Source organism: uncultured Slackia sp. (assembly GCF_959608125.1).
In the GTDB taxonomy this organism is placed as follows: Bacteria; Actinomycetota; Coriobacteriia; order Coriobacteriales; family Eggerthellaceae; genus Slackia.
This window is the reverse complement of record NZ_CAUHPG010000012.1, coordinates 1-54384: the sequence shown is the minus strand read 5'-3', so window position 1 is coordinate 54384 and position 54384 is coordinate 1. Positions and strand designations below refer to the sequence as shown.

The 54384-nt window shown below is 62.8% G+C and carries 63 protein-coding genes and 2 tRNA genes; 11 read left to right on the top strand and 54 right to left on the bottom strand.

Going from position 1 to position 54384, the window contains the following annotated elements; translation table 11 throughout:
• The first annotated feature begins 31 nt into the window (after window positions 1-31).
• Window positions 32-1948 (top strand): lipopolysaccharide biosynthesis protein, encoded by a 1917-nt coding sequence (locus tag Q6E04_RS05335; protein ID WP_303249772.1) that lies wholly within the window; start codon window positions 32-34, stop codon window positions 1946-1948.
• A 54-nt stretch (window positions 1949-2002) separates the two neighbouring features.
• On the opposite strand, the gene Q6E04_RS05330 is transcribed toward Q6E04_RS05335, so the two are convergent.
• From Q6E04_RS05330 to Q6E04_RS05285, 10 genes are all read right to left on the bottom strand, one after another.
• Window positions 2003-3472: a sensor histidine kinase KdpD gene (locus tag Q6E04_RS05330; protein ID WP_303249771.1), complete on the bottom strand. Its 1470-nt coding sequence runs from the start codon at window positions 3470-3472 to the stop codon at window positions 2003-2005.
• Window positions 3460-4122 (bottom strand): response regulator transcription factor, encoded by a 663-nt coding sequence (locus tag Q6E04_RS05325; RefSeq protein ID WP_303249770.1) that lies wholly within the window; start codon window positions 4120-4122, stop codon window positions 3460-3462. The genes Q6E04_RS05330 and Q6E04_RS05325 overlap by 13 nt, the downstream gene beginning before the upstream one ends.
• A complete protein-coding gene (locus Q6E04_RS05320; protein WP_303249769.1) occupies window positions 4059-4556 on the bottom strand; it encodes a hypothetical protein in 498 nt (165 codons plus the stop codon). The genes Q6E04_RS05325 and Q6E04_RS05320 overlap by 64 nt, the downstream gene beginning before the upstream one ends.
• Window positions 4557-4559: 3 nt before the next feature.
• Window positions 4560-5417: an ABC transporter permease gene (locus Q6E04_RS05315; RefSeq protein WP_303249768.1), complete on the bottom strand. Its 858-nt coding sequence runs from the start codon at window positions 5415-5417 to the stop codon at window positions 4560-4562.
• Window positions 5417-6226 carry a hypothetical protein gene (locus Q6E04_RS05310; protein WP_303249767.1) on the bottom strand — a complete coding sequence of 270 codons (810 nt, stop codon included), beginning with the start codon at window positions 6224-6226 and terminating at the stop codon, window positions 5417-5419. The genes Q6E04_RS05315 and Q6E04_RS05310 overlap by 1 nt, the downstream gene beginning before the upstream one ends.
• Window positions 6223-6963: a lantibiotic protection ABC transporter ATP-binding protein gene (locus Q6E04_RS05305; protein ID WP_303249766.1), complete on the bottom strand. Its 741-nt coding sequence runs from the start codon at window positions 6961-6963 to the stop codon at window positions 6223-6225. The genes Q6E04_RS05310 and Q6E04_RS05305 overlap by 4 nt, the downstream gene beginning before the upstream one ends.
• Window positions 6964-7169: 206 nt before the next feature.
• Window positions 7170-7667: an HPP family protein gene (locus Q6E04_RS05300; protein WP_303249765.1), complete on the bottom strand. Its 498-nt coding sequence runs from the start codon at window positions 7665-7667 to the stop codon at window positions 7170-7172.
• 4 nt (window positions 7668-7671) lie between these two features.
• Entirely contained in the window at window positions 7672-9090 is a 1419-nt protein-coding gene (locus Q6E04_RS05295; RefSeq protein WP_303249764.1) for an MDR family MFS transporter, read from the bottom strand.
• Between the two features lie 552 nt (window positions 9091-9642).
• Entirely contained in the window at window positions 9643-11244 is a 1602-nt protein-coding gene (locus Q6E04_RS05290; protein WP_303249763.1) for a GNAT family N-acetyltransferase, read from the bottom strand.
• Window positions 11245-11452: 208 nt separating this feature from the next.
• A complete protein-coding gene (locus Q6E04_RS05285) occupies window positions 11453-12217 on the bottom strand; it encodes a sporulation protein (RefSeq protein WP_303249762.1) in 765 nt (254 codons plus the stop codon).
• 313 nt (window positions 12218-12530) lie between these two features.
• On the opposite strand from Q6E04_RS05285, the gene Q6E04_RS05280 reads away from it, so the two are divergent.
• Window positions 12531-12938, top strand: a complete 408-nt coding sequence (locus Q6E04_RS05280) for a rhodanese-like domain-containing protein (RefSeq protein WP_303249761.1) — start codon at window positions 12531-12533, stop codon at window positions 12936-12938.
• Window positions 12939-13317: 379 nt separating this feature from the next.
• Here the strand turns inward: Q6E04_RS05280 and Q6E04_RS05275 are convergent, their stop codons facing one another.
• Window positions 13318-13791 carry a GNAT family N-acetyltransferase gene (locus Q6E04_RS05275; protein WP_303249760.1) on the bottom strand — a complete coding sequence of 158 codons (474 nt, stop codon included), beginning with the start codon at window positions 13789-13791 and terminating at the stop codon, window positions 13318-13320.
• Between the two features lie 252 nt (window positions 13792-14043).
• Window positions 14044-14346, bottom strand: a complete 303-nt coding sequence (locus Q6E04_RS05270; protein WP_303249759.1) for a hypothetical protein — start codon at window positions 14344-14346, stop codon at window positions 14044-14046.
• A gap of 218 nt (window positions 14347-14564) precedes the next feature.
• On the opposite strand from Q6E04_RS05270, the gene dinB reads away from it, so the two are divergent.
• On the top strand, window positions 14565-15869 hold the full coding sequence (gene dinB, locus Q6E04_RS05265; protein ID WP_303249758.1) for a DNA polymerase IV: 1305 nt from the start codon (window positions 14565-14567) through the stop codon (window positions 15867-15869).
• A gap of 114 nt (window positions 15870-15983) precedes the next feature.
• Here dinB and Q6E04_RS05260 read toward each other — a convergent pair whose 3' ends face one another.
• Complete coding sequence (locus Q6E04_RS05260) at window positions 15984-17018, bottom strand: glycosyltransferase family 2 protein (protein WP_303249757.1); 1035 nt, start codon at window positions 17016-17018, stop codon at window positions 15984-15986.
• A 319-nt stretch (window positions 17019-17337) separates the two neighbouring features.
• On the opposite strand from Q6E04_RS05260, the gene pta reads away from it, so the two are divergent.
• Window positions 17338-18327, top strand: coding sequence for a phosphate acetyltransferase (gene pta / locus Q6E04_RS05255; RefSeq protein WP_303249756.1), 990 nt, complete (start codon window positions 17338-17340; stop codon window positions 18325-18327).
• Between the two features lie 167 nt (window positions 18328-18494).
• Here pta and Q6E04_RS05250 read toward each other — a convergent pair whose 3' ends face one another.
• The 8 genes from Q6E04_RS05250 to Q6E04_RS05215 form a co-directional block, all read right to left on the bottom strand.
• The gene (locus Q6E04_RS05250; protein ID WP_303249755.1) at window positions 18495-19697 is read right to left on the bottom strand and encodes an acetate/propionate family kinase; all 1203 of its coding nucleotides are present in this window, start codon (window positions 19695-19697) and stop codon (window positions 18495-18497) included.
• 21 nt (window positions 19698-19718) lie between these two features.
• Window positions 19719-20063 carry a histidine triad nucleotide-binding protein gene (locus tag Q6E04_RS05245; protein ID WP_303249754.1) on the bottom strand — a complete coding sequence of 115 codons (345 nt, stop codon included), beginning with the start codon at window positions 20061-20063 and terminating at the stop codon, window positions 19719-19721.
• A gap of 75 nt (window positions 20064-20138) precedes the next feature.
• Window positions 20139-20393 (bottom strand): exodeoxyribonuclease VII small subunit, encoded by a 255-nt coding sequence (gene xseB, locus Q6E04_RS05240; protein ID WP_303249753.1) that lies wholly within the window; start codon window positions 20391-20393, stop codon window positions 20139-20141.
• A gap of 9 nt (window positions 20394-20402) precedes the next feature.
• Window positions 20403-21722, bottom strand: coding sequence for an exodeoxyribonuclease VII large subunit (gene xseA, locus Q6E04_RS05235; RefSeq protein WP_303249752.1), 1320 nt, complete (start codon window positions 21720-21722; stop codon window positions 20403-20405).
• A gap of 2 nt (window positions 21723-21724) precedes the next feature.
• Window positions 21725-22420, bottom strand: a complete 696-nt coding sequence (locus tag Q6E04_RS05230) for a zinc metallopeptidase (protein WP_303249751.1) — start codon at window positions 22418-22420, stop codon at window positions 21725-21727.
• Between the two features lie 465 nt (window positions 22421-22885).
• Window positions 22886-23311, bottom strand: coding sequence for a hypothetical protein (locus Q6E04_RS05225; RefSeq protein WP_303249750.1), 426 nt, complete (start codon window positions 23309-23311; stop codon window positions 22886-22888).
• Window positions 23312-23430: 119 nt separating this feature from the next.
• A tRNA-Lys gene (locus Q6E04_RS05220) sits at window positions 23431-23505 on the bottom strand.
• Window positions 23506-23514: 9 nt separating this feature from the next.
• Window positions 23515-23721, bottom strand: a complete 207-nt coding sequence (locus tag Q6E04_RS05215) for a hypothetical protein (RefSeq protein WP_303249749.1) — start codon at window positions 23719-23721, stop codon at window positions 23515-23517.
• A 55-nt stretch (window positions 23722-23776) separates the two neighbouring features.
• Between Q6E04_RS05215 and Q6E04_RS05210 the strand changes: the two genes are divergently transcribed.
• Complete coding sequence (locus Q6E04_RS05210; RefSeq protein WP_303249748.1) at window positions 23777-24253, top strand: hypothetical protein; 477 nt, start codon at window positions 23777-23779, stop codon at window positions 24251-24253.
• 224 nt (window positions 24254-24477) lie between these two features.
• On the opposite strand, the gene Q6E04_RS05205 is transcribed toward Q6E04_RS05210, so the two are convergent.
• From Q6E04_RS05205 to rnd, 3 genes are all read right to left on the bottom strand, one after another.
• A complete protein-coding gene (locus Q6E04_RS05205) occupies window positions 24478-26007 on the bottom strand; it encodes a hypothetical protein (RefSeq protein ID WP_303249747.1) in 1530 nt (509 codons plus the stop codon).
• Window position 26008: 1 nt separating this feature from the next.
• Entirely contained in the window at window positions 26009-26347 is a 339-nt protein-coding gene (locus Q6E04_RS05200; protein ID WP_303249746.1) for a hypothetical protein, read from the bottom strand.
• 284 nt (window positions 26348-26631) lie between these two features.
• Window positions 26632-27780 (bottom strand): ribonuclease D, encoded by a 1149-nt coding sequence (gene rnd, locus Q6E04_RS05195; protein WP_303249745.1) that lies wholly within the window; start codon window positions 27778-27780, stop codon window positions 26632-26634.
• Between the two features lie 84 nt (window positions 27781-27864).
• Between rnd and Q6E04_RS05190 the strand changes: the two genes are divergently transcribed.
• Window positions 27865-28770 carry a diacylglycerol kinase family protein gene (locus Q6E04_RS05190; protein ID WP_303249744.1) on the top strand — a complete coding sequence of 302 codons (906 nt, stop codon included), beginning with the start codon at window positions 27865-27867 and terminating at the stop codon, window positions 28768-28770.
• Between the two features lie 88 nt (window positions 28771-28858).
• Here Q6E04_RS05190 and Q6E04_RS05185 read toward each other — a convergent pair whose 3' ends face one another.
• Entirely contained in the window at window positions 28859-29944 is a 1086-nt protein-coding gene (locus Q6E04_RS05185; protein ID WP_303249743.1) for a TerC family protein, read from the bottom strand.
• Between the two features lie 536 nt (window positions 29945-30480).
• Here Q6E04_RS05185 and Q6E04_RS05180 point away from each other — a divergent pair.
• The 4 genes from Q6E04_RS05180 to Q6E04_RS05165 all read left to right on the top strand — a co-directional run bounded on the left by Q6E04_RS05180 (window position 30481) and on the right by Q6E04_RS05165 (window position 32576).
• Window positions 30481-30936, top strand: coding sequence for a Panacea domain-containing protein (locus tag Q6E04_RS05180; protein WP_303249742.1), 456 nt, complete (start codon window positions 30481-30483; stop codon window positions 30934-30936).
• Window positions 30933-31910 (top strand): RelA/SpoT domain-containing protein, encoded by a 978-nt coding sequence (locus tag Q6E04_RS05175; protein WP_303249741.1) that lies wholly within the window; start codon window positions 30933-30935, stop codon window positions 31908-31910. Before Q6E04_RS05180 ends, Q6E04_RS05175 begins: the two co-directional genes overlap by 4 nt.
• 190 nt (window positions 31911-32100) lie before the next feature.
• Window positions 32101-32235, top strand: a complete 135-nt coding sequence (locus Q6E04_RS05170; protein ID WP_303249740.1) for a hypothetical protein — start codon at window positions 32101-32103, stop codon at window positions 32233-32235.
• Between the two features lie 158 nt (window positions 32236-32393).
• Window positions 32394-32576, top strand: coding sequence for a hypothetical protein (locus Q6E04_RS05165; RefSeq protein ID WP_303249739.1), 183 nt, complete (start codon window positions 32394-32396; stop codon window positions 32574-32576).
• Window positions 32577-32665: 89 nt separating this feature from the next.
• Here Q6E04_RS05165 and Q6E04_RS05160 read toward each other — a convergent pair whose 3' ends face one another.
• Both Q6E04_RS05160 and Q6E04_RS05155 read right to left on the bottom strand, forming a co-directional pair.
• Window positions 32666-33988 (bottom strand): radical SAM peptide maturase, CXXX-repeat target family, encoded by a 1323-nt coding sequence (locus tag Q6E04_RS05160; protein ID WP_303249738.1) that lies wholly within the window; start codon window positions 33986-33988, stop codon window positions 32666-32668.
• Between the two features lies 1 nt (window position 33989).
• A complete protein-coding gene (locus Q6E04_RS05155) occupies window positions 33990-34274 on the bottom strand; it encodes a hypothetical protein (protein WP_303249737.1) in 285 nt (94 codons plus the stop codon).
• Window positions 34275-34351: 77 nt separating this feature from the next.
• Here Q6E04_RS05155 and Q6E04_RS05150 point away from each other — a divergent pair, with 77 nt between their 5' ends.
• A complete protein-coding gene (locus Q6E04_RS05150; protein ID WP_303249736.1) occupies window positions 34352-35140 on the top strand; it encodes a hypothetical protein in 789 nt (262 codons plus the stop codon).
• On the opposite strand, the gene Q6E04_RS05145 is transcribed toward Q6E04_RS05150, so the two are convergent.
• The 27 genes from Q6E04_RS05145 to Q6E04_RS05015 form a co-directional block, all read right to left on the bottom strand.
• The gene (locus tag Q6E04_RS05145) at window positions 35137-35550 is read right to left on the bottom strand and encodes a hypothetical protein (protein WP_303249735.1); all 414 of its coding nucleotides are present in this window, start codon (window positions 35548-35550) and stop codon (window positions 35137-35139) included. The two genes, Q6E04_RS05150 and Q6E04_RS05145, sit on opposite strands and share 4 nt — an antisense overlap.
• 4 nt (window positions 35551-35554) lie before the next feature.
• The gene (locus Q6E04_RS05140) at window positions 35555-36181 is read right to left on the bottom strand and encodes a hypothetical protein (protein ID WP_303249734.1); all 627 of its coding nucleotides are present in this window, start codon (window positions 36179-36181) and stop codon (window positions 35555-35557) included.
• Between the two features lie 4 nt (window positions 36182-36185).
• On the bottom strand, window positions 36186-36692 hold the full coding sequence (locus Q6E04_RS05135; RefSeq protein WP_303249733.1) for a hypothetical protein: 507 nt from the start codon (window positions 36690-36692) through the stop codon (window positions 36186-36188).
• 14 nt (window positions 36693-36706) lie between these two features.
• Window positions 36707-37462 (bottom strand): N-acetylmuramoyl-L-alanine amidase, encoded by a 756-nt coding sequence (locus tag Q6E04_RS05130; protein ID WP_303249732.1) that lies wholly within the window; start codon window positions 37460-37462, stop codon window positions 36707-36709.
• Window positions 37455-37697 (bottom strand): phage holin, encoded by a 243-nt coding sequence (locus Q6E04_RS05125; protein ID WP_303249731.1) that lies wholly within the window; start codon window positions 37695-37697, stop codon window positions 37455-37457. The genes Q6E04_RS05130 and Q6E04_RS05125 overlap by 8 nt, the downstream gene beginning before the upstream one ends.
• A gap of 8 nt (window positions 37698-37705) precedes the next feature.
• Window positions 37706-38152, bottom strand: coding sequence for a hypothetical protein (locus Q6E04_RS05120; RefSeq protein WP_303249730.1), 447 nt, complete (start codon window positions 38150-38152; stop codon window positions 37706-37708).
• Window positions 38149-38436, bottom strand: a complete 288-nt coding sequence (locus Q6E04_RS05115; RefSeq protein ID WP_303249729.1) for a hypothetical protein — start codon at window positions 38434-38436, stop codon at window positions 38149-38151. The genes Q6E04_RS05120 and Q6E04_RS05115 overlap by 4 nt, the downstream gene beginning before the upstream one ends.
• A 9-nt stretch (window positions 38437-38445) precedes the next feature.
• Window positions 38446-39849 carry a hypothetical protein gene (locus Q6E04_RS05110; RefSeq protein ID WP_303249728.1) on the bottom strand — a complete coding sequence of 468 codons (1404 nt, stop codon included), beginning with the start codon at window positions 39847-39849 and terminating at the stop codon, window positions 38446-38448.
• Window positions 39846-40919 carry a hypothetical protein gene (locus tag Q6E04_RS05105; protein WP_303249727.1) on the bottom strand — a complete coding sequence of 358 codons (1074 nt, stop codon included), beginning with the start codon at window positions 40917-40919 and terminating at the stop codon, window positions 39846-39848. Before Q6E04_RS05105 ends, Q6E04_RS05110 begins: the two co-directional genes overlap by 4 nt.
• Window positions 40919-42349, bottom strand: coding sequence for a hypothetical protein (locus tag Q6E04_RS05100; protein ID WP_303249726.1), 1431 nt, complete (start codon window positions 42347-42349; stop codon window positions 40919-40921). The genes Q6E04_RS05105 and Q6E04_RS05100 overlap by 1 nt, the downstream gene beginning before the upstream one ends.
• 1 nt (window position 42350) lies before the next feature.
• The gene (locus Q6E04_RS05095) at window positions 42351-44831 is read right to left on the bottom strand and encodes a tape measure protein (protein ID WP_303249725.1); all 2481 of its coding nucleotides are present in this window, start codon (window positions 44829-44831) and stop codon (window positions 42351-42353) included.
• A 1-nt stretch (window position 44832) separates the two neighbouring features.
• Window positions 44833-45198 (bottom strand): DUF5361 domain-containing protein, encoded by a 366-nt coding sequence (locus tag Q6E04_RS05090; protein WP_303249724.1) that lies wholly within the window; start codon window positions 45196-45198, stop codon window positions 44833-44835.
• Between the two features lie 17 nt (window positions 45199-45215).
• Window positions 45216-45503: a hypothetical protein gene (locus tag Q6E04_RS05085; protein WP_303249723.1), complete on the bottom strand. Its 288-nt coding sequence runs from the start codon at window positions 45501-45503 to the stop codon at window positions 45216-45218.
• Window positions 45503-46084, bottom strand: coding sequence for a hypothetical protein (locus Q6E04_RS05080; protein ID WP_303249722.1), 582 nt, complete (start codon window positions 46082-46084; stop codon window positions 45503-45505). Before Q6E04_RS05080 ends, Q6E04_RS05085 begins: the two co-directional genes overlap by 1 nt.
• 46 nt (window positions 46085-46130) lie before the next feature.
• Entirely contained in the window at window positions 46131-46478 is a 348-nt protein-coding gene (locus Q6E04_RS05075) for a hypothetical protein (RefSeq protein ID WP_303249721.1), read from the bottom strand.
• Between the two features lie 3 nt (window positions 46479-46481).
• Window positions 46482-46748: a hypothetical protein gene (locus Q6E04_RS05070; protein ID WP_303249720.1), complete on the bottom strand. Its 267-nt coding sequence runs from the start codon at window positions 46746-46748 to the stop codon at window positions 46482-46484.
• Entirely contained in the window at window positions 46741-47076 is a 336-nt protein-coding gene (locus Q6E04_RS05065) for a hypothetical protein (RefSeq protein WP_303249719.1), read from the bottom strand. The genes Q6E04_RS05070 and Q6E04_RS05065 overlap by 8 nt, the downstream gene beginning before the upstream one ends.
• Entirely contained in the window at window positions 47073-47441 is a 369-nt protein-coding gene (locus Q6E04_RS05060) for a Gp19/Gp15/Gp42 family protein (RefSeq protein ID WP_303249718.1), read from the bottom strand. Before Q6E04_RS05060 ends, Q6E04_RS05065 begins: the two co-directional genes overlap by 4 nt.
• Before the next feature lie 8 nt (window positions 47442-47449).
• Window positions 47450-48376 carry a hypothetical protein gene (locus Q6E04_RS05055; protein WP_303249717.1) on the bottom strand — a complete coding sequence of 309 codons (927 nt, stop codon included), beginning with the start codon at window positions 48374-48376 and terminating at the stop codon, window positions 47450-47452.
• Window positions 48377-48384: 8 nt separating this feature from the next.
• Complete coding sequence (locus Q6E04_RS05050) at window positions 48385-48897, bottom strand: DUF4355 domain-containing protein (protein ID WP_303249716.1); 513 nt, start codon at window positions 48895-48897, stop codon at window positions 48385-48387.
• 117 nt (window positions 48898-49014) lie between these two features.
• A tRNA-Leu gene (locus Q6E04_RS05045) sits at window positions 49015-49099 on the bottom strand.
• Between the two features lie 93 nt (window positions 49100-49192).
• The gene (locus tag Q6E04_RS05040) at window positions 49193-50338 is read right to left on the bottom strand and encodes a hypothetical protein (protein ID WP_303249715.1); all 1146 of its coding nucleotides are present in this window, start codon (window positions 50336-50338) and stop codon (window positions 49193-49195) included.
• A gap of 3 nt (window positions 50339-50341) precedes the next feature.
• On the bottom strand, window positions 50342-51952 hold the full coding sequence (locus Q6E04_RS05035) for a phage portal protein (protein WP_303249714.1): 1611 nt from the start codon (window positions 51950-51952) through the stop codon (window positions 50342-50344).
• Window positions 51946-53415: a hypothetical protein gene (locus Q6E04_RS05030; RefSeq protein ID WP_303249713.1), complete on the bottom strand. Its 1470-nt coding sequence runs from the start codon at window positions 53413-53415 to the stop codon at window positions 51946-51948. Before Q6E04_RS05030 ends, Q6E04_RS05035 begins: the two co-directional genes overlap by 7 nt.
• Window positions 53408-53671 (bottom strand): hypothetical protein, encoded by a 264-nt coding sequence (locus tag Q6E04_RS05025; protein WP_303249712.1) that lies wholly within the window; start codon window positions 53669-53671, stop codon window positions 53408-53410. The genes Q6E04_RS05030 and Q6E04_RS05025 overlap by 8 nt, the downstream gene beginning before the upstream one ends.
• Before the next feature lie 116 nt (window positions 53672-53787).
• On the bottom strand, window positions 53788-54189 hold the full coding sequence (locus Q6E04_RS05020; protein ID WP_303249711.1) for a hypothetical protein: 402 nt from the start codon (window positions 54187-54189) through the stop codon (window positions 53788-53790).
• A gap of 2 nt (window positions 54190-54191) precedes the next feature.
• Window positions 54192-54384, bottom strand: a 193-nt coding sequence (locus tag Q6E04_RS05015; RefSeq protein WP_303249710.1) for a hypothetical protein, incomplete at its 5' end; no start/stop codon positions are given.

The window sequence follows — 54384 nt, the reverse complement described above, 5'->3', positions numbered from 1 at the left end:
ACCGAACCGGCTCTAAGGAGGCATCCACCATATGGCGCGCAAGCAAAACTTCATCGTGCGCATCACGAACGAATGGTGGAACCGCTTACTGGGGGCGGTATCCGAAGGCTCGCTGAGCGACCAGGAAGAACAGTACGCATCGCATCGCACCCGCCGCGACTTCGTCTGCACGACGCTTGGCGTGGGGGCATGGGGCATGGTATTCCCGCTTCTCACGATCGTCGTGACTCAGCTCGTCGGCGCCGAGCAGGCGGGCATGTTCTCGATGGCCTTCATCACGGGCCTCGTGCTCATGTTCCTCGGCAACTACGGAGTGCGCACCTTTCAGGTATCCGACCTGAACGAACGCTATTCGTTTTCCGATTACCAGGTCAATCGCGTCGTGACCTGCGTCATCATGCTGTTCATAGGAGCGCTCTATTGCTTCGCGCGCGGTTACGACGGACACATGCTCACCATCTGCATGGGCGTTTACTTCTACAAGATGGTCGACGCCCTTGCAGACGTCTACGAGGGGCGTCTGCAGCAGGCGGACAAAATGTATCTGGCAGGGCTTTCCCAGGCGGTCCGCTCGGTGGCGGTCGTCATCGTCTTCTCGCTCCTGCTCCTGGTCACACGCAATCTCGCCATCGCTTCAGTTGCCATGGCTATCGTATCGCTGCTGTCGTTTTTCGTGCTCACGTTTCCTCTGGCGCTTTTCGAGACGCCTAAATCGCGCCGCTGGAGTCCTGCAGCTGTCGTCGAGCTGCTCAAGCAATGCTTTCCGCTGTTCGTCGCGCTGTTCCTGTTCAATTTGATCGAGAACATGCCGAAGTTCGTCATGGAAGGTATGCTTCCCTACGACAACCAGCTCTATTTCAATGCACTCTATTTCCCCGCGCAGGGCATCCTGCTCACCATCAGCATGATCTATAAGCCGCTGCTGATTCGCCTTGCGGAAGTATGGGCCGACCCCGCACGCCGTAAACGCTTCGACCTGGCCATCCTGGCGATCGTCGCGATCACGTTGGTGTTGACAGGCGGCGTCATGGCCGTCATGGGCTGGATCGGCATTCCGATTATGAGCTTCCTCTACGGCATCGATTTCGAACCGTTCCGCGGCCTTGCTTTCGTCATGATCGCCGCCGGCGGCGTGACGGCCGTGATCGACTTTCTGTACCAGGCGATCACCGTGCTTCGCCGTCAAAAGGACGTCACCAAGCTCTACCTACTCACGTTCGGCTTCTCTATCTTCGTGCCGCTTCTGCTGATCGGGTTCACGGGTCTTGCCGGCGCGGTGCTTTCGTACCTGATCGTGATGTGCATTCTGCTTTCGCTCCTGGTCATGGAATACGTTTCCATCAGGATGGACCTGCGCCGCCGCTTCATGGCCATGCGTGCGGAAGGAGAGGGCGCCCGCGAACGCGCCTCAATGCAGACGCCTTCCGCAGCCGCCACGCAAGAGGTTCCCGTCGCGCAGACGACGGAATACGCCGAAACCGCCGCGCACGCCGGCACAGCGGCCCCGATGGAAACCATGCAGACCGTCCGTTTCGACGGAGCAGACGGCGGCCGCGTCCACGGTGCCGCGCACGACCCGGCCGCAACGGCGGCGATGTCCGCCCCTCGCAACGCTGCGAATGCGCCCGCACATGAAACGACGCGCATCAAAGGGGTCGTTCCCGTGGACGGCAAGCCCGTGGCGAAGCTGTCGGATTCGCGCCAGGCTGCAGCGCGTTCGATAACCCGCATGCAACGCTCCCGCCGCAGCGGTGCGGCTGGCAAGCATGCGGGAAGCCATGCTCACGATACCGAGCGTATGCAGCGCCAAGAGCAGACCCTAGAGACGCGAGAGCGCGAACGCCTTGAGCAGGAACGTGATTTCTTACGCGGCGGTACACAAGACCTGGGCGAAATGCACACCAGACCGCTTCATCAGGATGATGCGAAGCGTCGCCCACGCCCCTAAAACGAACGACGCCCTTCGCAGATTCCGAATCCGCAAAGGGCGTTTTTTTCGCTCCTACGAAAGCTCGAAGTCGGCGAAGCATGGCAAAGCGATCGTCGCTCGTGCGCCGCACTTCGTGTTCTCTAGGACCAAGGTTCCGCCGCAGGCGCGAACACGTTCCGACGCGATGGCAAGACCGAGCCCATGATGTCCATCACGCGTACGCGCGGTATCGTCTCGATAGAAACGTTCAGACGCATGGGCGAGTGCCGCTTCGGAAAACCCCGGGCCCTCGTCTTCGACCGATATCTCAAGACAACCCGCATGCTCGCCCGAATCTCCCACGCTGCACTCTGATTCATAGCGGCAGCGCATCACCACAGGAGATGCGCCGTATTCGAATGCGTTATCAACGAGATTCGATACGGCCTGCACGATATCGGCATCGACCCGAACGAAGGCATCCGCAGGAACGCCGTCAATCGCCGCATCGAAGGAAAACCCTCGCGCGGATGCCAGGGCATTCGCTTCGCGAACGACCTTTTCACAAAGGTCCTGCGCGCACGATATGCGACGATTCCTAGAATGCATGCCGCTCGTCGAGCGCGTGACATCGATGATGCGACCGATGAAGTCTTCCATATCGCAAGCCGCCTCGCCGATAAAGCGCGCGCAAGCCTTCTGCTCTTCGTCGAGATGCGATTCGATCATCAGGTCGGCGTTGCCGCGCACGATAGTGAGCGGAGTCTTCAAATCATGCGCAAGCGACGAGAGCGCCTCGCGCTGCGCCTGCTCGGCCGACCATTGCGCTTCAAGCGATGCCTTGAGGGATTCCCGCATGTCATCAATCGCATCCAACACGTCGTTTGCCTCGCGCACATTACCATGAGCGACCTCGAAATCAAGCTCGCGTTCGCCGATACGATGGGCTGCGTCGACAAGAGGAGAAAGGGCGCGGCGCATCATCTTTGATGCCCGCATTGCAACGAGCGCGACCATCGCCACGAACAGGCAGGCACCGACTGCCAACATGAAACCCTGCGGATCGGGCAGACGGTCGCGCAGCGTCTTCGAAGTGAAATCGGGATTGAAATCGTAAATAAGAACGCATACGGAGCCATCCGCAAGCATCGCGCGTGCCGCATAGACGGGGGAGGCGAACGGCGATGAATAGACAACGGAATCTATGCCCCCATCCTTCAGAAATTCCTCTGCGAAACTTTTGGAGCGCGAATCGAAATCGCCGTCGACAAGCCGGCCTGAATCATCGAAAACGCCCCAGCGGTAACATGAAGGTATGTCGTCGGCGACCGCCGCACCGCGCTCCTCGATAGCACCGACCATCGCATCGCGATTGATGCTCGCGTAATTGCCGGGATGCAACGCGCCCGAATCGACGGCGGCTATAAGAAGCGATACCACCGCACCTGCCACGAACATCGCCCCGAACAGAACGTAGATGAAGTATCTGATAACGAATAAAGAGAACGGGATGCCGCGCCGCCGCTCGTCTCCTCGCTTCCCGAATGCTTTCAGCCGACCCATTTGTATCCAATCCCCCAGATGGTTTCAATCGGAGCGACGCCCGCCGACTTCAGCTTCGCGCGGGCATTGCCTACATGCACGGCCACGGTGGAAACATCGCTTTGTGCATCCCATCCCGCCACGACCTCGAGAATCTGCGCCTTTGAAAACACCTGGCCGGGATGTTTGGCCAAGTGCTCGCATATCGCATATTCCCACTTCGTCAGCTTGATCGGTGCATCGTGCACGTACAGCTGCTTTGCCGCCAAATCGATTCTTATGCCGTCGAAGGCCAGCGCCGCATGGCGCTCCCGCTTCTCACGACGCAGATGGGCGGCCACCTTCGCGCGCAACTCGGCCGCTCCGAAGGGCTTGCGCACGTAATCGTCGGCGCCGACGGAAAGGCCCGTGACCGCATCGTTTTCCTCGCTTTTCGCGGTCAGGAACACGATGGGGCAGTCGACGCGCTCGCGCACGGAAGTTACGAATTCGAAGCCGTCGGTGCCAGGCATCATAACGTCGCACAGAATCAGGTTGAAACGCGCGAAATCGAGCCCGAGCGCCTTGTCGGCGCTTTCTATAGCGACCACTTCGTGTCCATCTTTCTTTAGAATAGCGACGAGCAGGGAAAGGACGGCAGGCTCGTCGTCGATTGCAAGGATCCTTGCCATGTTCGATTCGTTCCTTTCGATAACGCGGCGCGCATGCTGTGCGATGCGCGCCGATCGGCATATTCCCAGGCCTGAACGCTCGTCCCCTTCGCGGTCATCACGAGGAAAGGCTCTGTTTCGTCGAGCATTGTACCGAACGAAACCAATACGACGCGCCGCTCGTCCCCATCGGCATCATGCGCCTTAATCTCGTAGACATAGTTCTCATACGCACCCGTCGCGTCATCGTAGACCTGAAAATAGCTTTGCGCATCGGGCGTTTCCGCGTACAGAACCGTCGGGACGTTCCAGGGCACGATGCGGTCGGCGATACTTTTCGCAAGCCAGGCATCACGGCTTTGCACGATCCACGCCGACCCTGCGATACAGGCGACAACGACCGCAACCGCAATGACGACCGGAACAGCGCTTTTACATCTCGCCATATATCTCACCCCCTATTCTTTCGTTCGGCGCGTGTCTTCGAAGCAAGACACGTACGCCATCCATGCCGCTATGACGATTGCCGTTCCGACCGCGCATAGCGCTATGCTCGCCTGCGTATTCGACGCAAGTGCTTCGAGCATCCCATCCGTCCCGGGAACACGCCCGGCCGCAGCCAAAGGGACCTCAACACTCAGCGACGCAAGGCGCGCAGGCCAAGTGAAAGGAACCGCCATAAGGGCAAGCGGCGCAATCGACGCGCTCAATGTTCCTGTGACCAGGCCGTTTCCGAGTCCGCCGAGCGATGCGAGAGCCACCATGAAACCGAGCGCCCCGATCGTGATGGCAGCATTGCGCCCCCATATCAACGCGACGACGATCGAAATAACGTACAACGCTACGGAGCCGGCCGTCAAAGCGACGAAGGTCAGCGCTACGATTCCCGCCGAAGGAACGGGTTTGCCCGCAAGCATCAAGACTCCGACGAACAAGAACAATGCGGCCAAGCAAGCGAGCGAACCCATTCCGAGCAAAACGACCCCTTTCGCACAAAACGCCTTACGACGCGAAGGGTGACCCGCAAGATTCGCATAATCGCCGGCCTCGCGTTCGGTTTCAAGCGACAACCCGCATGAAATGCCCGCAAGAAGCGATGCGCCGGCACCTAAGAGCTGCACGAACGCATCGTAGGCAAGCAGCGAATCCCACGAAGTCGCCGCGAAATACAGGCCCGCAGCAAGACCGATGGCCGCAGCGAGCGCCGCATGCAACGCCACGAGAGGGGACCGGCGCACACGCAGCAACTCCGAGCGCACCATCGCCATGAAAGCAGTGCGGCGCACGCCTTCGAAACAGTCGATTCTATCGATCATCAACGCACCTCCTGTCGAGCGAACCATGCAGCGCCTGCAACGACAAGCAGCACGCCGAACTCTACGGAAACGGCCAGGGCGGCGAACCACGACGCATCGATGACGCCGTATATCTCGCCCTGCATGAGCGGCACCCCCGACGGCGCCACGCCGGCGTACGGAGAACACAGACGCATAGCGGCAGCCGGAGGCAAAAGCCACCATAAGCTGCTTCCGTACGATGCTATTCCCACGCCGAGCTGCGCCAGAAGCGGCGCGGCGATTCCCGCCAGCGTCCCGAAGCGCGTCGTAAGGAAAAGACCCGCGGGAATCATCCAGAGCGACGAGGCGCTTAAAAGGGCGACCATGCACGCGCTTGCAAGAAGCCCGGCGGCATCGCCCCCGAGCGCGTCGATTGCGACCGAGACCGTTGCTACGACAAGATTGGCCGCCACGACCAGGACGAATGCATACGCCGTCTTCGCGCCCCATGCGCAACGGAGGCTTACGGGCGCGCTCATAACACCGTGGAATTTCTGACGTGCGTCGATGCCCGTCACGCCCGCCGCTATAAGCGCCACGGCCACTGGCAGCAGCAGCGTATACCACCAGCACCAGCCGTATGTGTTGAAGCCGACCCCGCCCGGACCATGGCCTTGAGTAACGAGTCCTGAGCTCATCAAGCCCAAAACGCAAAGGGGAAGCGGGGCGAGGAGGGCGACCCTGCGTGCGCCCGCGCGTTTGCCCTTTACCATCTCCGCCGAAAACGCCGTACGAAACCCGCCCAACGAGCGAGGCACCGCACGTGCGGCGGGAAAAACGACCTTCATCGCGCACCTCCCTGCATGGCATCGAATCCAGGACGCGCGCCTTTGCGGCACACATCCATGAACAGCTTCTCCAAATCCACTCCTTCTTCGATCTCGCCCTCGAACGCCAGCGAGCCGTCCACGATGATGCCGACGCGATCGGCCACGTGGGCTACCTCGGTGAGGATGTGGCTCGAAATGACCACGGTGATGCCGGCCTGCACGAACGCGCGGATCTGCGCGCGCAATTCCTCGATGCCGATGGGGTCGAGTCCGTTGGCCGGCTCGTCGAGCACGAGCAGCTTCGGCCGCGCAAGCAAGGCGAGCGCGATGCCGAGACGCTGCTTCATGCCGAGCGAGAAGCTTCCTGCACGTTTGCTTCCCGTACCGGTCAGGCCGACCGTCTCCAGCACTTCACCGATACGCGATTCGTCGGCGCCGACAAGCGCCGCACGCACTTTAAGGTTCTCGCGAGCGGTCAAATTAGGATAAAGCGGCGGAGTTTCGATCAGCGACCCGATATCGTACAGGTCGTTTCGACGCCACCGATGCCCGTCGAAGACGATTTCGCCCGATGTAGGGTGCAGCATGCCGGTCACCATCTTGAGCAGGGTTGATTTTCCCGCACCGTTGGGACCGAGCAATCCGTAGACGCGACCTGCTTCCACATGCATATCCACAGCATTGACCGCAGTCTGTACGTGTCCGCCGCGCCCGAACGTCTTCGTAAGCGCCCGTGTTTCTAAAAGGCATTCCATGCCTGACTCCTTTCGATTCCGTCTTCCTCGATTTCTTCGCTACAACCAGCATGAACGGCGTTTCTAAAGAAACTTGAAAGACGGAAAAGAAATCGCGCGAAAAAGCTAGCACCCTTCACTCGAACATCAGGCGTCCGAATACGCAGCGAGGCCTCCGGCATGCCGGAGGCCTCGCTTTCAAAACATTCCTTTATCGGTTGAATCGCTTACTCGTCCTGCTTCTTATCCACGTCGTCATGGAAAAGCAGGTCGAAGGCGTAACGCATGATGCTCGAACGGCGAATGATGCCGACGAGCCTACCGTGCTCGTCGATCACAGGAAGCTTTTTGAACTTCTTCTTCGCCAGCGTATCGGCCACGCGGCCGACGCTCCGACTCTCGGTCACGCACAGCACCTTACGCGCAGCGAGTTCCATCACGTTACGATCCTTGAGGGAGAGGACCTTCTGTTCGATGGACTCGTCGTCGTAATACAGCATGGTAGGCGCGCCGCCCGAGAAAATCGAGCGCGTCTTATGCTCGGCGATGGCGCGCATGATGTCGCCGTCGCTGATGAATCCCACGACGCGATTACCCTCGTCGACCACTGGCAGACTGCTCACGCCGAGGCCGATGAGACTTTTCGTGACGTCCTTGAGCGTGTCCTGGGCAGAGCACGAATACGCATCGCGCTCCATGATAGATCCGACCGTTACCGTGTCCATGACCCTATGCCTCCTTTTTCTTCGAACGGACCTTCACGATGGCGAACACAAGCGTCACCGCACCGACGAGCGCACAAACGCCGTAGGCGGCCTGAACGCCCAGGGCCGTCGACTCGACCAGGCCGCTTGAAGCGTTCGCTGAGGTCACCATGGTCATGACGGTCACGATGAGCGCCGTGCTGATCGCACCGCCGACCTGACGACCCGTATTGCTGATCGCGTTGCCGTGCGCGATCATGTCGTTGGAAAGGGCGTTGATGCCCCATGTGTTCGCGGGCATGTTCGCCATGGTCTGACCTGCGGCCATGCACGTGCACAGCACGGCGGCCACGAGCAGGGTGGTATCGGAACCGATGCGCGAGAAGCCGAAGAGCGCGGCACTCATCAACGCAAGGCCGCCAACGGTAATCCAACGGGGTCCGAACTTATCGAAGATCACGCCGGAAAGCGGGCTGATGATGATGCCGACGGCGGCGGCGGGCATCATGACCATGCCCGTCTCGAGCGCGCTTGCCCCCAGGACGTTCTGCAAGAAGATGGGCAGCGTGACGTTGGTCACGGCTGCGGCGCAATTGATCAGGGTGACGATGATGGCCGAAGATGCGAAGATGTCGGACTTCAGCGTGGCAAGCTGCAGCAGGGGCTCGTCGAGCTTATTCTGGCGACGAACGAAAAGCACGAGACACACGGCTCCGACGGCAATGACGGCAATGACGATGGGGTTGGTCCAACCCAGGCTCGAAGCGCTCGAGAAGCCGTAGAGCAAGCCGCCGAACGCGACGGTGGAAAGCAGAACGGACGGCATGTCGAGACGGGGATTCTTCAGCTCGCCGACGTTGCTGAGCAGGAAGATGCTCGCGATCAGCACGATCAATCCCAGCGGAGCGATCGACCAGAACATCGCGCGCCAACCCATAGAGTCGATGATCATGCCTGCGACCACGGGGCCTGCGGCAGGAGCGACCGACATCACGATGCCGGCCATGCCCATAGCAGTGCCTCGCTTCTCAGGCGGGAAGATCAGCATGGGGACCACGGCGACCAGGGGCATCTGCACGCCGGCGCCGGCCGCCTGCAGGATGCGACCTGCGATCAGCAGCTCGAAATTCGGAGCCATCGCACAAAGCACGGTGCCAGCGATGAACACGCCCATCGACGCGAAGAACAGCTTGCGCGTGGGGAACTTGTCGATCAGGTAGGCCGAAATGGGAACCATGATGCCGTTGACCAGCATGTAGATACTGGTCACCCACTGAGCGGTGCCTGCATTGACCTGGAAGGTCTCCATCAGGCCCGGCAGGGCGGGGGCGAGGACGGTCTGGTTCAGAATAGCAAGGAAAGCGCCCGCGATGACGACGCCGACAACCATGATTTCATGACGCGTCGCCTTACGGACGTCGTTCGAAGCAGAGGTAGAGCTCAAAAGAAAAATCCTTTCCGAAAACGAAAGAGTACAAAACGAGACATGAGCGACAGAATGTCGCTGCAGGCTTTTCAGGTTGTATCGTGTTTCGAAAAGGGGCTTAAATGAGCATAGCCGAAAGACTCGTGGCGTCAGACGCGACGAAAACGGCTTCGCTCGATGCGAAGTCGTTCAAAAGTCGTGCATGTCGATAGATTTTCACCACGGAAGAAAACATGTCGGATACCTTACCCATGGGTCTAGGAACGGTCAACTAAGGGCCGAAAGGCTCCACAGTATCGGCACGCCGAGGGGGATGCAAGCGAAAAAGAAAATGCTGCATCTTTTTTGCAGTTGACGGTCTTTTCCATGGCGCGACCGCCCTTCACGCACAGCGAAATGCCTGGTCGCTTCGTGCGAGACCGCTTCAAAAGAGCTGCGGCGATGCGAAAGCGATGCTTTTCCGTCCCAAAAAGACCGCCAACTGCACTTTTCATGCAGGAAATGCGGTTTTCGCCGCGCCTCGATACGAAGTACCCCGATAAAGCATCCGAACGAAGTACGGCGGGGGTGCTAAAGGATCAGTTCGTAGGCGGCGCGGCGACGCTTACGACCCAGGCTGTTTTTCAGCACGATCGAACCGCACGAATGGAATCCGTAGCGCTCGAGCAGATGACGAATGGGGGCGTTTTGCTCGTAGACGTCGGCTCGCACGCATGCCTTACCGGCTTCTTTCGCCATACGCTCGGCCTCGCCCAGAATGAACATGCCGACGCCGCTGTGTCGAGCCTCAGGGACAACCGTCACCCAATGAAGCGCCGCGTATTCGCTGCGGCCCTCGATGCGCATATCGCTGAAATCGGTCCAAACGGCGCCTTCGGAATGCGCATACGCCGCATCGCCGTTCATATCAAGCGAGAACACGCCGATGACACGACGACCGCGAGCATCGACGGCCACCGAGTCGATGACGGAAGCATCCTCGGCTCCTGCATCGGCCTTGGCCGCGTCTGCATCCATGGTCACCACATAGGCGTCGCCGCGGTCGATCGCACGCATGATGCGACGTTCGGAGGGGTATTTTTTATCTCCCTGCTCGGATATTCCCAGCTCGGCCATCGCGCGATGACCCGTTTCAAGAGCTGAAGAGAACGCGTTGAAATCTTCGCTGGTAGCACGACGGGCTTCGTAGTAGCCGAGCCTCGACGCGCTGCCCTGGAAAAGGGGGACGTCGCGCAGCGAGCCGGAGAAGCGGTCATGCTCCTGCGGCTCTTCTTTCTGCGTGGTCAGAACGACCATCGTCAGGATGAGAGCGGCGCCGGCGATGTCGAAAACGCCGATCGGGGTATGCAGCCACACCGCCGAAATGACGATGGCGGACACGGGCTCGAGGCATCCAACCAGGCCGGCACGCATAGAACCTGCGTCGTTGACGCCCTGCAGATAGAACAGATATGCGGCGAACGTCCCGATGACCACCATGACCGCGACGATCAAGACGACCTCGGGAGTAACCGCCACGTCGAGCTTCCAAGGCTGCAAGATCACGGCCGAAGAAACCGCGGCGGTCGACATGGCGATCCCCGTCACGATGAAGCTGCCCCATTTAGCAAGCGGCTTCACCGGCATAAGCGTATAGCACGCCATGGCCACGGCCGTCATCAATCCCCAGAACAGGCCCTGGGGAGGAATGGCAAGCGCGCCGAAATTGCCGTGCGTGGCGATAAGGAATACGCCGGCAAGCGCGAGCACCACGCCTACGGCCTCGCGTAGACGAGGCAGCCTGCGTACGGTCGCGCAGATATAGAACAAAATGATGACCAGACCGAGCCTCTCGAGCACCGTGCCCGTTCCCGCATTGGTATAAGAGATGCACGTGATGTAGCTGAATTGCGTGAGCAGCACGCCAAAAAGCCCGAATATCATGATATGCACCAGCGAACGCGTATCGCGCAGGGCGGCACGGAAGCTTCGCCAGTTCTTGCCAAGGCACACTGCCAAAAACAGCAGGGCGCCGGCGCACATGCGCACCGTGATCAGCCATGCGACGGGAATGCCGTATTCGCTTGTAAGCAGCTGGGCACACGTTCCCGAAAAGCCCCAGCAGCATGCACCGATGGCGGTGAGCAGGATTCCACGAGCTACATGGCTTTTCGGAGCATTCGACGTCGTCATAACATGGGGCCTTTCAACGGGGTAAAGCACAGGGAAGCCCCCGCCGAAACGAGGGCTTCCAGGATTATTGCAACAGCGAAGACGACTTGCAAGCGTTGCGGGCGCGCTGCGAAACGGCGCGTCGCGAGAAATCGCACAAGCGGCAGGGGCGGGGGGATAGCAAGGGAACCGGCATCACCCCGAAACGGCTGCGCCCGCGCAATCGAATCTAGCAATAACGCCTGATGGTATCCGCGAGAAGGATATCGAGACGTGCTACGTCGCTCTGGTCGTACGATATGGTCGTGTAGGATTCGTCCATTCCCATGGATTCAGAAAGCATGCTGGCGAAACCCCGCACGCGACGGTCGATCTGCAGCGTCGCGCGGACGCCCGCATCGCTCAGAAGAAAGACCGCCTCGACCTCGTCGAGTTTGCCGTGGAATTCGCCGGCGAACGTCTTGAATTCGAACTCCTGGACGAAAGGCAAGCCATTGCCCGCATTGCGGAAGTCGGTCTTTGCGCAATCGACCTGATAAAGACGCAGGCCAAGACGCTGGGCCGCCGCGATGAAAGCATCGACCAAGGGATGCGCTCTTACCTCGAGCGGATCGCGGTCCTGCGGGTCGACGGCCGATTTGATGTCGAGGCCCGTCTGCACCCATACCTGGCTTTTGCCGGCAGACACCGGCGTATTAAGCGGAACGGGAATCGAAAACGACATGACGAGTTCTTGGTTCGCCTGCACGGAAAACTTATCGGTCAAGCGGATGCAATTGAGGTCGGCCGTGCGCCTGACCTTGGCGTCATCGACTTCCACCTCGTAGCTTGCCATGAGGGAAAGATAGATCGTTTCGATTTCCTGCGGCGCATTGCCACCGTAAACGCGCACTTCGCCGGCAACCGACCCTCCAGGAACGCAAACCGTGTCGGACAAAACGGTATCGACTCGGGCGCTGCCGATGCCGATCGACTGAAGCAGCTTATTGAACATGCGAATCCTCCATTCGTAGAACCATGCGAACATCGCTCGCGTGTTCTTTTCAGAATAACGCATGGCACATACCGTTTTCGAGTCGGCTGTGATCCGACACCGAACCGCAGCCGACAATATCGACGAACGACCGAATGTATGCCCTTCGCTACTTCGATGCGTACGCGTCCGAGATAGGATTGCGTCGATACACGACAGAAGGCGGATTCGTGCCGCTTTCGCATGCAGGAATCGACCGGATTCCGTAAGGCGATGCAGCAACGGCCGTCCGAGCACGAATCGACCGTGCAGACTATCCGAAATGGAGAGAGACATGAACATGAAGAAAACGCTTCCGCTGATGCTTTCGGCTATTCTGTTGGCAGGCTGTTCAGCGCCCGTGGGGGAGACCGGCAGCGCAGCGGGAACCTATGTGCAAACGACCGCCGACGAGGCGATCGAAATGATGCAGACCGAACAGGATTACGTCATTCTGGACGTTCGCACGCCCGAGGAGTTCGCCGAGAAGCACATTCCCGGTGCGATCAACGTTCCTAATGAGACCATCGGCAAGGAGGAAATCGCCGAACTGCCCGATAAAAACCAGGCCATCTTCGTGTATTGCCGCAGCGGCAACCGAAGCAAGCAGGCGTCCGAAAAACTCGTCGCCCTGGGATACACCGACGTCATCGAGTTCGGCGGCATCAACTCCTGGACGGGGGAGACCGTTTCGGAAAGGTAGAGCCATACGATTCACGCGAGCTTGACGGCTGCCCGATGAACATTCTTCTTCCCTGGCAGCCTGCTTTGTTGTACAATTGCCTGTGGATGGTCCTAGGATTATCCACCATCTGTATGCCCCTGATGCTTTGCGTTGGGGGCTTTTCTTTTGCCCGCATCAAGCCAGTATCCACGAAGGTCGCGGTAACGACCTATCTAATTCTTCCTGCCGAACGGGCGTCGAGCCAGACACGCGCTGTCGATGCCTTGTCGCGTTTTGGACTGTTTTATTCCGTAACTTTACATAAGACATATTATCATAGATGTATTTTCGAACAAAAAGCGAACAGATATAAAAGTACATCTGTTCGCTTTTCTAAATAATACCCGATGGATAGCGCCTATGCTCCGATTCCGTATTGCGGAGACTTGCGCATATGCAGTATCGGATACGGCCTTCCGGCATCATCGCGAGACGACCTCGACACGACCCTGAATCCCTTCTTCGAATAGAATTCGATCGCATTCGGATTTCCCTCGTTCACGTCGATGAACTCGACCGGCGCATCAGCGATCACGCGATCCATAAGCGCGCTGCCGTATCCGGTTCCGCGCAGCGCCGCCTCGACGAAAAGCGCCTCGATCCTGACACCCGAGACGCCGGCGAATCCAGCCGCATGCCCCGTATCGGTTCGTGCGATATAAAGCGTCTCGATATCGCGAATGCAATTACGAACCTCGGGCTCGATGGCGTCGATGTCGCCTTCGCTCAAAAACCAGTGGCTTGCCGTCACCGATCGCCTCCAGAGCGAGGCAAGTTCTTCGATCAATTCGTCGGTTCGTTCGCTTTTTCGCACCTCTTCAATCATTTTCATGAGCTATTCCCCTTCAAGCTCGTTCTTGCACCCATCTGACCTGGGCTTTTACAAATGAAGCCCTGAGAGCCGTTCTAAGGCCCCATTGTAGTGTTTTATGGGTAAAGTATCACGGAAAATAATCGATTCGTTGATTCAAATACGCATCGGATACGTCGGAAAAGGAAAACAACCCTCGAATAAAAGAAAAGCCGCGTGCAGCCGGAAAATCCGATCAACACGCGGCTTGACGCACTGGCGATACGCGCAATCCTAGAACATTGCGCCCGACGTGCCCACGGTACCTTCAAGCAGCGCAGGCGCCAAAAATGCAGCCGTCAGAGCATTGGCTATGAATGCGACCAGGCTCAGCACGACGCCGATCTTGGCAAGCTTCATAGCATCGCACGCATAAACGTCATCGGCGTTGACCATGACGAGCTTGCGAGCGCCCGTCAGAGCGACGAAGCCGATGATGAAGGCGACGATGTCGAGCAATGCGCCGAACACAATCAAGCTGATGCCCGCGCAAACGATGCTCACGATGCCGAGCGTGCGGCATTTCTTTGCGTCCATTGATTTCTCCCTCGAGACGTTTTTGCGCATCGATTCGACGCGCTCGTGCATAATGAAATTAACTATATAGTATCTGAGCGTAAATCCGTTCGAAGTTTCGCACGACAAGGCGTTCTCGAGACGTTACGAATCGAACGTTTTCACCATCCGAATCTTTGTTCGTATATACTACAAAGAAAATCGAACGGATATTCGTACTTGATATGCGAGGAAATACGATGCATTTCGATGGAAAAGACCAGCACCGTCCTTGGCCCGGCCCTGCCGTGCTTCTGGTCGACCTGGATGCCTTTTTCGCCTCGGTCGAACAGCTCGACCATCCTGCATGGCGCGGAAAGCCCGTCATCGTCGGCGGCGATCCCGACAAACGCGGCGTCGTCTCGACGGCAAGCTACGAAGCGCGCGCTTTCGGTGTCCGCAGCGCCATGCCTTCGGCCACCGCAAAGCAGCTCTGCCCGCATGCCATCTGGACGCATGGCCACTTCGACCGCTACAAAGCCATGTCACGCTCCATCATGAGAATCCTTCTTGATGAAAGCCCTCTGTTGCAGCAGGTCAGCATCGACGAAGCGTTCCTCGATGTTTCGCCGAACGAAGTGAACACGGAGCATCCCGTCGCCATCGCCCGGCGGATCCAGAATCGCGTAGCCGAGCTCGGGGTCACCTGCTCCATCGGCGTCGGCACGAGCAAAACCATCGCCAAAATCGCCAGCGATATGGACAAGCCGCAAGGCCTTACCGTCGTTTACCCAGGTAGAGAGCACGATTTCCTCTCCCCTTTACCCGTCAGAACGATGTCGGGCGTCGGAGCGAGAGCCGAAGAAACGCTGCGCAAGCACGGCGTCTTCACCCTTGGAGACATGGCCGCGGCACCCGACCGGCTGCTGAAATCGATCTGGGGCAAAAACGCCGACATGATGCGTAACCGCTGCCTGGGACTCGATATGACGCCCGTAAGCGCCGATAGCGACCCGGTAAAGTCGGTCTCAAGCGAAATGACCGCTTCGAACGACTTGCGCACCTTCGAGGCCATCGCCGCCGCAGTCGACACCATGGCGGCGAAAGTGGCCCGACGCCTTCGAAAGAAAGACCTGGCAGGACGCACGGTAGCGCTGCGCATGCGCTATTCGGACCGCAGCGTCCGCAGCGTCCAGCGCAAACTCCCCCGCCCCGAAGACAACGAATATGCGTTCATTCCCCTGCTCCATGAAATGATCGAGGAACTATGGAAGCCGGGCATGGCGGTTCGCCTTGTCGGCGTGGCGGTGACGGGCTTCGAAGAAAGCGACCATGTGCAGGAATCCCTCTTCGACAGCGGCGATTTCGCCACGGAAGACAAGGACCGACACCCTCATGCGGAAGCGAAACCTCCCTCGATCGATGCAGAACACGGCCGCAAGCTTTCACGCGCGACCGACATCGTCAAAGACCGTTTCGGCGAATCGGCCGTGTTCTACGGGCGTGAGCTGCAGGTCAAAAACAACACCACCGGAACGGCTGCGAAAAACCCCGCCGACTACTAAAACTTACACCCGAAGCCCAAGGTAACGGCATGCAAATTACCTGGCCAAATCGAGAAAGCCCTGCATTCGCTCAAGGAGTGCAGGGCTTTCGTCATGAACAAGATAAACAGCGCGCTAGTTGAATTTGAACACGCGCTGCGCGATATGATAAGCCGAAAGAGCGAAACGACGGCCCATCTCGGTGGGGATGTTGCTTCCCCAGTTCAGCACGGTATGACGAATGCGCTTGTACAGAACGGGGTTCGCGTCCTCCAAGTACTTCCAGATGGCGGCGCGGTCGCGCTCGTTATCGTCGGTCTTTTCGAGGCGCAGGAATACCGAGCAGATGCACATCATCATGGACAGGTAATTCTCCATGTAGCGCTCGAGCTTCTTGGACTCGACATCATCCGGCAGATAGACCGAGTCGATCATGATGCGCGTCACGCGAAGCTGCTGGTCACGACGCGAATACATGACCTTTTCGTTGACGCTTTGGTCCTCGCGGCCGATGAAATAGCGATACATGTCCACATCGAGGTAGTAAATCGTCTTGACGTGCGGCAGGGGCACGTAGACGAAGATGTTGTCGACATAGAACGTATGCTCGGGCAGCTTGAGCCCGCAATCGCGCAAAAGTTCGGTGCGATAGATCACCGAGTGCATGAGCAGGTACTGCGACTGGTTGAAGTGACCCGTTTCATCCCAGGTGAATTCGCGGCCCTCGGGAAACACATTACGGTAGCGCATCACCGTGCGCGTGCCCTCGTGAACTTTTTCATACACGTAATTCGCAATAATAAGATCGGTCGAGTCCTTCAGTTCGCACTGCCTGCGCAGATAAGCCATAACGTCGCGCATGGCGTCCCCATCGAGCCAGTCGTCGGAATCGACCACCTTGAAATAGCGACCCGTCGCATTGGCGAGACCGGCATTCACCGCGGCGCCGTGGCCGCCGTTTTCCTGATGAATCGCAACGATCGTATCGGGATAGCGACGCTGCCACTCATCGGCCTTTTCCGCAGTGTCGTCCTTCGTCGAGCCATCGTCGACGATAATGATTTCGATGTCGCCGCGATCGCCGAAATCGCACGCAAGGATGGACTCGATGCACTTATCCATATAGGCAGCGGAGTTGTAGCACGGAATGGCGAATGAAACGGTTTTCATGCCTGAAAGCCCCTTTTGATTCGTTCTAAGACGGCATCGCCGTCGAAATGATTGAATACAACCTGATTATTATACGTAGAGGCGCGTATTGCCTTTACCAACGAGACTGGACAACCATACGAAATTCAGCATTCGATCTTTCCTCTGCATGCTTTGAGAGCTTTCGGGCGCAATATCCATCCGACAAAAACGGCAACGATGCAACAACGGCGATGCCGCACAGCCGAAAATGAACGGCGCTCCCTCGTTATCACGAATAGAACGTACGCGCGTGCATTATCATTGCACGCGGTGAAATCTGACAACGAAAGGAGCGTCCATGGCAGCGTTTCTCAACACCATGATCGAACGTGCGAAGGCCGATAAGAAGACCATCGTTCTTCCTGAAGGAAATGACGATCGCGTGCTCGAAGCAGCTCAGAAAATCGTCGACCAGGGAATCGCCGACGTCATCGTCATCGGCAACCCCGACGAAATCGCCCAGAAGGGCTTCGAATTCGACGGCGTGCGCGTCATCGACAACACGAACGACCCGCTGCGCGAAGAGCTTGCCGAGGGCCTGTTCGAACTGCGCAAGGCTAAAGGGATGACCCCCGAAGAAGCCGATAAGCTCATGGACGATGTCATGTATTTCGGCACGATGCTCCTGAAGACCGGCCGCGCCGACGGCCTGGTCGGCGGCGCATGCCATGCGACCAAGGACGTCCTGCATCCCGCGCTGCGCATCATCAAGACCGCCCCTGGTAGCAAGCTCGTGAGCTCATTCTTCGTCATGGAGGTTCCCGAATGCGCATTCGGCGACGGTGGAACCTTCATGTTCGCAGACTGCGCGGTATGCATCCAGCCTAACGCGGAGGACCTCTCCGAAATCGCCGTCGCCACGGCGAAATCCTATGAAAAAGTCATCGGCGGCCAGGCGCGCGTGGCCATGCTTTCCCACTCGAGCTACGGCTCCGTCAAAGACGCCGACACGGAGAAAGTGACCGAGGCGCTCGCACTCGCGAAGCAGAAGGCGCCCGAGTTCGCGATCGACGGCGAGCTGCAGGCCGATGCAGCGCTCGTCCCGAGCGTCGCTGCGTCGAAGGCTCCTGACTCCCCCGTCGCAGGCAAGGCGAACGTCCTCGTGTTCCCCGACCTCGACGCCGCCAACATCGGCTACAAGCTCGTTCAGCGTTTGGCCAAGGCCGAAGCCTACGGCCCGATTCTTCAGGGCCTCGGCGCTCCGATGAACGATCTTTCCCGCGGCTGCACCGCAGACGACATTCTCGGCGTCGCGGCCATCACCGCCGTTCAGGCCCAGGGCGAATAAAATTTCATAGCGAAATACCTGATGAGCGCCCATCCAAGGCGCAGCTGGATAACGAACACGCCGACTCGCACGATCGAGCCGGCGTTTTTTTGCGCGAAGATAGGCTTAGCGGGCAAAAAGAAGCGGGCCGAAGCCCGCTTCCCGATATGGCGATTTCCCCGAAGCGATTAAAGCTTGGAAACGATCTCGTAGGTATCCTGCGCGATCATAAGCTCCTCGTTCGTCGGAATGACGATGATCTTGACCGGGGAGTTGTCGCTCGAGATGAAGCGCTCCTTGCCGTGGTAGTCGCGGCGGTTCTTCTCCTGGTCGAGGATGATGCCGAGCGGCTGCAGGCCCGCGAACGCAAGACGACGCATGCGGTCGCAGTTCTCGCCGACGCCGGCCGTCAAGACGATGGCGTCCACGCCCGCCATCTCGATCATGTACTGGCCGAGGTACTTGCGAATGGAGTGAGCGTACATCTCGTATGCAAGAATAGCGCGCTCATCACCCTCTTCGGCGCCCTTGCGAACATCGCGCATGTCGTTGCTGATACCCGAAACACCCAGAAGGCCCGACTTCTTGTTCATGATTTCATTGATCTGAGCAGGAGTGAGGTCTTCGGCCTCCTCGAGGAACGGAACGATGGCCGGGTCGATGGCCCCGCAACGCGTTCCCATCATCAGGCCGTCCAAAGGCGTGAAGCCCATCGAGGTATCGACCGCAGTGCCATGGTCGACAGCCGAAATGGAGCAGCCGTTACCAAGATGGCACGTGATGATTTTCAAATCTTCGAGCGGACGCTCCATCAGTGCGGCGCAACGGGACGCGATATAGCGATGCGACGTGCCATGCGCGCCGTACTTGCGAATCTGATGCTTTTCGCACAGCTCGTACGGAAGCGGGTACATATACGCCGCCGGCGGAAGCGACTGGAAGAACGACGTGTCGAACACGGCAACCTGCGGCAGATTAGGAGCCAGGCGCTCGCACACACGAATGCACTTCAACGCGGGCGGGTTATGCAGCGGCGCGAGCGTGCAGAGGCTTTCGATCTTCTCGATTACTTCAGGAGTAATCAAGGCGGAAGAATCGAAGTAGTTGCCGCCATGCACGATACGGTGGCCGATGGCGTCGATCTGGTCGATCGAGGTGATCGTAGAGCGCTCGCTATGGATGAGGGCCTCGAAAACGATCCTCAGCGCCTCTTCATGGTCTGCCATGTACTGCGCGAAAATGCGCTCGTCCTTGTCGGCGCCGTGCTTGATGTAGGAATCTTTACTACCTACGCGTTCGCACAGGCCTTTGGCGAGCACTTTATCCTGTTCGGTATCGACAAGCTGATATTTCAGCGAAGAGGAACCTGCGTTGATGACGAGAATTTTCACGTGATACTCCCGTGTTCGAGCTTACAGGGCAGGAGATCCTGAGTTCATCGGCGCGCCGCCGAGAACATGGACGTGGATGTGATGGACGCTTTGCTGAGCGTCGTCGCCGGTGTTCACGATAACGCGATATCCGGACGAGGCGATGTCTTTGAGCTCGGCGACCTTTTTCACGGTATTGAAGAGATATCCCATCAGGTCGTCCGGAATATCGTCTCCGATATTGTCGTGGTGCTCCTTCGGGATGATCAGAGTATGGACAGGCATCTGAGGCGACAGGTCATCGAACGCGATGACGCGGTCGTCTTCGTAAACCACGGTTGCGGGAATTTCACCAGCGGCAATTTTGCAGAAAATGCAATCCGTCATAGTATGTATACCGCCTTTCTTCAACTTCTTCTACCACGCATAACGCATGACAGTGTAATGGAAAAAATCGAGAGCCTAAGAAAGAGTCGTGTCAGTGGTTGCATCGTCGGCGGGAGCGTCGAGCTGGCCCATAAGCACATCCACTTTCTGCTGCGCGTCCGCGAGGCGCTTCTTCAAGTCGGCAAGCAGAGCGACGCCGTATTCGTAGGACTTCAAACTATCCTCGAGCTCGAGCGTGTTGCTTTCGAGAACGGAGACCGTGCGATCAAGCTCCGCCATGGCTTCGCGGAAGCTCATCTGGTCAGTAGGACGAGGAGCGGTTTCGGTCATGATGCCTTCCTATTCCGCCGCACGCGATGCGGCAATATCGTCGATCGTGCATCGAAGCACGCCGTCTGAAATGGATACGTCGATTTCATCGCCCGGAGCGACCGCTTCGATGCTCGAGATCACACGGCCCTGGGAATCTTGCGCCATAGCGTAGCCGCGCGAGAGGACCTGCAAAGGAGAAAGGTCGTGCAGCCTGCCGGCGCGCAGCGCCAGTGCATGCTCAAACGGGTCGAGTATGCCGGTACCCCGACGGCTAAGACGAGCCGCCATCTGAACCAAGGCCTCCCGATCCTTTTCCAGACTTGCAGGCAAAGCGCGCGAAAGGCGCTCGTGCAGCATATCGACCGTCATGAGGTCCGTGGCGAACAGCTGGTGCGGGTCTTTGAACACCGGCCGCGTCTCATAGCGGCCGAGCGAAGCCTGCGCTCGACCCACCGTGCGCTCGAACGCCTTGCCCATCGCCGCCTGGCGGGATGCCAGCTCGCGACAGACGGCCTCTGCCTCGGGAGTCACACGCTCGGCCGCCGCAGTAGGCGTAGAGGCGCGCACGTCGGCGACCATGTCGGCGATCGACGTGTCGGGTTCGTGACCGATGCCCGTCACCACCGGCACGGGACACGCCGCGATCGCCCGCGCAAGCGCTTCGTCGTTGAACGGCATGAGGTCTTCGAAAGAACCGCCGCCACGCACAAGCAGGATGACTTCGCATCCAGCCTGCACGCATGCGCGAAGGGCTTCGATCATGCCCGCAGGCGCATTCGCGCCTTCCACCGCGACGCCGGCAAGCGAAAGCTTCGTGAGCGGAAAACGCCTGCGCATCGTGCGCATCACGTCATGAACAGCATCGCCGCGCGGGGACGTGACCACACCCACGTGGGCGTTCATATGCGCAACCGAACGCTTGCAGGCCGGATCCATAAGCCCTTCCTGCTCGAGCTTTCGCGCAAGCTCTGCGACGCGGCGGCGCAGCTCGCCTTCACCTGATACCGACACCGAAAAGACGTCGAAATTCATCCGGCCTTTCGGTGCATAGAGCGTGAAACGGCCCGTAAGCTCGACCCGCTGCCCCACTTCGAGCTTCACGCCTGACTGGCGGTATCGGTTGAGCCACATCATGCAGGGAAGCGACGCGCCGGCGTCTTTCACGGTGAAATACACCGCCTTATAGCCGGCCTTGGCATTGACCTCGGAAACTTCGCCGATCAACGTGAGTGTAAGCGACTCGAGAGAACTCTTCGCAGCCTGCATGGCTTCCGAAACGGAAAGAGGCCGCGAGGACGCGGCCTCTTTCCGAGCTGATCCTTGAGAGGACGCTTGAGAGAGCAACATGATTAGTCTTCCGAACGCGTGGACAACACAAGGTAAAGAAGCTGCAGCAAAGCCGTCAAAGCGGCCGCGACATACGTCAGGGCGCATGCGCGCAGAACGGAGTACGCACCCGACAGCTCGGCCTGGTTCATGCCCGAAGCCTGCAGGTACGTAAGGCCGCGACGCGAGGCGTCGAATTCGACAGGCAGCGTAACTAGCTGGAACAGCAAAACGGCGGCGAACATGACGATGCCGATCTTCATCATGGCGGTTCCGCCGGCGGCGCCCATGACCAAGCCGAGCATGAAGATGATCATCCAGGCATTGGAGCAGAAATTCACAACAGGCACGAGAGCGCTGCGAAACTTCATGAACGCATAGCCCTCGGCATACTGCTGGGCGTGACCCATCTCATGCACGGCGGTAGCGACTGCGGTGATGCTGTACTGGGCATATGAATCGGTTCCCAACGTAACGGAGTTGGAACGGGGGTCGAAGAAATCCTGGTTCGGGCCGCCGCGATGCACGGCAACGTTGGGGATTCCGCTGTCGATCGACATGCGACGGGCCATCTCGGCGCCGGTGATGCCGTACGAACTGGGAACATGGCTGTATTTTTTCAGCTGTCTGGTAACGTAGATCTGAGCGCCGGCACCGATGACAAGCGTCAGAATCATAACGGCGAAATAGAGGCCCATGCCTCCGGAAACTATGGGCATTAGATGCTCCTTCTCGAACTCGAACCGGCCGTTGGTTGTGTCGGTCGGTAATTGTAATCGAACAAAAGTACCCTCGCGCCTAGCGTGTCCGATTCGTAACCTGAAACGCCATATTTCATTGCCACGTCACATAACGCCCCCGTTACGCAGCCGAAAACCGACATTTTCAGGAAGTGGCGCATTTCTTGGCATGCAGTTTGGCACATCAACGCATAAAAACCATGCGAAGAAGCGTCACGAGGGAGCCGACGATACCACGAAACGGCGCGTGCGATGGGGTTAGAGCCGCTTTCTTTCGAATAGACCTATCGAAAAGAGGAGCGGTAAGAAAAGTTCGATGAAGTTGCGATCCGGTTCGCCATCAGGTTCAAGGAATGGCGATTCGGATGGAAGCGTCCGAAAACGCGGCTCCGCCTGAATCTTTCGAATCCCACGGCATAAACGAGGAAGGGGGCGCGGTGGCAGTCAGCGATGCGCAGAAGCGCGCCAAATCGAAGTACCGCAAAGAGAGCAACAGTTCGCCGTGAGGTCCCCTCGCCGAAGCGGACGCGTGAAAGCATCTCCAGGTGCAGCCCAACAAGACCAGACACAGCAGGACAGCGATACGCGACAGATAACCGCATATTTTTGACGCTCTCCCACGTCGAGGATACGGACCGGCGGGTCTTTGATCCGCTCGATCGATTCGGCGGTCACTGTCAGGGCCTGGGCGTCGGCCTGCTGCTGCGCCAGCGCGTCGTACGCCTTGGCCTTGTCGGCGTTGGCCTTGCTGCGCTCCTCCCACTTGCGTGACTGCGCGACGGCCTGCTCGTACTTCGCCTGCCAGTCCACGGCGGGCGGCTCCTGCGCATCCTGCGCGGCCTCCACGGCCTCGATGGTCTCTTCGGGCATGTCGGCCCCCTTCCTGCGCCGTGCGGCGCTTCGTCTCGCCCGTGCGGGCATGGAAAAGGCCGCCCGGGGGCGGCCATGTATGAAAAAAGCCCCGTGCGGGGCTGGATTCACTCGTAGATTGGCCGGGGCGGCGGGATTCGAACCCGCACGTGCGGCTTAAGAGGCCGCCGCGCTATCCGCTGCGCCACGCCCCGGCGTATTGGCTATCTCTTCGCCTTGTCGTAGACCTCGGTCGCCAGGACGACGGCGAAAACCAAGGTGAAAAGCACCGCGTACGCAATAGACGGCGCGAGCACGAGCGGCCACGGCCACCCGATCTGCCCCGTGAGCTTCAGACCCACGAAAAGAATTTGCAGGCCGACCATCAGGACGCTGAGCGGGTCCATGCCAGATTTAAAATCTTTCGCCATGTCTTCATCCTTTCGCGTTAGGGCATAATCTTTCAGGTACAGATGGAGGTGTCAAATGAACCAGTTCTCCGGAATGGAAAAGAAGCTCGACTCAATCGCTTCGGCGGTGAAGTCCCTCGATAAAACGAGCGGAAAAGCCGCGAGCGAGCAGAAGGCCGAGCGCAAGCGCGCTCCGATCGACGTTGACGCACTCACGTCGGAAGAAGTGGAGGCGCTAAGGCAGCTCATAGAGCATGAAAGCGACCTGATGGAATACTCGTCGGCTCGAATCGCCGCAGGCGGGGAAAAGGTCAGCGGGATGTATGCGGAGTTCAACAGACTCGGCCTCGCCGCCGTCGAAGCGGGCGGCCGATGCGTCGCGCTCCTCCCGATGGCGCACTGGGCCGTCGAAAAGCACGACCAGCGTTCGCGCGACGCCGAGCTTGAAAGAAAGGCGCAATGGAGACATGACGTCGTCGTAGCGTCCGTGAGCACGGCCATCGGCGGAGCCCTCGGCATAGTCGGAACGCTTCTAGGCGTTCTCGTCGGCTAGCATAGCAGGAAATGCTTGAGCGCGAATCCGCATGCGAACCCAATCGCAAGCTGGACCGACCCCGCCAACAATACAGCGATTAGCCATGAACGCCTGCCCATCATCGCCTCCCTTCATGACGGAGATACGAAAAAGGCTCCTCATGGAGCCTTCGCGTCTGGCGCGGCCCGATCGCGAGTTGAGCAGACCAGACAGGGACGCGGCGGTCAACCGCGAATGCCCCTCTATCTTCCGTCCTCTTTTTCATCGTGAAGAACCTGCATGACAGTCATGAAATGAAAAGTGGTGAAAACTAGTGCTACAATACGACTGCGGCTAACCACCACCCTGGATAGAGAGATGGTTAGCCGTTTTTTATTCTCAAAATCGTTTCCGTCTTTCTTCACGATTATGAATTCTTTTACGCGAAGTGCCTTGGACTCGAGCCTTGCCCTCCGTTCGATGTGCTCGAAAGGAACGCCATCGTTTCTGTAACGCAGGCTTAGAACCAGCCGCGTTTCGGCGGTTTTGTCCCCAGCCCCCGCCATTGAACCGCAGTCATACGGGTTTCTGAAGTTCCCAATGGCGGACCTGAATGCGTCCTCTACAAACTGGGTTGCTTTCTTCTCGTCGTATTTGCCCGCGAATACGGCCCGCTTGTCGCACCTCGGGCTCTTAATGTCCCACATTGCGCCATCCATCTCTATGTCGGGATTTGTCACCCCTTGCAAGACCTTTCCGCTTTTCGACACTGCGCTGCTCGGACGAACTACCACAGCTATGCCGTTATTTCTCAGGCTGTCATGCACAAACAGGTCACGCCATTCGGGTGGCTCGACCAGTCTGCCGTTTTTGCTCCTGACCAGAATAAGATCATGTCTTTCGTAGCTTTCGGGAGCGGAAAACCTTCCAATACTGTCGCGCGGGCACAGCGAATAATCCGTATCTGGCACCTTGCCCGTCATGAACCATTCGGGGTCGCGCCTGCCTATCTCGGCCGACACGCGCTTGCTCAGGAACGCGTCGAGCGCGTCGCCCGCCCTGCCGCCGTGCTTCGCGACATACGCGTCCCGCTCCTCCTTCGGCAGCGCGTCCCATTCGCGGCGAACGCCGTCGCGCCCTCCGATGGCGTCTAGGCACGCGTTGTAGCGGTCGTACATCCCGTCGGGGTCGTAGCCTTCCACCGACCCTTCGTCCCATTGCGGGACGATCCGGCAGTCGCAGTTCGCGTGCGTGTGGGATGCCGCCTCCTTGGACCACGTGTTGAACCCGAAGGACGCGAGCATGAGGCAGAACGGGCACGTCTCGCGTCCGCTCGGCACCCTCGCCCACCTCGGCTTCGCAGGGTCTTTCGCGGCGTTCTCGACGATAGAGTTTGCCGCCGCCTTCTTCATCTCGACGTCCACGCGCCCGAGCACCTCGCGGTCAAACCGCTCCTTCGCGCCGCCGTCCACGACGACCTGCACGAGCGCGCGCACGGCGCCCTGCACGGCGCCCATGTCGAGCCTGGACAGAGCGGCGGCTCCGATCGCCTCGCCCGCGCACAGCTCGCGGGCAGCGTCGTAGAAGTCTGCGGCGGCCTGGGCCGAGGCGTCCGCGTAGGCGGGGAGGACCGACGCAAGCGCCTCGGCCACTATCTCCCGGCACCTGGCCACGTTGTCAGGAGTCCACTCGATGGCCTCCAGCACTTCCAGCACCTTCGCCTGCGCGTCGGCGCTGATCGCGTTCACCTGCTGCGCGAGGAAGTCCAGAGCGGCGCGCGGAATCGTCGCCACGCTACTCGCCCGCCTTCGCGCCGCCCATGATGGCGGTCAGCGCGCGGCGGTTGGCGTCCGCGTCCAGCTGGCTGCGGACGCTCTCGACCTCGGTGGGCGTGAAGCCCATGTTGGACAGGAACTCGCGCGTCTGCGCGAAGCCGTCCATGACCCCGGCGATCTTCACCATCGCGTCGGCGGTGGCGGCGAGGCTGGGCCTCATGGGGTTCCTGAAGTTCGGCGTCACCGACAGCTGCTCGTCGGTCAGGCCGTCAAGCGTCGTGTTGCCGCCCACGGCCATTGCCATGAGCGCCACGTTGTGCATGGCCTCGTCCACCAAGTCGCGGTAGTAAGTCGCCAATGAAGTCGAAGCCGTCCATGCGGACGCGCGCGGATACGCTGGTGACCGCCTTGGACGCCCAGTCGCAGCGCGCCCACCCTCACGTTGTCAGGGATACTGTCCACGCCGATCAAGGGCGTCGGCCGTTTGGCCCCGTAATGCTTTGTTGCAAGCAGCTCGTTTCGCGGCTCCCCGCCACATCGAAACGCGCGTAATGACTCCCTACGTCTCGCTCCCGTCGACGATTTCAGGAAAAGGAAGGCCGACAAAGCCTATCGAACGGACAAAACGTACCTTTTGCGCACCTAGGAACGACGCTTTGCAACCTTCAACATGCCGTCTTCAATCCCCAGCATAATCTCACCGCGCATCAAGGCGAGCAGCTCCTCGCCCACAAGATGCCTGCGCCATCCCTTGAGCACATCCACCTCGTCGTAATGGCCGCGGACGACCTTCGCAAGGTCGGCATGCGACGCCAGCACGCCGAAGGCAACGCCGGCCTCTTTCGCCCTGATTTTCACGAGCGAATAGAGCAAATCGACCTGAGGATCGACGTTCGGCTCGCTCTTGAAAGACTTGTTCAGCTCGGGCCATTCCTCTTCGGGGACGTCGAGGCCTTGCTTGCAAGCGGCCAGCGCGCGGCGAGCATCATCGGTCTTGAGCGCGTTGGAGACGCCCCTGACCATGAACAGCTCGTCGAGCGTGCGGGGCTCGCGCTTGCAGATTTCGACGACCTGCTCGTCGGTCAGGATCCACTTACGCGGGATGTTGCGTTTCATAGCGGCCGTTTCACGCCACGCAGCCACTTCGCGGGCCGCAGAAAGCTGACGCTGCGTAAGCTGGTTCACGCGCTTGAGGCGCTTGAATCGTTCGTACGGATCGACCTTGTAGCGCTCGGGATCGCACAATTCCTCGAAATCGCGGTCAAGCCACGACAGGCGTCCGAGCTTCTCGAGGCGCGCCTTCATGGAACGGTAGATTCGAGGCAGATAGATCACATCGTCGAGTGCATATTGAATCTGCGAATCGGTCAGGGGGCGGCGGCTCCAATCGGTAAAGGAGTCGGCCTTCTTCAGCTTCACGTTGCATTCGTTGAGCACCAACGACCCGTAGCCGATTTGAAGCATGTCACCAAGCAGCGATGCGGCAATCTGGGTGTCGAAGACGGGCTTGGGAATGACGCCCATCTCATGGACGATCAGTTCCATGTCCTGGCCGGCGGCATGAAAAAGCTTGACGATCCTTTCATCGACGAACAGTTCGGCCAACGGAGACAGGTCCTTTACCCTGAACGGGTCGACCGCCACGCTCTCATCTTCAGTGGCAAGCTGAATCAGGCACAGCCTGGGCCAATAGGTCTTCTCCCTCAAAAACTCCGTATCTACGGCAAGAATCGGCGATTTCTTCGCGCGCTCGACGAATTGCTTCAACTGCTTTTGGTCGGTGATGTACAACGCTTTTCCTTTGAATCACGGTAATCGGGCAACAATATGCGGCTGGAATTATAATATGGTAGCGAAGAAAGGAGGCCGACCGCCGTGAAAGTGCTCATCATCAACAATCTCGCATCCGGATACCGCGAAGGATCCGTATACGATTTCATGCGCTCGTTCGTCGAAGACGGCGACGAGGTATGCCTGCGTTCATCCGACGGAACCACGTCGATAGACCGCCTTCTCGACGACGCCGAAGACTTCGATGTGGTCGTCGCCTCAGGCGGGGACGGCACCATCGCCACCGTGGCCTATCGCCTGCGAGGAACAGGCGTGCCGGTGCTTCCCTATCCCGCAGGAACAGCGAACCTTCTCTCGCTCAACCTGCTCGAGCCCAACGAGCCCCACGCGCTGGCGAAGCTGGCCCGCGGCGGCAAAACCCTCGATTTCGACATGGGCGAAATCGAGCGGGATGGAAAGACCTTCGGGTTCATGATCATGGCGGGAGCGGGCTATGACGCCACCATCATGGAGAGCGCCGCGCCCAACAAGAGGCTTTTGGGGCCCGTCGCCTATTTCCTGGCCGCAGGTTCGAACATCGCCCCCCAGCACTCCAAGATCGCGCTCGACATCGACGGCGAGAAGGTTGAAACCGAAGGCATGGGCGTTCTGCTAGTGAATTTCTCTCAGATTCAGTTCGGCATTCCCGTCACCCACTGCAATCAACCGCGTGACGGCGAACTCGGCGTCGTGGTGCTGAAGGCGAAAAACGCAGTCGAGCTGCTGCCATCGGTGTTCGCAGCCATGCTCGACCGTGACGGCCGCTTCCCCGATCGCGGCGACGCGCTGGACATCTATTCCGGCAAGCATATCGAAGTGGCGGCCGACCCGGCATTCGAGATTCAGTACGACGGCGAAACGACCGGTACGACCACGCCATTCATCGCGCGCGCCCTGCCGCAGACCGCCCGTCTGATCGTCTCGGACGAGGCATACGAGCTGTTCAAGTAAGCGCCCACCAGTCATCTAGCAAACGAACGAACACGTGCAAGCACGAAAAAGGCGCCCGGGAGACCGGGCGCCTTTTCTACGTCGGGCGCTATTTCTCGGAATCGGAGGGGCGGTCGTCCTCGACCGTCTCGTAACCGATTTCAATGGGCTCGTTCAGCGAACGCTGAGCGGTCGCGCTGGCGAGCACCTGCTCTCGAAACGTCTTGGCATCCTCGCCGTCGACGGGAGCCATAATGTAAACGTTGCCGCCGATGAAAATCGGGGTGGCCTGCGTCGAAGCCGGTTGGGCGGCATCGACGGAACCAGCGGCCTTCGCGCGCTCCTCCTCGATGCGCTCGAGCATCTCGGCTCGAACGGTCTCGATCTGAGCGGCAGTCTCCTCCTGCCAACGGCTCTTCTTCCAATCGACGAAGTTCTTGTTGTAGCGCATCTGAATAAGTTCGAGCACGATGCAGAACACCATGGCGAAGTACACGATTAGCTTCTCAAGCGGCATGTGCAACAGCTCGATGCCCGTGTGGAAGCCGGCGCTGTCGATCACCAGCAGCGCGCCGATGGCAACGATGAAAGTCAGAGCGAGCATCTTCATCTCGGGATGGCCGTTGATGAAGTTGGAAATGGGGTCGATGAAAACCATCATCATGACGACGGCGACCATGACGGCGATGATCATGATGATCAGGTGGTCGGCCATGCCGACCGCAGTGATGACCGAATCGATGGAGAAGACGACGTCCATGACCATAATCGTCGCGATAGCCTGGGGCAACGTGATCATATGCAAAGCTTTGTGCTCGTGAGAGTGCTCGGCCTTGACTTCGGTAAGACGCAGCATATCGATGATTTCGGAAATACCCTTATATATCAGATACGCGCCGCCCAGCAAAAGCACGAGGTCGCGCATCGAGAAGCCGTGGTTGTACACGCCCAAATCAATCGTGAACAACGTCGCGGTCATATGCACCAGATACGAGGCGAAGCACAAGAACACGATGCGCATGATCAAGGCGCCGGCAAGACCGAGCTTGCGGCCGATATGTTGCTTTTCTACGGGAAGGCGATTCGTGGTGATAGAGATGAACACCAGATTATCGATGCCGAGCACGATTTCGAGGAAGATCAGGGTAACGAGGCTGATCCACGCTTCAGGCGTTGTGAAAATGGACAGGTCCATTCCGCTCCTTTCAAACAGTCCGGAGCAAGAACCCGTGCATGACGGCGACTCCGGCACAACCGATACTATACGGGCACGCTGCCCGCGAGCTGTACCATGAGTCTCGTTAAGACAGACGGCGACAAACTCGACGGGGCGCACGCGCCCGACCAGGCATTATAGACAGCTGCAAGCGGCGAAAGCGTCCGAAGCGGCCTAATAATCGTGCATTTAGGATATGCCTGGGATATTTACAACGGCGAGAATCATACCGGGAATGGAGCCTCGTCGGGCATGCCGGCACCGTTTCGACACTTTGAAGGACGGAGGCCGCGCTGCGTGTAGAACATCGCCGAAGAGTCCCCGCGACGGCACGTCCGGCGGGGACAAGCGGGGGTCGCCTACCACGGCGGCCCCTTCGCGTTTCTCGGCTGCTTCGTCCACGCGGCGCATATACGGCCGCCTGCCGCTCGCCGAAAACACCCTTTCGCCAGACAAAGATGAAGTTTAATATACTCATTTTTATAAACACAGCGAGCATGAAAGGAGCTGATGATATGGCAGACGTAACCGACGTCGCTGCATACATACTCGAAGAATGCGGGAGCCTGTCCACCATGAAGCTCCAGAAGCTCGCATTCTACAGCCAGGCGTACCACCTCGTAAGGACCGGGAGCGAGCTGTTCCCCGAGGACTTCCAGGCCTGGGCGAACGGCCCGGTGTCGCCGGCCCTTTTCTCGAGGCACAGGAAGAGGTTCGTCATATCGCGCGGCGCCTTCGGCGAGCGCAACGCTCCGTCTCGTGACGAAGCGGCGTCGATCGACCACGTCCTGTCGCGGCTCGGCGAGTATAACGGCTCGCAATTGAGCGATATGAGCCACAAGGAGGCCCCGTGGCTCAACGCCCGCGCGGGATGCGCCCCCGACGCGCGGTGCAGCAGGGTCATTCCGAAGAGCGTCATGAAGGCGTTCTACGGAAGCCCTTCGGCAGCTTCCAACCCCGTTTTCTCATGACTGCAAGGTTTTCCAAGAAGGACATCAAGAGGGCCGGCGAGAGAATAGCGACGGCACCAGACCTGGCAAGCCCCGAAGATGTCGAAATAGTCAATTACTGGCGAGAGGTGCACAAGCACCCGCTCCAACGCCTGTTCGAATCCGCAGGGAGCATACCAGGCGGACTGGTTGCGGGACGGATAAAGAAATACGACACGATCGTCGACAAGCTGCGCCGCGACGGAACGCCGCGCAATCTCGCGACGATGTACGACATAGCCGGATGCAGGGTGGTTCTCGACGATATGGAATCGTTCGAGAACGCCTGCTCCATGGCGGCCTCGCTCGACGGGTGCAATCTCGACAAGTCGTCGAACAGGGACTACATCGGCAGCCCCAGGCAAAGCGGATATCGATGCAGGCACTACATATTCAAATACGAAGACGATTCGCTTGGATGGGACCTGTGGGCGGAACTCCAGGTGAGGACGGCGATGCAGCACGCATGGGCCACGGCCGTCGAGATGTACGACCTCGCGACCGGGAGAAGCAGGCTGAAGTACGACGAGAAGGGCACATCGGCCGCGCGATTCTTCCTGGCCGCATCGAAGCTTATAGCCGCCCACGAAGAGGGAGGGGCCGACGGGGCCGTCTCGGCGATCCGCGGGGAATTGGAGAAAGCGGAATCCGAGGCCCACGTCATAGAGGTGCTGGATGCGGCGTGCGAAGCAAGCAGCATAATCTCGGAGCAAGCGCCTTTGCAGACGAACGAGTACGTCCTCGTAGACCTCAACACGGAGGAGCAGTACCTGTCGATATCGGGAGTGCCGGCGCAAGGGGCCGTCGACGAGTACATCTCCAGGGAGAGAGACGGAGGCTGCCACAATTACGTTTTGGTGAAGGCGTCGTCGATCGACCAGATCAAACGCGCTTATCCGAACTATTTCGGCGACATATCGGCGTTCACTAGGTTCGTCGGGGGTTTCATAGGCTGAACGGAATTGCCATAGGCGCGAACAACAGGGTGCACCAGATTGTTTCATCGACCGCCATTCGTGGCGGTCTTTCGCGTTTTCATAGGCGAAAATACCAGGTCGATGCGGAGAAATATAGGGCATCCACTTGCATTATTATGGTACTTGCCCTATAATATAGACATCGAGTTGAGAAAGGAGGTGATGCAGGATGGAAGAGATGATGACCGCGATCGTCTCGGCTATCGTCGGCTCCGTCGTCAGCAAGGCGGTGGACCTCATAGCCGAAGCGGTTGCAAGAAGAAAGGCCTCTAAGCAGCCCGGAAAGCACGCAAGGAGGCCTTAAGAACCAGGGGGGAGCCGTTGGAGCGGCTTCCCCGCCGTTCCAATCTTACACGAAAGGAAAAGCGCAATGAAGACCGCAATCATAGCCTTCACGGTCTCGTTCATCGTCTCGACCGTGATCTACAGAATGAACCGCCGGAAGAGGAACGGAGAATAGCCATGGCCACCGAAGCCCAGAAGAAGGCCACCAACGCCTACCGCGCCGCCAACGTGAAGAACGTCACCGTGAAGTTCTTCCCCGCCGACCGCGAGGTCTACGACTGGATGCGCGAGAACGGATACAGCGGCGCGTGGGTGCGCGAGCTGATACGCCGCGAATACGAGCGGGCGAAAGGCGAATAGCCCGCATCCGGGCATGAAAAAAGAGGGGGCGCCGAAGCGCCCCCTTGCTCGCGTTCCCTGGTAAGTCCCCATCGCCTTTCCTGACGCCCCTAGGCGGGCGCGGCGCACATCGACTTGATCTCGGCCAGCTCTTCCGCCCCGATTATCTCGAGCGCCCACTCGTCGGGGACGTGCAGGACGTACTCCCCGCCCTCGCCCGACGCCTTCCAGTAGCGCGGCCAGAACCAGGCGTTCGCCAGGGCGCGCGCCTTGTGCATCGGGCAGATGAACGTCGCCCTCTTGTCGGCCGTGCCGAACACCTCGTAGTTGTACGCCGAGCACCATGCGCAGCCCTTGGCGATCGGGCAGAAGAAGCACTCGTCGGTCGACTGGGAGCGCCGCGTGATGCGTCCGAGCCTCTCCCAGCACGCCGCGCACTCGGGCGTCCGCAGGATCCCGTCGTCGACGTTGCCTATGACGAGCGGCGGCCTCTTCCCCGCAAGCGACATGTCCATGTACCTGATGCACGGCAGGATGTTCCCGTTCCAGTCGCATGCGATCATGAGGCCGGTCCCTCCGCACCAGTTGTCGTTGTCGGCCGCGTCCATCGGCACGAACAGCCCCTCGTCGAACATCGCGAAGTAGAGGTCCTCCATCGAGACCCCGTCCGCGATGATCTTGCGGCCGATCATCTTCAGCTGGCGGTAGAGCTCGGCGGCGTGGTCGGCCGTCCAACCCTCCTCGTAGACGCAATTTGCGTGTATGTCGCGGTATCCGGCCGCGAGCATGTGGCAGAAGGCATCGTAGAGCCTGTCCACGTTGCCGGGCGCGATGGTGACTTTCGACCCCATGTAGTTGCCGCGCGACATCCAATCCGTCGCGGCGTCGTAGGCGAGGTCGTAGCTCCCCTCCCCGGTGCCCGCGAACACGCGGCATGCGTCGTGCATCTCCCTCGTCCCGTCGAGCGTCACCGAGAACGACAGCACGTTCTTACGGCGTTCCAGGAACCTCTGCACGCGGGGGTCCCTGTATGCGACGCCGTTCGAGCAGATCGAGACCATGAACCGCTCCCCCCATGGATGCCCCATGAGGAAGCACTGCTCCTGGAAGTAGTCGACGATGCGCTCGATCAGGTCTATCTCGAGGAGCGGCTCGCCTCCTATGAAGTCGAGGACGACCGCGGGGGTGAGCTCCTTGTTCGCATACAGCCCCATGCCCTTCTCCTCGCGAAGGAGCAGGTCGACGAACTTCTTCGCGGTCTCGAACGACATCCTGTCGCCGCCCTTGTTGTGCTCGTAGCAGTACGTGCACCTGAGCTGGCATGCGTTCGTCACGCAGAACGTGATGCTGCGCGTCAGCCCCGACAGGTCCTCCTTCGCGTACTCGGGGAACAGCCGGGCGATGACGTCCTGGTACTGCGGCGCCGACCTCATGCTACGCCACCGTGCATTCGCAGGTCGCGAAATCGATGGTCCAGTTCTCGCCGGAAATCCCGTTGTCCTCCGCGAACCTGGTCTTCGCGGCCTCGTACTCGGCGGCGGACTTCTCGTAGCCCGCCATGAGGCTCGCGAACGGCCTGCCCTCCACGACGGACGCGTCGGCGTCCGCGGCGTGGGCCGTCACGACGTAGTCGATCAGGTTCATCTTGCCGCGCGTCTCGTAGGTGAGGCGCTCCAGATAGTCGACCACGTCCTGGTCGACCTTGAATTTCTTCGCCATTCGGCGCTCCTCTCTATCCGCTCGACCCCTCGCAGGAGCCGAAGCATGTTCCGGAACACGTCGCCGAGCACGACGTTGTGCAGCTCGACAGGCACGAGCCGGAGCATCCCGACCTGCATCCGCTGCTGCACCCGCTGCACCCCGAGCATCCGCTTCCGCAGCCGCTGCATCCGGAGCAGGACGTCTTGCAGCTCCCGCCGCACGAGCCCGAGCACCCCTTGCACCCGCTTCCGCATCCGCTGCACCCGCTGCAGCTCGAGCATCCCTGGCAGGTCCCGCTGCAGCTCGAGCACCCGATCGCGCAGCCGGAGCAGCCCTTGTTCTGGCCCGAGCCGCACCCGTACCCGCAGGACGAGCTGCATCCCGTCCCGCAAGACCCCGAGCAGGACGTGCACGACGAGCACGAGCTGCTGCATCCGGAGCACCCGGAGCATCCCGAGCACGACGAGCAGCTCGTCGCGCAGGACGTCGAGCACCCCGAGCAGCCGCTGCAGCCCGAGCACGACGTCGCGCACGCGGAATGGCACATGCCCGAGCACGCGGCGCGGCAGCTCGACGCGCCTGCGGTCGGCGACTCCCCCTCGAGCCTGCCGACGAACGCGACGGCTTCGGCGATGCCGCGCACCGTCCAGTCCTTCCTGTTCTCCGACAGCGAGTTGTCGGACCCGAAGTCGTTGACGCGAAGCAGCGCGTCGAAAACGGGCGACGCGTCCGACCTCGACGCCGCGCTCCCGGCCGACACGACCGTCGCCGACGGGACGTGGCCCGACAGGTCGCCGTTGTGGCTCCTCCTGGCCATCTCGGCCCTTACGCGCCTCTTCAGCTCGTTGAAGGACGCCGCCGACAGCGCCTCGCCCGGCATCTAGGACACCCCCGCGAGCATGTTCGCGAACCCGTCGCGCCCGTCGGGGTCCGGGCCGACGAGCTTTCCGACGACGCTCCCCCGGTCGGACGGGCCGGCCGCGCGCACGGTGCCGCGCCGCGTCGCCGCGAGCAGGTCGCCGACGGCCGCATGGCCCTCGACCTCGACGGGGACGCGCCCCGCGAGCGCGACCGCCACGTAGCGCTCGTCCTCGGGGTCGCCGCCGCCGCCGATGAGGTGGCCGTACCGGTCGGACGCCACGCCGACGGCGCGCGACGGGTCGCCCGAGGCGCGGACGAGGCCGTCGTCGCCCTTCGGGCCCGCGTCGCCTTTCGGCCCGGCCGGACCCTGGGCGCCGGGCGCCCCCTGGTCGCCCTTGGGCCCCTTGAGGGATCCCTTGTTCACCCACTGCATGGCGCTACTCGTAGATGTAGAAGTCGCCCGTCGTCACGTCGACGTACGCCTGGCCTTGGACGCCCTGCTGGGACGGCGCGCCGCTGCCTGCGGATACGCCCGGGCCTGCGGGACCCTGGGGGCCTGCGGGACCGGCCGCGCCCGCCGGGCCTGCTGGGCCGCGCTCGCCCGCCGGGCCTTGGACCTTGCCGACGTTGTTCCATTTGGAGCCGTCCCACACGTGCATGTCGCCGCCGACGAGCCACGCGTCGCCCTCGGCGTTTCCGGAGCCGGGCAGCTCGCCGACCGACGGCTTCGATCCCTTGATGGACACGCCCTTGCCGTCCTTGCCCGGCACGCCCTGCTCGCCGCGCGGGCCCTTGACGCTCGCGAGTCTCGCGCCAACTCGCGCGGTCGAGCTGCCCCCGTTGACCGATTCGACCGAGAACACCGAGCCGTCGGCGTCGACGATGGTGTCGCCCGCCTGGATGCCCTCGGAGGGGACGATGGAGCCGTAGGCGACGTCGGAGCCGCCGGACACCGAGGTCTTCGCGTGCCGGATCGACTTGCCGGCCGCGCCCGCGGGGCCTTTCGCGCCCTGGTCGCCCTTGGGGCCTTTGAGGTTGCCCTTCTGAACCCATTGCTGAGCCATTTCCCTACCTTTCCGCGAACTCCCAGAGCTCGCCCGTCTCGCCGTCGACGTACAGGTCGCCGGTCCTTCCGCCTATCGACGGACGCCCGTCGCCCGCCGATATCCTCGTCGCATGCCCCGCCGCCTCTCGGCATTCCTCGGCGAGCCGCCTCCATTCGCTCTCGGTCGGGTCGCCCGGGGCCGTCGCCTCGCCGGCGTCCATCGAGCGCAGGCAGCGGAACGGCCTCGCCATGTTCGCGTGCTTGAGCAGCACCCCCTGGGCGCGGCCCTCTATGCCGACGCGCACCGCGCCCGGCTCCGCGAGGCATTCCCACGGCACCACGTAGCCGTCGGGCCCCTTGGAGGCCGTGCGCATCGCGCCCGACCCCTCGAACGCGACCGTGACGGTCAGGCCGTCCCATTCCGCGTCGAGGTCGAGCGCGACGGCGTCGCATCCGACGGAGCCCTGCACCATGTCGAGGTCGTCGCAGTCGGCGCGGCGGTCGCGCACTTTCACAAGATGAACCCGCATCGCGCCCCCTCTCGCTACTCCTTCGGCACGATCGCGTCGAGCTTCTCGGCGATCGCGTCGAGCTTCGCGTCCATGTCGGCCTGCTTCTTCGCCATCCATTTGACGTGCTCGTGCGTGGTCATCTCGTAGCCGCGGCCCGTCGGGTCGTCTTTGCGAAGGATCTCGCGGCTCGCCCAGTGGAGCGCGTTGAAGCAGTTGTCGCTGTCCCCGTAGGCGTATCGCCATACCTCTTCCGCAGTGGCCATGTCCCGGCCTCCTTCCCCTATTCCGAACGCGGCGAGGATTCCCGCCGCGAGTCCGTCGATGTCCGAATTGAACCTGTCCAGGTCGCCCGCGTTGCTGATGAAGCCGCACTCGACGAGCCTGTACGAATACCCCCGCGCCGCCGCCCTGTTCGGGTTAGCGAGGTCCGTGCGCCCGACGACCGTGTTCGCGCGACCCGGCATGAACCAGCCGAGGAACGACGCGATGGCGCGGTCGTAGGCGTCCGGCGCGTAGCGCCCGTTCACGACCACGTGCCCGCCGCGCGCCGACGCCGGGCCGCTGTCCATGTGCAGCTCCACGATCTGCACGTCGCGCGGCAGCGACAGCGACGATATGCCGCCGTCCGCGTAGTAGTTGCGCGAGAAGTCGGCCAGAGCGACGGCGTCGCCTCCCAGCGCCTTCATGCGCGACGCGAGCGCGCGCACGCGCTCGGCCTCGGAGAACCCGTGGGCGCACGCGCCGGGGTCGCCCGCCCCGTGGCCCGGGATGACGAGCATCCTAGGCATCGCCGCCCCCTCTCGCCTTGAGGCTCGACGCGCCGATGAGCACCGCGACGGCGGTGCCGGCGATGCCGAGCGTGGCGCTCACCTCGTTCGCCATCGGCAGCGACCACACGGCCGCCAGCGCCTGGTACGTCCAGGACAGCGTCGGCAGGGCCGCGAGGCCGATCCATTTGAGCGCCTGGTAGGCGCGGTCGGGGAGCCAGTACCTGGGAGCCTGGCTGATGTCGTTCTCGTCCATGATTCCTCCTAGTCCCTCGCTTTGGCTATGTCGATGATCTCCACGACGCCTGCCTCGATGCGCGCCGTGCGCTCGTCGATCGCGTTGACGCGCTGGCCCATGTGCGCCGAGTTCGCCCGGCTCGTGTCCAGCGCGGCGTTGAGCGCCGTGGTCTGGGCCGTCAGCGCCTCGATGGCGCGCGTCTGGCCCGCCTGTATCTCGAGCTGCCGCTCGGTGAGGCGGATGCGGTCGCGCGCCTGCGCGTCCTCGTCGGCCTGGCTCTTGACGTCCAGCTCGAGGCGGCGCTTGTCTATCTCGCTCGCCGCGTTCTTCGCGTCGCGCCACACGGGCAGGACGTACTTTCCTACCACGAACGCGAGCGCGACGATTCCCGCCACGCCGACGATCCATTCGCCGCTCGAATGGGCCACGGACTGGCCGACGCTCGCCCAGAACTCGCCGGTCGGCTCCATCACGCACCCCCTTCCTCGAGGACGTCTTCCGCGCCCTCGTACTCCGGCAGCGTCTTGAGGTACTCGTACGCGTCCACGACGCTCATCCCGGGCGTGTAGGGCAGCACGTGCCACGTCGTCCAGACATAGCAGCCGCCGCCGTCTTTCTCGCGCTCCCTCGCCTCGCGCGACGGGCACGACGCGACCTCGACGGTCGATTGGACGTTCGTCACGCATCCGACCGATACGATACGGTGGTACGACACCTCTAAGCCGTTTTCGAGCGTTAAAGATTTCGAAAGCGCCATAGTCACCTCCTAAAGCATCCAGCCTATGACGGCGCGGATGTAGTGCGCGCCGTCGACGGTCACGACGCTGTTCCCCGTGATGTTCGCCTGCTTCGCGTCGCCTCTCGTGATGGTCGATCCCGTGAGCGTGACGTACTCGGCCGAGATGTACGCGGCGTTGTACGCGCCGCTGCCGACGGCGCGCGACAGGCAGGACCTCGTCCCGTTCTTGATTCTGCCGACGCCCGACCCCGACGGGTTTCCGCAAACGCGGACGGCCGAAAGCCTCCCCGCGTCGTCGGCGAAATGGATGTCGACGGCCGTGAACAGGGACACCTCGCGCGACAGGCTCACGGTCCCCGTCGTGCCGCTCGAATTGGCGTACAGGCAGACGCCGCCGAGCACGGTCCCGCGAAGCGCCGCAGCCGCCATCGGGACCCCGCCGCCTCCGCCGGACACGCGCGCGCCCGCCGACGACGACAGGTCCACGTGGCCGTTCCCGACCGTCACGACGGCGTCGCCGGCCTGGCTCCGCATCGTGAGCGCCGATTTGGCGGTAGTCATGTACGCCCCCGCGCTCTCGGTGCCGACCTGCGTCACGACGGCGTCGGACGCGTCGAGCACGTCGAACGTGCCGCGCGTCGACAGGCGCGCCTTCCACTGGCTCTGCGACTTGCCGACCGTCACGCCCTCGTAGTCCTGGCGCACGAACGCCGACACGAACGCGTCGTGCTCGGCCCAGTCCGCTTCGCGGAACGAGCCCGAGGCGCGCGCCGTCGTGCACACGTAGCAGCGGCCCTCGGCCGGCTCGACGCGCACGTCCCCGCGCGAATACGGCGGCGCTGGCTTGCCGACGAACGTCTTGCCCTTCTCGTTCAGGGACTTCGTGAAGGTGGCGGTTATGTCCTGCTCGGTCTGCGTGAGGTCGCTCGACGTCGCGAAGGACTTGGCCTCGTCCTTGGTGGTGTAGGTCGCGGCGACCGTCTGCGAGAACGCCTCGATGCCCTTGGCGACCTCGCCGTTCGCGGACGCCGTGGCCTGCCTGACGGCCTCTGCCTTGACGGCCTCGCCCTTCGTGTCGATCGAGGTCTCCAGCTCCGTCTTGGCGTCGTTGATCTTGCCCTCGGCGCTCTCGTCGGCCTGCTGGAGTATCAGGGACGAGATGGGCAGTACGAGCGATTGCGCGCCGAACATGAGGATCGCGACGCGCTGCCCCGCCTTCATCGCGAAGTCGACCGCGTAGGCGCCCGGCTCCGAATCGCCGTCCACCAGGATGTCGGCGACCATGCGCCCGCCGTCGAGGCGGGTGTCGCCCGCCACGGTGCCGCGCGCGACCGAGGCGCCGGCAGACGCACCCGCGCCGCCGCCGTAGCCCCGGCCGCCGCCGGACGAGCCGCCGTACAGCAGCGCGCCGTGCTCTCTCCTCGTCCTCATCCTATCGACCTCATCTTCGTCCTCGTCATGCACATGGGCGCCAGCTCGTCGCAGGCCATCTCGGTGACCAGGCACAGCGAATCGACAGGCGCTGCGTAGTCGCCTCGGTTGACGTACCTCACGGCCATGCCGGGGCGCAGGCCCGGCACTCCCGCGTGCTCTATCTCGTAATACACCGCGCCTCCGCAGTGCTCTTCGAGCCACCCCGCCGCCTTCGCCTGCAATTCCTCGCGCGGCAGCGCCTCGCCGACGCGCTCGACGTAGGTGACGTGGCGCCCGATGCGCTCGTACGAGAACGGGTGCGTAGGAGCGAGGACGGCGGCGGCGCTTGCCGATTCCTCGTCGGTCGACGTCCAGAACACCGCCTTGTTGTAGGCCTCGCCCTCGTCCTCGGACGAGACGAACCCGGGGCGGTATATGCAGTTGCGCCCGGCCTCGAACGTCCACGAGACGGGTCGGGCGGACGGCGCGACGTACGCCGAAAGCTGCACCTCTCCCGCGTCGGTGGCCGACAATTCGCCGCCGATCCACCCCGCGAGCTTCTCGACCATCTCCAGCTTGTTGACGCCCGCCTCCCAGTGCATGTCCATCGTGTGGACGCGGTCGGTCGGAGCGCCGGGACCGAGCGTGAAGACCCCGCCGTCGGCCTCTACGATCTCGCGGATGATGGCCGACACGTTGTCGCCCGGCGCGTAGGTGTGGACCTGCTGCAGGTAGTCCTTGGAGTGGCGCAGCAGCGTCGAGTAGCAGTCCATCGAGCGCGACGCGCGGCCGTGGAGCGCCTTCATCGACTTCGACGCGGCGAAGAACGTCCCCATGGTCTCGGCGTAGCGCTCGCCGCCGACCTCGACGACGTGGCGCAGCCTGAGCATCGAGTCCTTCGCGAGGTCGTCGAGCACGGCGATGGTCGCCGAGGCCTTGGTCTCGGTGTAGAGCGCCCACGTGACCGACGAGCCGCGCGGGTCGATGGCAACCGGGCCTTTGTCGGCGAGCGTGAAGGGGTCCACGAGGCGGCATTCGTACGTATCGACGCGCCCCGAGCGACCCCAGTCCGCGTCTGGCACGAGCATCAGACCACCTCCTGGCCGCTTATGCTGGCCTCGGTGACCCTGCTGCCGCACGATTCCGCCGTCTTGACCGAATCGACCGCGAGCAGGTACCGCTCGCCTCCCGGGAACCTCGCGACGACGTATCCCGCGTCGCCCAGGGCGCGGACGTCCGCGAGCGTCGCCTTGCCGTCCCACGGCACCGACCACTTGGCGGTCACCGACGCCTCGCCGCCCTTGCCGAACGCGACGGACGGACGCGGGCGTCCCGCGAATTTGACCACCTCTTTGTCTCGCGACGCGCCGCGGTCCCATTCGAGGTTATAGGCGGCCTTGACCTGCCTGCCGACGCGCTCGCCCGTGGAGTCCACGGGGTCGAGCAGGGCGACGCCCCGAGACGGCACCGTGACCGTCTGCTCGACGATGCCGCCCGTTCCGCCCGTCGCGGTAGACCCCTGGATCTGGATCGTGACGGGGACGTCCAGCGGCGGGTACCGCAGCATGACGGTCGGCGAGAGCTTGTCGGCCTCGGCGCTGTCGAACTCGGTGCCGCCGCCTTGGATGGTGACCTGCCAGGAGTCGATCGGACCGCCGCCTTGGCCGGAGTCGCCGACGCCGACGGAGATGGAGCCGTCGGGGTTCACCACGACGCCGCCCGTCGGCCTGTTCGCCGAGCCGTTGCCCGACACCGCGACCTGGCCCGACCATTCGCCCCATTCGAGCTGGATGTCGCGGTACGCCGCGTTCCAGCGTATATGGAGGTTCACGCTGTCGCCCTCCTGCAGAAGCTGCTGCAGGGCCGATTTCGGCACGGTCACCCAGCCGAACCTGTCGACCTTGCCCGCCTGGTTGCCCCACGAGCGCGCGAGCACGTCTCGCCCGCCCTTCGTGAACGACAGGATCTCCCAACGGTCGTCCTTGCGGGTCCATCCCGGCGCGGAATATGCGATGACGAGCCAGTCTCCCTGCATGTACATGTCGTCAACCGAGAACTTCGGATACGCCCCGATGAAGAACGTGTACACGGAGCACTGGTCGTCCTGGTACCCTCCTGGCTTGACGGACGTGATGCGGACCTCCGCCTTTATCTGGTCGTATTCGCGGCTTTCGTAGCTCCAGACGCCGTTCCCGGTCATCGTCGACACGTCCGCGATCCGCGAAAGCGCTATCGACCAGTGAAACATGTCGTCGGCTTTCGACGTGGTCGGGCCGCATGAATCGGCGGCGTGCTCGGTCGTCTTCCACTGAGACCATGGCGTGTACATCCCTTCGCCCTCGCCCGTGCCGCCCTTCGGAATGCCCGTCCACCGGAACTCGAAGCGGAAGGTCTTGTTCGCGTCGAGCCCGTACCACGTCGCCCAGCGAAGCGACGGCGAGACGGGCGCGGCGCCCGACACGAGCCGGACGCCGTTCGCGTATCCGTCGGCGGGCTCGATCGTCACGTTCTCGAGCAAGCTACATCATCCCCTCTCGCAGCATCACGGAAAGCACCTGCATGAGCAGGCTCTCGACCTCGGTTCGGCCCGCCGCCGAAAGACCGCCCGCGTCCAGGTAGTAGTTGTTCTCGACGCGGCCCGAAGCGGCGGGCGCGGGCGCGTAGAACCTCGGTTGCGCGGCCGTCGGCGCGGCAAGCGCGCCGGACACCGCCGCCATGCCGTTGCCGTACGCCGAGACAAGCGACGGGACGCGGCGCGCGAAGCCGTCCGCGAACGCGTCGGCGATGGACATGCCCGAGTAGAGCACCCAGCCGTGGCCGGAGAACGGCCCCTCCTTCGCGGGAGAGAACGGGAACAGCGCGCGGATCCGCCCGACGGCCCCCGACACGGCGTCGACCGCGCCGCCGATGGCGTTGCGGATGCCGTTGACGAGGCCGTCGATTATCGAGCGGCCCGCGTCGACCAGCCAGCTGCCGGCGTCTGCGAAGAACCCCTGGATGCGGCCCGGGATGCTCGACACGAAGCCCATCATGCCCTCGATGCCGCTCGATACCGTGCTCTTGACGTCCTCCCACGTCGACGAGACGAACGACGACACGCCGCTCCACACGCTGTCCCATACGCCCTGTATCGCGGACAGCGCGCCCGATATCGCCGCCTGGATGCCCGAGACCGCGCCGGATACGAGTCCGGAGATAGCGTCCCATACGCCCTGGGCGAACTGCTGGATGCCGGCCCAGACGCCGGACCAGTCGCCGTTGATCGCGGCGAGAACGGCCGATATGATGCCCTGTATGGCCGTCATGGCGCCCTGGATGAAGGCAGATACGCCTTGGATGATTGGCGTCACGACGGCCTGCAGCGTAGGCCATACGGCGTTCCACACGGCCGACACGACGCCGAGCGCCGCCGACACGACGGCCGAAATGAGGGTCATCGCCGATTGGACCGTCGCGGCTATCTGCTGGATAGCAGGCTGCACGATCGGCAGGAGCGTCCCGCTCACGAACTGGACGACCTGCGCGACGATCGGGCCGAGCACCGCAGAGACCTGCGCGGCTATGCCCGCAATGTGGCCGATGCTCGACGCGATGACGTCGAATACCGGCTTCACGGCCGCGCCGAGCGCGTCGAACAGCGGCGGCAGCGTCGCCGCGAGCTGCGACAGCACCGGCTGGACGGCCTGCCACGCCGACTGGAGCGACGCGGCGAGCGGCGCGAACGCCGCGGAAAGCGCGGGGCCTGCCGACGATAGCGCCGACATGGCCGCGCCGATGCCGCCGGACAGCGCCGAGAACGCGCCCTCGACCAGAGGCGTGACCGCGTTGAGCGCGCCCGTAATCGCCGGCTGCAGCTGCGTGAGGATGTCGGACAGGCCGCCCACGAACGCCGCCTCGAGGTTGCCGATGGCGCCCTCGAACGTGGAAGTGGACTTCGCGGCCTCGACCGCCGCGTCCTGGAATCCCAGGTCCATGATGGCCTGGTTGAACTCCTCCGCGGTGATCTCGCCCTTCTCCATGGCCTCGCGGAAGTTGCCCGTGTAGGCGCCGTTGGCGAGCATCGCCTCCTGCAGCTTGCCCGAAGCGCCGGGGATGGCGTCTGCCAGCTGGTTCCAGTTCTCCGTGGTCAGCTTGCCCGCGCCGGCCGTCTGCGTGAGCGCCATGCCGACGGATTTGTAGGTTTCCGCGTTTCCGCCCGCCACGGCGTTGAGGTTGCCTGCGGCTTCTGCCAGCTTGTCGTAGTCGGGCACGCTGTTCGCCGCGAGCTGCGCCGTGATGCCCTGGATGTCGCTCAGGCTGTAGACCGTCTCGTCGGCGTAGGCGCGCGTCGATTTCGACAGCGCGTCGATTTCCGCCGAGCCGAGGCCGGCGAAGTCCAGCGTCGATTTGAACTTCTGCGTGGCGTCGGTCGCCGCCGCCGCCTCCGCGACGAAGTTGCCCACTCCGATGGCCGCGAACGCGCCCGCAGCGACGGCGGCGACGCCCTTGAGCGACCCTGCCGCTCCCTTGGCGGCGCCGCCTATCTTGGAGATTCCCGCCGAAGCCGTCGCAGACGTGGACGCCACCTTGGAGTTCGACGCCGCGAGCTGGTCCTGCGCGCGCTTGAGCTCCGTCTGCGCCGATTTCGTCTTCAGGCACGCCTGCGCATGCTTGTATTCGGCCTGCTTCACGCGCTCAGCCGCCGCCATGACCTGAGACGACCCGGCCGCGTACTTCTGCTGCGTCTCGGCGAGCCTCTGCTGCGCTATGGCGAGCTGCGAGGCGGCGGCTTTCTGCGAGTGCATCGCCTGGCCGACCTTCGCCGACGCGCTCGCCACGGCGTTCTCGAGCTGCGAGACGCCCTTGGTCGACACGCCGGCCGAGATGCCGTCGGACAGCTGCTTGCCGAGCTTCCTGCCCGTGCCGGACACGTCCACCCCGCCGAGCTGCGAACTGATGGACTTCCCCGCGCCTTTGAGGCTGGGGACGATGGTCACGTAGGCCGATGCAAGCTCCGTCATGCTACACACCCCCTTCGATGCCTAGGATGCGGTTTATCCTGTCCACGTCGGTGCGCTCGAGCCTGCGCTGGACCCGCGCCCTGTCGGCGGGCGTGGGGAGCGGCTTCGGGAAGTTGCGCTTCTTGGCGGCGTCCTCCGTCTGCTGCCACGCGAGGACCCTCAGCGCGTGCTCTGCCGCATGCAGCATGTAGAGGCCGTCCCCCCACTCCTTCTCGGGGTTCTCCAGGCGCACGCAGCGCGACTCCCTCGGCAGCTGCGCGGCGAGCGCGGCGGCGTGGAGCATGCCGTATTCGCGGCCCGCGCCGTCGATGTTGAGGCCGTAGAACTGCTGGAAGTCGGCCCGCAGCTCGTCCGGCCTCTTGCGCATCAGCGACGCGAGCAGCACTAGTTTTTTGCGCCCGCCGCCTCGATCACTCGGCCTGCGAACTCGGTCATGCACTCGTTCGTGAGGCGCCCGCCGTTCGCTGCGCGCAGCTCGTCCTTGACGCGCTGGAAGTCGGCGCCGAACAGGGTGCGCATGAAGCGCACGGCCGCGCGCATCTTCGCGCCGTCGTCCAGGCTCTCGTCCTCCATGTCGGCCAGGGCCTCGGTGATCTCGAAGTCGTCGAGGGCCTCGGCGGTCACGTTCACGGCGATGCCGTCCACCTTCGCGGCGGTCTTCTTCGCGGTCATTAGGCCATCCCCTCCGTCTCGGTGCTCTCGATGTAGTCGGTGTAGAAGTCGCCCGATTCCGCGTCGGGGAAGCACGTGAAGGTCGCCTCGCGCCCGAACAGCTCGCCGGCCGTCACGGTCATGTCGGAAAGCTCGGTCACCTGCGCGTCGTGGATCACGCGGCGCCAGCGTCGGCCGTTCTTCAGCACGCCCTCGAACACGTAGACCGCGTGGCCTGGCTCGACGTTCTTCACGTGGACGGTCAGCGTGCCCGTGGCGTCGGTCACCTGGTCGTCGCCGTACTGGATGGCGAGGGACTCCTTCTTGACCTCGCCGAGCGTCGCCGTCATGGTCTCGAGGTGCGAGGTCTTGGCGCTGTGTACGACGGTGCCGTTCATGTCCTTCAGCTCCTCGCGGTCGGTCTCCGTCGCGAAGACGATGCCGTCCTCGGAGACGATGCCGCAGCATTTGAACGCGGCGTCGAGCTGGGACTTGATGTCGGTAGGCTTCTTGGAGCCGAGCGGCGCGCGGAACAGGTAGCCGCCGTCGACGCCGTGGCCGTCGGAGACGTTGGCGACGTTGTTGGTCTTGGACTCTGCCATGTTTCCCCCTAGGAAAAGAAAAAGGCCCGCATCGTGCGGGCCTGCGCTAGTAGTTGATCTCGATTACCGCCTGATATCGCGGCGTTCCGCTCTCCAGGTCGTCGAACCTGTAGGCGTTCGTGACGCGCGCGCGGCCGATGCGGCTCGTGCCGTAGCCGATGCGCGGCAGTGCGGCGGCGAGCGCGTCCATGAGCTCGCGGGCGCGTCTCCTCGTCCCAGCCCAGCACTGGACCGCGACCGTGGCCGTCCACAGCGCCCCCGAGTGGCGCGACGCGGAGCCTGTCAGCTCGACGCTGTACAGCTCCGCAGGCCGCTTCTCCGGCACGTCCAGGTAGACGGGCGCGGGCAGGCCGGCCGCGACGAGCGCGGCGCGAAGCTCCTTCTCGACGTCCATCGGCTAGCCTCCCAACGCTTTCAAAAGGATGTTTCGCTTGCTGTTCGCATGGACCGCATGCTCGGTTGCGGTTCGCACCGTGCAACGCGCGCGGTTGGCTCCGACGCGGGTGTCGCGGGCGAAACCGGGGCGGTCGTGGCCGTCCGGCCCGAGCATGGAGTTCGCCGCCGCCTCGACCTTCGCGCCCTGCGCGTCCACCAGCGGCCCCGCGCTCTGCAGCACGGCGCGCGCGCCGGCGGGGTTGATGCGCACCTTGATCCCGCTAGCCATCGGCCCTCACCGCCTCGGCCACCGTCCACCAGGCGGTCGGGCAGTTCTCGCGCCGAGGGCGCGGGTCGCCGGCGATCGCGTATTCCTCGCCGTCCACCACGACGCGGCAGTTCCTCAGGCTCTTGTCGTAGCCCTTGGGAAACGCCAGCGTATAGGCGGCGCGGTCGGCATCCGGGCGCGCGTTGCCGTCTACGTCGGTCGTTGACGCCGGGCACACGAGCACGTTGCCGACCGTCTCGCGCTCGACGCTCTCGACGCGCTCCCCGTCCACGTAGTCGACGGACGCGCGCACGACCTCGACGGCGCGCCCCTTCAGCAGCGACCTCATCGCGCGCCGCCCGTCAAGTCGAAAACGCCGACGAAGCCGCCTCCGACGCCGAGAGCGGCCTTTTCGGTGGCCGTCATGTAGAGGTCGCCGCTCGGGTTGGCGTAGGTCACCGACGCGGTGATGCCCGCCGCGCCCTCCGAGTAGTTGGACACGCCCGCCATGCCCGACGCCACGAACGCGCGGTTCACCATCGCGCAGACAGTGGACGTCAGAAGCGGGGCGAGCGCGTCGGGGTCGGCGCCGGCCGGCAGCGATGCCGACACCAGCGCCGACGCGTCCTCGAGCAGGACGCCGATTCGGTCCATGTCCCCCGGCGCTGCGTCGTATCGGGCGGCGTAGTCGTCGAATGTCGCAAAAACCGCCATACGGCCTCCTAGGAGATGGTGCCCTTGACGATGTAGTCCTTGACCTCAGGGAACAGCATCATGCCGGTGAGGACGTTGGTCTCGGTGGACACGCGGTCGTAGGCGGGGGCGTGGGCGACGCCGACGAGTCCGCCGTCGCTCTGGGCGTAGCTCAGGCCGCCCTGGGCGAGCGCGCCGAAGTCGATGCCGAAGATATGGACGTTCTCGGCGGGCGTGGCGTACATGGTGCCCTTGGCGACCTGGCCCGTCAGGAACACGTCGGTCATGCCGAGGAAGTTCTGCAGGTAGGTCATGCCGAAGACGTTCTGGGTGGTGATGGGCGCGGTGCCGAGGTATGCGGCCGCGTCCTCGCGGTTGACGAAGTGGACGATGCGGGAGGACGCGTCGCCGTTCGCCTCGAGGGCGTTGCCGAGCTTGGCGTCGACGTTTGCGGCGGCGGCCTGGAGGCCCTTGCCGGTCGCGGTGCCGGTGCCCTTGGCGAGGAACGCGAAGAACTCCTTGACGATGTCGGCTCGGATGAGCGAGAGCATCTTGCGGTCGGTCTTGAGCACGGCGTTGGCGTAGCCGGCCTTCTGGATGGCGGCGGCGGTGGTCATCTTGCGGTAGGGCTTCGCGGCCACCTCGCCGACGACCTCCCACTCGGTGCCGAACTTGGACAGCGCCACCTCGTCGCCCTCGACGTAGGCGGTGCCGGAGGAGGAGCCGGTGGACAGGGCGCCGGAGCCGGGGAGCGTGGACGCGTCGGTCTTGGCGTTGTTCAGCGCGCCGGTGACCTTGAGCATCTTGAGCGCGGTGCCTGCTGCGATGGTCTCGACGCCGAAGATGCCGAGGATCTCGGCGAGTCGGGAGGAATCGCCCTGGAAGTTCTTCACGAACTCCTGGTCGAGCGCGGCGTTGACGGCCGCTGCGTTGGTGGTGTTTGCGAGTACTGCCATTGTCTCTCCTATCGGTATAGGTCGATGTGCTCGGCGCGCGCCATGACGCGGGCGAGCGGGTCTTTGATCGCTTCGATCGATTCGGCGGTCACCGCCGGGGCCTGCGCCGCTCCCGCGTCCGCGACGGACGGGTAGAGGCTTCGAGACCTATAGGACGCCGCCAGCTTGTCGGCGTTCGCTTCGATGGCCTCTGCGTCGTCCCCCGCCATCGCGGCGAGGATCTCGGCGTCGACGCCCTTCTCGGCGGCGATTCGAGACACGGCGAGCTGTCGATTGGCTCCGGCGAGGTCGGCTTCGGCCTTGTCGGCGCGCGCCTTGGCCTCGTCGGCCGCAGTCTGCGCGTCGGCCTGCTGCCGCGCGAGCGCGTCGTACGCCTTGGCCTTGTCTGCGTTGGCCTTGCTGCGCTCCTCCCACTTGCGGGACTGCGCGACGGCCTGCTCGTACTTCGCCTGCCAGTCCACGGCGGGCGACGCGGGCGTCTCCTGCGCGGCCTCCGCGGCCTCGATGGTCTCTTCGGGCATGTCGGCCCCCTTCCTGCGCCGTGCGGCGCTTCGTCTCGCCCGTGCGGGCATGGAAAAGGCCGCCCGGAGGCGGCCGTGTATGAAAAAAGCCCCGTGCGGGGCTGGATTCCCGATATGTGGTCGGGGCGGCGGGATTCGAACCCGCACGGGCGATGCCCACGGCGTCCTGAGCGCCGCGCGTCTGCCTTTCCGCCACGCCCCGGTTGGGGTATAATCAAAGCGAGCTAATTAGTTCAGACAAACGCCGGAGGCCGCCCTGGTAATTGAGCCGGGGAAAGGAGCGCCGGCGTTTGCATTATCTGACCACTTTCTCGCTTCCGTCTGCGTGCAGGATAAGTATTTCGACAGCCGACGTGTCGGAGGACAATACGGCTTCGGAAGCAACGGCTAGCGCGTCTTCGATACTCATCTTCGAAATCACGAGGTCTATGACGAATCTGTCCGTCTGAGCCGACGACCTCCTGACGTTTTGAAATATCTTATTCGGATTACCCGATTCTACGCGCTTGAAATCGTAGATAAACTCATTGTCCAAGATGCAATCGGGGTTTTTCTCCCCGTATCCACCGGTTTCTGGCAGAAACCTTACTCGATGCCCGTTCTTGGCGAGAGCGGCGGCAGTCATAAGCTCTTTTGCCAGCGGCTTGGCGCGAAATTCGCAATCCATTAAGCCTTCGTCTGAGAACGACCTTATGTACTGCCCAACGGTGGAGAAGTACGCTTGCTCGGTGCCGTCTTTTTGGAACTTGGCCCACTCCCTATTGAACGACTTTCTTATCGACTCTTCTTTCTTGAGCACGCCGCTCTTCCAAAGTTCGTAGTATTCGTCAGGGTCGTAGCCCTCGATTTCGCTGCCGTCTCCGAAGCTCGGCACGACGCGGCAGTCGCATCCGGGGTGGGCGTGGCTCGCTGCCTCCTCCGTGCCGTAGACCGCGCCTCGCGACGCGAGCATGATGCAGAACTCGCACGTCTCGCCGCCGCTCGGCACGCGGGCGTATTTCGGCTTCAGCTGGTCGCGGCGAGCGTTCTCGGACACGGACATGTTCGCAGAGCGCCTTATGTCCCTGTCCACGCGGTCTACGACCTTGCCGTTGAACAGCTCGACTGGCTTTCCGTCCACCATGTCTTGGACGAAGGCGCGAACCGCGCCCTCGAACGCCTCGGGGTCGAACCCGCCGATCGCCAAAGCCCCCGCCGCCTCTCCCACCTCGCGAACGCGCACCGCGTCGTAAAAGTCGGCGCCAGCCTGAGCCGCCGCGTCGATATAGGCGGGCATGGTCGAAAACAAGGCGTCGAGCAGGGCTTCGCGGCATTCCGCTATATTGTCGGGCCTCCATTCGATTGATTCGAGCAGCCTCGATACCTTCTCCTTCGCGTCCGCGACCAGTCCGCGAACCTGCTCCGTGAGGTAGTCCAGAGCGGCGCGCGGTATCGTCGCCATGCCCTATTCCCCCATATCCCCGTTGAGGAGCGCGACGGCGTCGGCCCTGCTCATGCCAATCGCGGCCGATATGAGGTTGGCGGCCTGGCCTTCGGTGATGGCGCCTGACGAGAACTGCGACATGATCGCTATGAGGCTCTGCGTCTGCGCGCCGTTGAGGGCCTTGCCCTTCACCTCGGTCGGCGCGTCGCCCTTCTGCGGCCCGCCGGCCGCCTTTCCGCCACCTGGCTCCTGGCCGCCCATGATGGCGGTCAGCGCCCGCCTGTTCGCGTCGGCGTCGAGCTGGCTGCGAACGCTCTCCACCTCGGTGGGCGTGAAGCCCATGTTGGCCAGGAACTCGCGCGTCTGGGCGAAGCCGTCCATCACGCTCGCGACCTTGACCATCGCGTCGGCCGTGGCGGCGAGGCTGGGGCGCATCGGGTTCTTGAAGTTCGGCACGACGGACAGCTGCTCGTCGGTCAGGCCGTCCAGCGTCGTGTTGTTCCCCACGGCCATCGCCATGAGGGCCACGTTGCGCATCGCCTCGCGGTTCGATTCGATGCAGTCCTCTGCGGCCACGCAGATGTCCTCGCGCTGCGCGGCGATGGCCTCGGCGCTCGCGGGGTTGTCCTGCACGATCCCGAGCGAGTTGAGCGGCACGCCCGTGGCCCCGCTGAACAGCTTGGCGTAAGTCTGGATGCTGTCGATGTAGGGCTGAGGGCTTGCGCTCTGGATGCGCCTGTAGTCGGGCGACTGGCCGTTCTTGTCCCTGGTCCCCATGAACAGCGAGCCGACCATGACCGACCACTTGGCCTCTGACATGGCCTTGAACTGCTGGTCGGTGAGGCCGAGCAGCACGTCCTTCGGAGTGGCGTACAGAGCGCCGGAGACGGCCATGTAGCGCATGGTTCGCTCCACCTCGTCGACCAGGTACCGCACCGTGGGCGTGATGCGGGACTGCCCGAACGGCTTGCCGCCCGTCGGGCGGAAGCAGAACGCCTCCATCATGGGGCGGTCGAGCGGCGTGGGCAGCGTCCGCGCCGTCCACTTGGCGGGCGCGGCCTGCGTCAGCACGACCACGCGACCCGGCAGGTGCATGTTCACCTGGACGGGCACTGGGTTCGTGGGGCTCCATTTCGTACGGCGCGCGTCCGCGATCACGAATCCGGCGCCGATGCGCTGCTCGGCCTCGTCCCATATCGCCGCCGCCGTCTCTGCGGTGTGGGTGCGCACGGCCACGCCCGAGCCGCCGCGCTGGACGGTGACGAACATGCAGCCGTGGACGAGCTCGGAGGCCACGTGGCGGTTGAAGGACGCGGACAGGCGGCAGCTGCGCTCGACCTCTTCGAGCACGGGGTCGCGATAGTCGCCCGCGAAGCCGAAGCCGTCCATGCGGACGCGCTCCGACACGCTGGTGACCGCCTTGGACGCCCAGTCGCAGCGGGCGCCGACCTGCACGTTCTCCGGGATGTTGTCCACGCCGATGGACGGCGTCGGCTGCTTGGCCTCGTAGTATTTCGCAAGCAGCCCGTTTCGCTGCGCCCTGTCCTTGAACACGGAGAGCAGCTGCGAGAGGACGGCCGCGTCCGCCGGCGCGAGGCCGGCCGCTTTGTCGATGTCGTGAAGCTCTACCATCCTACGAGCAGCTCCTTTCGCTGGTCTCTCTTTGTCGTGACCGCGCCCCAGTGCGCGAGGGCGGCAGATTCGACGAGGCACGCGTCGGCCTCGTCCGTGGACTCGAAGCCCCAGCCGCCCTTCGTCCCGATGCGGCGCTTCGTGCATTTCGTCGCGGAACCGTCGAGCGGCTCCTGGCCGAAGTGCTCGAGCGTCCCTTCCTCCACCGCGTTGGCGATGGCGAAGTACGCGGAAGTCGCGTCCGCGACCGTCGGCCTCACGACCCAGTCGCGCGGGACGTCGTAGACGTCGCGGAGGCGGTCGTGCAGCGTCTGCGCGCCGCCCTGGCCGTCGATGACCGCGACGGCCGCCTCGTCCTGGCGCGTCCCCAGCCACTCGGCCACGTCGCCGAGCTCGTCGGACGGGTCGAACACCCTTGCGAGCTCGACGTAGGCGGGGCCTTCGTCCCGGCGTATCGCGACCGACAGGGCGGCCGACGCGCCGTCGGGCGAGAACTTGACCCCGTACGCCTTCACGCCGTCCTCGGGCGGGGCGGCCGTCTTCGCCTTGGCCCACGAGGCCGCGCTTATGGGATGCTGCGCCGCCGCGACGAACGACGGGTGCCATCCCAGATGCTCCATCGCGAACTTCTCGGGCGTCATTGACTTCGAATCCTTCAGAAGCGCGCTTTCGAGCAGCTGGTAGCCGAGCGAGGGGTTCGTCGCGTACCAGAGGTCGCGGTCGCCCACGTCTTCCGGCAGCTCCGCGACGCTCCATTCGTGGATACAGAATCCGCGCTCGGGGGAATCCCTGAGCATCGACCTCAGGCGGACGAACACCTCGCCGGCGCTTCCGCGCTTCGGGTCCGGCACCGTGCCCATGAGGATGGTCTGCGGCGAGCCGTGCGGCGCGGCCGAGTTGAGCGGCGAGAGCGCGGCGTCCTGCTCGTCGGTGTAATCCTGCGCCTCGTCCACGACCACGAGGTCGAACGTGCCGCCTCGACCCATCTGCGTGGAGCTGCCGCGCGTGCGGAACTCGATATGCCCGCCGTTGGTGAGGTCGAGCACCATCTGGTTGGCGCTGGTCGTGTATCGCTCGACCAGCCTGTTCAGCTCCGGGTATCGGGCGCGCGGGTCGTTCTTGCAGTCTCCGAACTTGGCGCGCAGGCGGTCGAACGCCTTCTTGGCGGTCTGGTACTCCTGCGCGGTGTGCAGGATCCACTCGCCGCGCTTGACCAGCCCCCACGTCTCGCGCGGGTCGCACACGCCCGTCTTGCCGTTCTGCCTGGGGACGTCGAGCAGGCACAGCGAGTTGAGCAGTCGCCCGGAATCGTCCAGGGCGAGCCAGTCGTTCAGGACGCCGGCCTGCCAGGGATGCGGGGCCATGCCGTAGGCCTTGGCGAGCTCGGTCGCGGCGCGCCCCTCGGTGCGGCCGTAGCTGTCGCACCAGGAGTACGTGGCCTGCTGGCATCCGCGCCTAGGCATCGGCGCCCATTCCCAGGATCTGGGAGAGCGGCGTGTCGCCCTCGCGCGCGGCCTCGGCCTCTTCGAGCGCCTTGAGGCGGTCGATGGCCTCGAACATGCCTGTGATGAGCGGCTTCATGTCGCGGCCGCTCTCCGTCACGTCTATCACCTCGGCGTATTTGCGCACGGACTGCCGCGTCGCCTCGATCTCGCCGCCCTTCTCCCACGCCGCAGCGATGGAGGTGGACGTTTTCGCTATTGACTTGGTTCTGCCCATCGTTCCCCCCTTGTCTACAGATGTGGATTTACGGGCCTTGGTGTGCCGACCCTATGCCGCAGGGCCGGCCGGAGCGGCGGGGGCCGGGGCCTCCCCGCCAGGTCTCGTACGCCGCGTCACCATTCGCGCGACGTCACGACCGAGACGTTGTTCTTTCTTTCCCCTTTTTCCTTCGCCGCGCGCGACCTCGCGTTCCTCGCGAACAGGACGAACTCGGCGGGGCACGACCACATGCCGAACATCGCGCGGGCGGCGTCGGCGACCTTCGCCGCGTCGGCGGCGTCCATGTCCCCGCGCCACTGGTTGCAGCAGCGGTGCGCGCGCCTGATGTTCGCGCGGTCGAGCGGGTCGCCGCCCTTGCTCACGGGAACGACCTCGTCGAGCTCCATCGCGTACGGATGCGCGTGGCCCACGCCGCGCGGTATCGGCATGCCGCACAGCCAGCAGGGGGCGTCGGACGCCGCGAACTCCCTGCGCAGAGCCGTGCGCCGCGTGCCGTTGGCGCGCCTCGGGTCCATCGTCAGCGCCGCCCGTCCATCGGCGAGCCGTGGTTGGCCATGCACGAACGCAGCCCGGCGTAGGCGTCCGCCTCCCGCGAGCGGGCGACGTATCGCGCGGGGTCCAAGCCCAGGGCGCGAAGGAACGCGCGGGCCACCGTGTGCGCGGCGTTGCGCTTGGCGGAACGGCGGATGTAGTCGAGGGACACCATGCGG

What these genes read in the sequence shown, in the direction of transcription:
- Q6E04_RS05335 (WP_303249772.1), top strand. Translation starts at nt 32, where the DNA reads ATGGCGCGCAAGCAAAACTTCATCGTGCGCATCACGAACGAATGGTGG.
- Q6E04_RS05330 (WP_303249771.1), bottom strand. Translation starts at nt 3,472, where the DNA reads ATGGGTCGGCTGAAAGCATTCGGGAAGCGAGGAGACGAGCGGCGGCGC.
- Q6E04_RS05325 (WP_303249770.1), bottom strand. Translation starts at nt 4,122, where the DNA reads ATGGCAAGGATCCTTGCAATCGACGACGAGCCTGCCGTCCTTTCCCTG.
- Q6E04_RS05315 (WP_303249768.1), bottom strand. Translation starts at nt 5,417, where the DNA reads ATGATCGATAGAATCGACTGTTTCGAAGGCGTGCGCCGCACTGCTTTC.
- Q6E04_RS05310 (WP_303249767.1), bottom strand. Translation starts at nt 6,226, where the DNA reads ATGAAGGTCGTTTTTCCCGCCGCACGTGCGGTGCCTCGCTCGTTGGGC.
- Q6E04_RS05305 (WP_303249766.1), bottom strand. Translation starts at nt 6,963, where the DNA reads ATGGAATGCCTTTTAGAAACACGGGCGCTTACGAAGACGTTCGGGCGC.
- Q6E04_RS05300 (WP_303249765.1), bottom strand. Translation starts at nt 7,667, where the DNA reads ATGGACACGGTAACGGTCGGATCTATCATGGAGCGCGATGCGTATTCG.
- Q6E04_RS05290 (WP_303249763.1), bottom strand. Translation starts at nt 11,244, where the DNA reads ATGACGACGTCGAATGCTCCGAAAAGCCATGTAGCTCGTGGAATCCTG.
- Q6E04_RS05285 (WP_303249762.1), bottom strand. Translation starts at nt 12,217, where the DNA reads ATGTTCAATAAGCTGCTTCAGTCGATCGGCATCGGCAGCGCCCGAGTC.
- Q6E04_RS05280 (WP_303249761.1), top strand. Translation starts at nt 12,531, where the DNA reads ATGAACATGAAGAAAACGCTTCCGCTGATGCTTTCGGCTATTCTGTTG.
- Q6E04_RS05275 (WP_303249760.1), bottom strand. Translation starts at nt 13,791, where the DNA reads ATGAAAATGATTGAAGAGGTGCGAAAAAGCGAACGAACCGACGAATTG.
- Q6E04_RS05270 (WP_303249759.1), bottom strand. Translation starts at nt 14,346, where the DNA reads ATGGACGCAAAGAAATGCCGCACGCTCGGCATCGTGAGCATCGTTTGC.
- dinB (WP_303249758.1), top strand. Translation starts at nt 14,565, where the DNA reads ATGCATTTCGATGGAAAAGACCAGCACCGTCCTTGGCCCGGCCCTGCC.
- Q6E04_RS05260 (WP_303249757.1), bottom strand. Translation starts at nt 17,018, where the DNA reads ATGAAAACCGTTTCATTCGCCATTCCGTGCTACAACTCCGCTGCCTAT.
- pta (WP_303249756.1), top strand. Translation starts at nt 17,338, where the DNA reads ATGGCAGCGTTTCTCAACACCATGATCGAACGTGCGAAGGCCGATAAG.
- Q6E04_RS05245 (WP_303249754.1), bottom strand. Translation starts at nt 20,063, where the DNA reads ATGACGGATTGCATTTTCTGCAAAATTGCCGCTGGTGAAATTCCCGCA.
- xseB (WP_303249753.1), bottom strand. Translation starts at nt 20,393, where the DNA reads ATGACCGAAACCGCTCCTCGTCCTACTGACCAGATGAGCTTCCGCGAA.
- xseA (WP_303249752.1), bottom strand. Translation starts at nt 21,722, where the DNA reads ATGTTGCTCTCTCAAGCGTCCTCTCAAGGATCAGCTCGGAAAGAGGCC.
- Q6E04_RS05230 (WP_303249751.1), bottom strand. Translation starts at nt 22,420, where the DNA reads ATGCCCATAGTTTCCGGAGGCATGGGCCTCTATTTCGCCGTTATGATT.
- Q6E04_RS05225 (WP_303249750.1), bottom strand. Translation starts at nt 23,311, where the DNA reads ATGCCCGAAGAGACCATCGAGGCCGTGGAGGCCGCGCAGGATGCGCAG.
- Q6E04_RS05215 (WP_303249749.1), bottom strand. Translation starts at nt 23,721, where the DNA reads ATGGCGAAAGATTTTAAATCTGGCATGGACCCGCTCAGCGTCCTGATG.
- Q6E04_RS05210 (WP_303249748.1), top strand. Translation starts at nt 23,777, where the DNA reads ATGAACCAGTTCTCCGGAATGGAAAAGAAGCTCGACTCAATCGCTTCG.
- Q6E04_RS05185 (WP_303249743.1), bottom strand. Translation starts at nt 29,944, where the DNA reads ATGGACCTGTCCATTTTCACAACGCCTGAAGCGTGGATCAGCCTCGTT.
- Q6E04_RS05180 (WP_303249742.1), top strand. Translation starts at nt 30,481, where the DNA reads ATGGCAGACGTAACCGACGTCGCTGCATACATACTCGAAGAATGCGGG.
- Q6E04_RS05175 (WP_303249741.1), top strand. Translation starts at nt 30,933, where the DNA reads ATGACTGCAAGGTTTTCCAAGAAGGACATCAAGAGGGCCGGCGAGAGA.
- Q6E04_RS05170 (WP_303249740.1), top strand. Translation starts at nt 32,101, where the DNA reads ATGGAAGAGATGATGACCGCGATCGTCTCGGCTATCGTCGGCTCCGTC.
- Q6E04_RS05165 (WP_303249739.1), top strand. Translation starts at nt 32,394, where the DNA reads ATGGCCACCGAAGCCCAGAAGAAGGCCACCAACGCCTACCGCGCCGCC.
- Q6E04_RS05160 (WP_303249738.1), bottom strand. Translation starts at nt 33,988, where the DNA reads ATGAGGTCGGCGCCGCAGTACCAGGACGTCATCGCCCGGCTGTTCCCC.
- Q6E04_RS05155 (WP_303249737.1), bottom strand. Translation starts at nt 34,274, where the DNA reads ATGGCGAAGAAATTCAAGGTCGACCAGGACGTGGTCGACTATCTGGAG.
- Q6E04_RS05145 (WP_303249735.1), bottom strand. Translation starts at nt 35,550, where the DNA reads ATGCAGTGGGTGAACAAGGGATCCCTCAAGGGGCCCAAGGGCGACCAG.
- Q6E04_RS05140 (WP_303249734.1), bottom strand. Translation starts at nt 36,181, where the DNA reads ATGGCTCAGCAATGGGTTCAGAAGGGCAACCTCAAAGGCCCCAAGGGC.
- Q6E04_RS05135 (WP_303249733.1), bottom strand. Translation starts at nt 36,692, where the DNA reads ATGCGGGTTCATCTTGTGAAAGTGCGCGACCGCCGCGCCGACTGCGAC.
- Q6E04_RS05130 (WP_303249732.1), bottom strand. Translation starts at nt 37,462, where the DNA reads ATGCCTAGGATGCTCGTCATCCCGGGCCACGGGGCGGGCGACCCCGGC.
- Q6E04_RS05125 (WP_303249731.1), bottom strand. Translation starts at nt 37,697, where the DNA reads ATGGACGAGAACGACATCAGCCAGGCTCCCAGGTACTGGCTCCCCGAC.
- Q6E04_RS05115 (WP_303249729.1), bottom strand. Translation starts at nt 38,436, where the DNA reads ATGGCGCTTTCGAAATCTTTAACGCTCGAAAACGGCTTAGAGGTGTCG.
- Q6E04_RS05110 (WP_303249728.1), bottom strand. Translation starts at nt 39,849, where the DNA reads ATGAGGACGAGGAGAGAGCACGGCGCGCTGCTGTACGGCGGCTCGTCC.
- Q6E04_RS05105 (WP_303249727.1), bottom strand. Translation starts at nt 40,919, where the DNA reads ATGCTCGTGCCAGACGCGGACTGGGGTCGCTCGGGGCGCGTCGATACG.
- Q6E04_RS05095 (WP_303249725.1), bottom strand. Translation starts at nt 44,831, where the DNA reads ATGACGGAGCTTGCATCGGCCTACGTGACCATCGTCCCCAGCCTCAAA.
- Q6E04_RS05090 (WP_303249724.1), bottom strand. Translation starts at nt 45,198, where the DNA reads ATGCGCAAGAGGCCGGACGAGCTGCGGGCCGACTTCCAGCAGTTCTAC.
- Q6E04_RS05085 (WP_303249723.1), bottom strand. Translation starts at nt 45,503, where the DNA reads ATGACCGCGAAGAAGACCGCCGCGAAGGTGGACGGCATCGCCGTGAAC.
- Q6E04_RS05080 (WP_303249722.1), bottom strand. Translation starts at nt 46,084, where the DNA reads ATGGCAGAGTCCAAGACCAACAACGTCGCCAACGTCTCCGACGGCCAC.
- Q6E04_RS05075 (WP_303249721.1), bottom strand. Translation starts at nt 46,478, where the DNA reads ATGGACGTCGAGAAGGAGCTTCGCGCCGCGCTCGTCGCGGCCGGCCTG.
- Q6E04_RS05070 (WP_303249720.1), bottom strand. Translation starts at nt 46,748, where the DNA reads ATGGCTAGCGGGATCAAGGTGCGCATCAACCCCGCCGGCGCGCGCGCC.
- Q6E04_RS05065 (WP_303249719.1), bottom strand. Translation starts at nt 47,076, where the DNA reads ATGAGGTCGCTGCTGAAGGGGCGCGCCGTCGAGGTCGTGCGCGCGTCC.
- Q6E04_RS05060 (WP_303249718.1), bottom strand. Translation starts at nt 47,441, where the DNA reads ATGGCGGTTTTTGCGACATTCGACGACTACGCCGCCCGATACGACGCA.
- Q6E04_RS05055 (WP_303249717.1), bottom strand. Translation starts at nt 48,376, where the DNA reads ATGGCAGTACTCGCAAACACCACCAACGCAGCGGCCGTCAACGCCGCG.
- Q6E04_RS05050 (WP_303249716.1), bottom strand. Translation starts at nt 48,897, where the DNA reads ATGCCCGAAGAGACCATCGAGGCCGCGGAGGCCGCGCAGGAGACGCCC.
- Q6E04_RS05040 (WP_303249715.1), bottom strand. Translation starts at nt 50,338, where the DNA reads ATGGCGACGATACCGCGCGCCGCTCTGGACTACCTCACGGAGCAGGTT.
- Q6E04_RS05035 (WP_303249714.1), bottom strand. Translation starts at nt 51,952, where the DNA reads ATGGTAGAGCTTCACGACATCGACAAAGCGGCCGGCCTCGCGCCGGCG.
- Q6E04_RS05030 (WP_303249713.1), bottom strand. Translation starts at nt 53,415, where the DNA reads ATGCCTAGGCGCGGATGCCAGCAGGCCACGTACTCCTGGTGCGACAGC.
- Q6E04_RS05025 (WP_303249712.1), bottom strand. Translation starts at nt 53,671, where the DNA reads ATGGGCAGAACCAAGTCAATAGCGAAAACGTCCACCTCCATCGCTGCG.
- Q6E04_RS05020 (WP_303249711.1), bottom strand. Translation starts at nt 54,189, where the DNA reads ATGGACCCGAGGCGCGCCAACGGCACGCGGCGCACGGCTCTGCGCAGG.